46 protein-coding genes, 1 tRNA gene and 1 pseudogene (1 of these 48 cut by a window edge) are annotated in these 57,671 nt (G+C 33.5%); 29 read left to right on the top strand and 19 right to left on the bottom strand.

Features of this window, described 5'->3' with window-relative positions; genetic code table 11:
* Together OLM51_RS00665 and OLM51_RS00670 are read right to left on the bottom strand one after the other, a co-directional pair.
* A protein-coding gene (locus OLM51_RS00665) for a DNA/RNA non-specific endonuclease (RefSeq protein WP_264552509.1) crosses the window boundary here: on the bottom strand, window positions 1–640 show its 5' portion. Its footprint begins 140 nt before the window's first position; 640 of the gene's 780 nt are visible here — the first part of the coding sequence; the start codon lies at window positions 638–640; its stop codon lies beyond the left edge, outside the window.
* Between the two features lie 89 nt (window positions 641–729).
* On the bottom strand, window positions 730–2,913 hold the full coding sequence (locus OLM51_RS00670) for a carboxy terminal-processing peptidase (protein WP_264552510.1): 2,184 nt from the start codon (window positions 2,911–2,913) through the stop codon (window positions 730–732).
* 213 nt (window positions 2,914–3,126) lie between these two features.
* Here OLM51_RS00670 and surE point away from each other — a divergent pair, with 213 nt between their 5' ends.
* The 5 genes from surE (at window position 3,127) to OLM51_RS00695 (ending at window position 7,937) form a co-directional block, all read left to right on the top strand.
* Window positions 3,127–3,906 carry a 5'/3'-nucleotidase SurE gene (gene surE / locus OLM51_RS00675; protein WP_264552511.1) on the top strand — a complete coding sequence of 260 codons (780 nt, stop codon included), beginning with the start codon at window positions 3,127–3,129 and terminating at the stop codon, window positions 3,904–3,906.
* Entirely contained in the window at window positions 3,899–4,171 is a 273-nt protein-coding gene (locus OLM51_RS00680) for a hypothetical protein (protein ID WP_264552512.1), read from the top strand. Before surE ends, OLM51_RS00680 begins: the two co-directional genes overlap by 8 nt.
* A 68-nt stretch (window positions 4,172–4,239) precedes the next feature.
* A complete protein-coding gene (gene lpxB / locus OLM51_RS00685; protein WP_264552513.1) occupies window positions 4,240–5,358 on the top strand; it encodes a lipid-A-disaccharide synthase in 1,119 nt (372 codons plus the stop codon).
* Window positions 5,359–5,368: 10 nt separating this feature from the next.
* Window positions 5,369–5,854 carry a C40 family peptidase gene (locus OLM51_RS00690; protein ID WP_264552514.1) on the top strand — a complete coding sequence of 162 codons (486 nt, stop codon included), beginning with the start codon at window positions 5,369–5,371 and terminating at the stop codon, window positions 5,852–5,854.
* Between the two features lie 49 nt (window positions 5,855–5,903).
* On the top strand, window positions 5,904–7,937 hold the full coding sequence (locus OLM51_RS00695) for a ComEC/Rec2 family competence protein (protein ID WP_264552515.1): 2,034 nt from the start codon (window positions 5,904–5,906) through the stop codon (window positions 7,935–7,937).
* 21 nt (window positions 7,938–7,958) lie between these two features.
* Here the strand turns inward: OLM51_RS00695 and OLM51_RS00700 are convergent, their stop codons facing one another.
* The 5 genes from OLM51_RS00700 to OLM51_RS00720 form a co-directional block, all read right to left on the bottom strand.
* Window positions 7,959–8,411 carry a thioredoxin family protein gene (locus OLM51_RS00700; protein WP_264552516.1) on the bottom strand — a complete coding sequence of 151 codons (453 nt, stop codon included), beginning with the start codon at window positions 8,409–8,411 and terminating at the stop codon, window positions 7,959–7,961.
* A gap of 221 nt (window positions 8,412–8,632) precedes the next feature.
* Window positions 8,633–9,109, bottom strand: a complete 477-nt coding sequence (locus OLM51_RS00705; protein ID WP_264552517.1) for a thioredoxin family protein — start codon at window positions 9,107–9,109, stop codon at window positions 8,633–8,635.
* A gap of 52 nt (window positions 9,110–9,161) precedes the next feature.
* Complete coding sequence (locus tag OLM51_RS00710; protein WP_264554259.1) at window positions 9,162–10,646, bottom strand: peptide MFS transporter; 1,485 nt, start codon at window positions 10,644–10,646, stop codon at window positions 9,162–9,164.
* Window position 10,647: 1 nt separating this feature from the next.
* Window positions 10,648–12,324 carry a peptide MFS transporter gene (locus OLM51_RS00715; protein WP_264552518.1) on the bottom strand — a complete coding sequence of 559 codons (1,677 nt, stop codon included), beginning with the start codon at window positions 12,322–12,324 and terminating at the stop codon, window positions 10,648–10,650.
* Between the two features lie 37 nt (window positions 12,325–12,361).
* A complete protein-coding gene (locus tag OLM51_RS00720; protein ID WP_264552519.1) occupies window positions 12,362–14,533 on the bottom strand; it encodes a S9 family peptidase in 2,172 nt (723 codons plus the stop codon).
* Between the two features lie 180 nt (window positions 14,534–14,713).
* Here OLM51_RS00720 and OLM51_RS00725 point away from each other — a divergent pair, with 180 nt between their 5' ends.
* Window positions 14,714–16,027 carry a hydroxymethylglutaryl-CoA reductase, degradative gene (locus OLM51_RS00725; RefSeq protein WP_264552520.1) on the top strand — a complete coding sequence of 438 codons (1,314 nt, stop codon included), beginning with the start codon at window positions 14,714–14,716 and terminating at the stop codon, window positions 16,025–16,027.
* 106 nt (window positions 16,028–16,133) lie between these two features.
* Window positions 16,134–17,048: a GYDIA family GHMP kinase gene (locus tag OLM51_RS00730; protein WP_264552521.1), complete on the top strand. Its 915-nt coding sequence runs from the start codon at window positions 16,134–16,136 to the stop codon at window positions 17,046–17,048.
* A gap of 48 nt (window positions 17,049–17,096) precedes the next feature.
* Here the strand turns inward: OLM51_RS00730 and OLM51_RS00735 are convergent, their stop codons facing one another.
* From OLM51_RS00735 to OLM51_RS00765, 7 genes are all read right to left on the bottom strand, one after another.
* Window positions 17,097–17,429: a hypothetical protein gene (locus tag OLM51_RS00735; protein WP_264552522.1), complete on the bottom strand. Its 333-nt coding sequence runs from the start codon at window positions 17,427–17,429 to the stop codon at window positions 17,097–17,099.
* A gap of 371 nt (window positions 17,430–17,800) precedes the next feature.
* Window positions 17,801–19,900 (bottom strand): peptidylprolyl isomerase, encoded by a 2,100-nt coding sequence (locus OLM51_RS00740; protein ID WP_264552523.1) that lies wholly within the window; start codon window positions 19,898–19,900, stop codon window positions 17,801–17,803.
* Window positions 19,901–20,008: 108 nt separating this feature from the next.
* A complete protein-coding gene (locus OLM51_RS00745; protein WP_264552524.1) occupies window positions 20,009–21,268 on the bottom strand; it encodes a hemolysin family protein in 1,260 nt (419 codons plus the stop codon).
* Between the two features lie 3 nt (window positions 21,269–21,271).
* Window positions 21,272–21,466, bottom strand: a complete 195-nt coding sequence (locus OLM51_RS00750) for a hypothetical protein (protein ID WP_264552525.1) — start codon at window positions 21,464–21,466, stop codon at window positions 21,272–21,274.
* 10 nt (window positions 21,467–21,476) lie between these two features.
* Entirely contained in the window at window positions 21,477–22,028 is a 552-nt protein-coding gene (gene lptC, locus OLM51_RS00755) for an LPS export ABC transporter periplasmic protein LptC (protein ID WP_264552526.1), read from the bottom strand.
* Between the two features lie 51 nt (window positions 22,029–22,079).
* Window positions 22,080–23,309, bottom strand: coding sequence for a hypothetical protein (locus tag OLM51_RS00760; RefSeq protein WP_264552527.1), 1,230 nt, complete (start codon window positions 23,307–23,309; stop codon window positions 22,080–22,082).
* Complete coding sequence (locus OLM51_RS00765) at window positions 23,302–24,036, bottom strand: type III pantothenate kinase (RefSeq protein ID WP_264552528.1); 735 nt, start codon at window positions 24,034–24,036, stop codon at window positions 23,302–23,304. Before OLM51_RS00765 ends, OLM51_RS00760 begins: the two co-directional genes overlap by 8 nt.
* A gap of 99 nt (window positions 24,037–24,135) precedes the next feature.
* On the opposite strand from OLM51_RS00765, the gene OLM51_RS00770 reads away from it, so the two are divergent.
* Window positions 24,136–24,208, top strand: a tRNA-Phe gene (locus OLM51_RS00770).
* A gap of 418 nt (window positions 24,209–24,626) precedes the next feature.
* Window positions 24,627–24,692 carry a hypothetical protein gene (locus OLM51_RS20435; protein WP_413614536.1) on the top strand — a complete coding sequence of 22 codons (66 nt, stop codon included), beginning with the start codon at window positions 24,627–24,629 and terminating at the stop codon, window positions 24,690–24,692.
* Between the two features lie 150 nt (window positions 24,693–24,842).
* On the opposite strand, the gene OLM51_RS00775 is transcribed toward OLM51_RS20435, so the two are convergent.
* The 4 genes from OLM51_RS00775 to OLM51_RS00790 all read right to left on the bottom strand — a co-directional run bounded on the left by OLM51_RS00775 (window position 24,843) and on the right by OLM51_RS00790 (window position 33,864).
* Window positions 24,843–27,716 carry an alpha-amylase family glycosyl hydrolase gene (locus OLM51_RS00775; protein WP_264552529.1) on the bottom strand — a complete coding sequence of 958 codons (2,874 nt, stop codon included), beginning with the start codon at window positions 27,714–27,716 and terminating at the stop codon, window positions 24,843–24,845.
* Window positions 27,717–28,165: 449 nt separating this feature from the next.
* Window positions 28,166–29,344: a SusE domain-containing protein gene (locus tag OLM51_RS00780; protein ID WP_264552530.1), complete on the bottom strand. Its 1,179-nt coding sequence runs from the start codon at window positions 29,342–29,344 to the stop codon at window positions 28,166–28,168.
* Window positions 29,345–29,366: 22 nt separating this feature from the next.
* Complete coding sequence (locus tag OLM51_RS00785; protein ID WP_264552531.1) at window positions 29,367–30,884, bottom strand: RagB/SusD family nutrient uptake outer membrane protein; 1,518 nt, start codon at window positions 30,882–30,884, stop codon at window positions 29,367–29,369.
* A gap of 10 nt (window positions 30,885–30,894) precedes the next feature.
* Window positions 30,895–33,864: a SusC/RagA family TonB-linked outer membrane protein gene (locus tag OLM51_RS00790; RefSeq protein WP_264552532.1), complete on the bottom strand. Its 2,970-nt coding sequence runs from the start codon at window positions 33,862–33,864 to the stop codon at window positions 30,895–30,897.
* A gap of 236 nt (window positions 33,865–34,100) precedes the next feature.
* On the opposite strand from OLM51_RS00790, the gene OLM51_RS00795 reads away from it, so the two are divergent.
* From OLM51_RS00795 to OLM51_RS00870, 17 genes and pseudogenes are all read left to right on the top strand, one after another.
* Window positions 34,101–35,132, top strand: a complete 1,032-nt coding sequence (locus OLM51_RS00795) for a LacI family DNA-binding transcriptional regulator (RefSeq protein ID WP_264552533.1) — start codon at window positions 34,101–34,103, stop codon at window positions 35,130–35,132.
* A 178-nt stretch (window positions 35,133–35,310) separates the two neighbouring features.
* The gene (locus tag OLM51_RS00800; protein WP_264552534.1) at window positions 35,311–36,831 is read left to right on the top strand and encodes an MFS transporter; all 1,521 of its coding nucleotides are present in this window, start codon (window positions 35,311–35,313) and stop codon (window positions 36,829–36,831) included.
* Complete coding sequence (gene pgmB / locus OLM51_RS00805; protein WP_264552535.1) at window positions 36,824–37,480, top strand: beta-phosphoglucomutase; 657 nt, start codon at window positions 36,824–36,826, stop codon at window positions 37,478–37,480. Before OLM51_RS00800 ends, pgmB begins: the two co-directional genes overlap by 8 nt.
* A gap of 78 nt (window positions 37,481–37,558) precedes the next feature.
* Window positions 37,559–39,862: a glycoside hydrolase family 65 protein gene (locus OLM51_RS00810; protein ID WP_264552536.1), complete on the top strand. Its 2,304-nt coding sequence runs from the start codon at window positions 37,559–37,561 to the stop codon at window positions 39,860–39,862.
* Window positions 39,863–39,974: 112 nt separating this feature from the next.
* Window positions 39,975–41,611 (top strand): annotated as a pseudogene (locus tag OLM51_RS00815) (glycoside hydrolase family 97 catalytic domain-containing protein); the annotation flags it as partial.
* Window positions 41,606–41,995, top strand: a complete 390-nt coding sequence (locus tag OLM51_RS20425) for a glycoside hydrolase family 97 C-terminal domain-containing protein (RefSeq protein WP_319799983.1) — start codon at window positions 41,606–41,608, stop codon at window positions 41,993–41,995. The pseudogene OLM51_RS00815 and the gene OLM51_RS20425, both read left to right, overlap by 6 nt.
* 172 nt (window positions 41,996–42,167) lie before the next feature.
* Window positions 42,168–44,030, top strand: a complete 1,863-nt coding sequence (locus OLM51_RS00820; protein ID WP_264552537.1) for a glycoside hydrolase family 13 protein — start codon at window positions 42,168–42,170, stop codon at window positions 44,028–44,030.
* 161 nt (window positions 44,031–44,191) lie between these two features.
* Window positions 44,192–45,859: an alpha-amylase family glycosyl hydrolase gene (locus tag OLM51_RS00825; RefSeq protein ID WP_264552538.1), complete on the top strand. Its 1,668-nt coding sequence runs from the start codon at window positions 44,192–44,194 to the stop codon at window positions 45,857–45,859.
* 189 nt (window positions 45,860–46,048) lie between these two features.
* Window positions 46,049–46,732, top strand: a complete 684-nt coding sequence (locus OLM51_RS00830; protein ID WP_264552539.1) for a glycerophosphodiester phosphodiesterase — start codon at window positions 46,049–46,051, stop codon at window positions 46,730–46,732.
* 124 nt (window positions 46,733–46,856) lie between these two features.
* Window positions 46,857–48,065: an NAD(P)/FAD-dependent oxidoreductase gene (locus OLM51_RS00835; protein ID WP_264552540.1), complete on the top strand. Its 1,209-nt coding sequence runs from the start codon at window positions 46,857–46,859 to the stop codon at window positions 48,063–48,065.
* 4 nt (window positions 48,066–48,069) lie between these two features.
* Window positions 48,070–48,717: an HAD family hydrolase gene (locus tag OLM51_RS00840; protein ID WP_264552541.1), complete on the top strand. Its 648-nt coding sequence runs from the start codon at window positions 48,070–48,072 to the stop codon at window positions 48,715–48,717.
* Between the two features lie 89 nt (window positions 48,718–48,806).
* On the top strand, window positions 48,807–49,880 hold the full coding sequence (locus OLM51_RS00845) for a hypothetical protein (protein ID WP_264552542.1): 1,074 nt from the start codon (window positions 48,807–48,809) through the stop codon (window positions 49,878–49,880).
* A 101-nt stretch (window positions 49,881–49,981) separates the two neighbouring features.
* Window positions 49,982–51,352 carry a hypothetical protein gene (locus OLM51_RS00850; protein WP_264552543.1) on the top strand — a complete coding sequence of 457 codons (1,371 nt, stop codon included), beginning with the start codon at window positions 49,982–49,984 and terminating at the stop codon, window positions 51,350–51,352.
* A 21-nt stretch (window positions 51,353–51,373) separates the two neighbouring features.
* Complete coding sequence (locus OLM51_RS00855; RefSeq protein ID WP_264552544.1) at window positions 51,374–51,955, top strand: Crp/Fnr family transcriptional regulator; 582 nt, start codon at window positions 51,374–51,376, stop codon at window positions 51,953–51,955.
* Between the two features lie 60 nt (window positions 51,956–52,015).
* Window positions 52,016–52,684 carry an MBL fold metallo-hydrolase gene (locus OLM51_RS00860; RefSeq protein WP_264552545.1) on the top strand — a complete coding sequence of 223 codons (669 nt, stop codon included), beginning with the start codon at window positions 52,016–52,018 and terminating at the stop codon, window positions 52,682–52,684.
* Between the two features lie 82 nt (window positions 52,685–52,766).
* Window positions 52,767–53,486, top strand: a complete 720-nt coding sequence (locus tag OLM51_RS00865) for a hypothetical protein (RefSeq protein WP_264552546.1) — start codon at window positions 52,767–52,769, stop codon at window positions 53,484–53,486.
* On the top strand, window positions 53,487–54,209 hold the full coding sequence (locus OLM51_RS00870; RefSeq protein WP_264552547.1) for a hypothetical protein: 723 nt from the start codon (window positions 53,487–53,489) through the stop codon (window positions 54,207–54,209). It abuts the gene before it with no gap.
* 38 nt (window positions 54,210–54,247) lie between these two features.
* On the opposite strand, the gene OLM51_RS00875 is transcribed toward OLM51_RS00870, so the two are convergent.
* Complete coding sequence (locus OLM51_RS00875) at window positions 54,248–54,724, bottom strand: TspO/MBR family protein (protein ID WP_264552548.1); 477 nt, start codon at window positions 54,722–54,724, stop codon at window positions 54,248–54,250.
* A gap of 150 nt (window positions 54,725–54,874) precedes the next feature.
* On the opposite strand from OLM51_RS00875, the gene OLM51_RS00880 reads away from it, so the two are divergent.
* The 3 genes from OLM51_RS00880 (at window position 54,875) to OLM51_RS00890 (ending at window position 57,627) form a co-directional block, all read left to right on the top strand.
* Window positions 54,875–55,975 (top strand): diphosphomevalonate/mevalonate 3,5-bisphosphate decarboxylase family protein, encoded by a 1,101-nt coding sequence (locus OLM51_RS00880; RefSeq protein WP_264552549.1) that lies wholly within the window; start codon window positions 54,875–54,877, stop codon window positions 55,973–55,975.
* A gap of 47 nt (window positions 55,976–56,022) precedes the next feature.
* A complete protein-coding gene (locus OLM51_RS00885; protein WP_264552550.1) occupies window positions 56,023–56,961 on the top strand; it encodes a mevalonate kinase in 939 nt (312 codons plus the stop codon).
* 75 nt (window positions 56,962–57,036) lie between these two features.
* On the top strand, window positions 57,037–57,627 hold the full coding sequence (locus OLM51_RS00890; protein WP_264552551.1) for a DUF502 domain-containing protein: 591 nt from the start codon (window positions 57,037–57,039) through the stop codon (window positions 57,625–57,627).
* The last annotated feature ends 44 nt before the right edge of the window (window positions 57,628–57,671 follow it).

Consider the following 57,671-nt stretch of genomic DNA (forward strand, 5'->3'; position numbering starts at 1 on the left):
CTTTGTGTTCTTTTCCGGATTTAGCCACAACAATTTTATAAAAATACTCTGGGACAGAAACTTTTTCTGTTCCGATTTTTTTATCAGAATCTTTCAAAATCCCGCCTGTTACAACATAAATATCATTATATTTCCCAGCCCAATAACGTGTTTTTTGCTCTATTCTATTCCAGATTCCGCTGTTGAAATCATGTTTTTGAGGCGAAATATTTGAGGTGTAAAATGTATCATTATAGGTATCCTCATTGAACTCCATGTCACCAGCCGGACAAAGATGTCCTTTATCATACCCGGATTTTTTATAGTTTCTCCAGTCTGCCGAACCCGTTGTTACTTTTGGATCTTCAATAAAATACGGACGCTTATAATCCTTATTCTTCAAATAATCCTTTTTTAATTCATAAGCAACCCACTCAGCCTGCTCAAATTTTTCATTATACGAAAGTGTATAATACTTGTGCTTTACAATTTGTCCCGTTGTTGAAGTTGGCAAATATGCAACTGTGTATAAAGAATCAGTACTGTTTTGCACTGATGTAAAAGACGTTTGTTTTTCCTCCTCTATCTTCGTTTCAATATTTTCTTTTTTACAGGAAAACAATACAAAACCAATCAAACCTAAGACAATATAATTCTTCATCTACTTTATTTTTAATAAACTTACAAAAAAACGCTCCATAAATTTTAAATCTATGGAGCGTTTTAATAACAAATTAATTCTTTGTCGAACTAAGATTTTACCAATTTATCCTTTTTCATTTTAGGAGTAACTGTATTTTTTACATAACTTTTTGTCTGCAAATCATCTAAAACATTTAATGCTTCTTCTACATAAACGTCTTTTGATAATGCCTGATGCCAAGCTTCTCTTTTTTCTTTTAAAGTAGCATCATTATTCATTTCAAGTTCTTCATAAGGCAATGATTTAAAAACCAGATTGTTTTTGTAATCGGCAATTGGCTTGTATTTTTTACCTTCATTCTCTACCTGTTCCTGAGTTGCTTTAAAGTTCTTAATATTTAAACTATAAGTATTCTCTTTGTTTTTAATATCAATCCATTTTGCGTTGTCTTCAATCAATTTAAACTGATCGTTATTTGCAATTCTGTTTCTGCTATTATTAATTGCCTGAGCAAATTTTTCATTAGAGGTCCATGTGCTGTAATCTGCCGGATCAATTTTGTCCCAAGGCATTGCATTATCAATATCACGTTCACCCATTTTCAGGTAAGCATAACGATCTGGCATAACCACATCACTATGAACTCCTTCTAACTGAGTTGAACCTCCGTTAATTCTATAGAATTTTTGTCCGGTAATTTTTAAAGCACCAAGATCTCCATAGTTTGCATTTCTAACAAACTGATTTAAATCTAATACCGTTTGTACTGTTCCTTTACCATAAGTTTGTTTACTACCAATGATTACACCACGTTTGTAATCCTGAATTGCAGCAGCCAAAATTTCTGAAGCCGAAGCAGAGAAGCTATTAACCATAATTACTAATGGTCCGTCCCACTCTATTTTTTTGTCTTTATCGTATAAAACTTCTTTCTTCATTCCGGCTGATTTCACCTGAACAATTGGTCCTTCCTGAATAAACAATCCAGCGATATCAACAACTGTAGACAAAGATCCACCACCATCATCACGAACATCAAGTACGATACCATTAATATCCTCTTTTTTCAGTCTTTCTACTTCAAGAGCAATATCTTTTCCGGCATCGCGACCATCTTTATTCTCAAAATCGATATAGAATTTAGGTAAATAAATTACTCCGTATTTCAATCCGTTTCTTTCAACAACACTAGATTTTGCATACGTTTCTTCTATTTCAACTACATCTCTTATAATAGAAATAACCTTAATACTTCCGTCAACTTTTTTAACAGTAAGTTTTACTTCTGTTCCTTTATGCCCTTTAATTTTTTTCACAACATCATCAAGACGCATTCCAACCACATCAACTGGTTCTTCGTTTCCTTGTGCTACTTTCAAAATTAAATCACCTGCCTCAAGTTGTTTTCCTTTCCATGCTGGTCCGCCTGAAATCAATTCATCAATTTGAGTAAAATCATTTTTCTTGGTCAATCGGGCACCAATACCTTCTAATTTACCACTGATATTAACATCAAAACGATCTTTTTCTTCAGGAGCAAAATAACTTGTATGAGGATCAAAACGAGTCATGATCGAGTTAACATAAACAGAAAACCAATCTTCTGTATTCAGATCTTTTATCAGACTAAAATTGTCATCTAAAGATTTCAAAGAGCTTTCACGTGTTTCTTTTTCTAATGTTTCAAAAGATTTCTCCTTGTATGCAGGATCTGTCTTCTTTTTATCTTCTTCTAATTTTTGCTTTGTTACCAGTGAAGAAAGAGTAGACAATTTAATTTGTTTTCTCCATCTTTCATTTATTTCAACAGCATTTTTTGCATATGGTAACTTATCGTAATCAGCATTAAAAGTCTCATCAACAGTATAATTAAATGGCTGAGCTAAAATCGTTTTATAACGTTTTTTACTTTCTTCCATACGTTTCATTAATCTTGTATATGTAAGATTAAAAAACGTTAAGTCTTTGTTTAAAAACTGATCATCAAGCTGTAATTCGTACTGCTTGAATTCATCGATATCAGACTGAAGAAAAAATCGCTTCGAAGGATCAAGCGCATCTATATAATCTTTAAAAATTCCTTTAGAAAATTCATCGTTGATTTCAGCAGGATGATAATGTCCTTTTTCAATAACAAACGCAAGCAATTCTAAAAGTGTTTTATCTCTGTTTGGGTCCGGATCCTGTGACTTATCTGCATTTAGCTTAAATGCAAACAAGGTAACTGACAGGCATAATACGGCTATAAGTATTTTATAATTTCTTTTCATAAACTTAATAATAGCATTCATCAAATTTTTTAATCTAAGTTACGGTAAAAACTGTGCCAACAAAGCCAAGCTCACTATAATTTTTTGTTAAAGATATAAAATAGTTTGGTGCTCAAAAGTCTTCTAAGATTTAGTTTACAATTTTTATTTATTTGTTAGTATTCTACCAAAATCTGTTACTACATTTGCCAAAACAAGCCTTAATTTTGACAATAAAAAAATAGACCTGATAGCATGAAAGACGAAAAACCACTAATATTAGTAACTAATGACGATGGAATTCTGGCACCGGGAATCAGAGCTTTAATAAGTGTAATGGAAACTATTGGTGAAGTTGTGGTTGTCGCTCCTGATAAACCTCAAAGTGCCATGGGACATGCTATAACCATAAATAACACCTTATTTCTCGATAAAATTTCAAAAGACGATGATACTGTTACCGAATACAGCTGTTCCGGAACTCCTGTCGATTGCGTAAAACTGGCAGTAAACGAGATATTAAAACGAAAACCCGATCTTTGTGTTTCAGGAATAAATCATGGCTCCAACTCTTCGATTAATGTAATTTATTCCGGAACAATGAGTGCTGCTGTTGAAGCGGGAATAGAGGGAATCCAGGCAATTGGTTTCTCTTTACTGGATTTTGACTGGAATGCCGATTTTGAACCTATAAAATCATTCGTAAAAAAAATCACTTTAGAAACTCTGGCCAATAAATTACCTGCAGGTGTCGTTCTAAATGTAAATTTTCCGAAATTGAAAGAAAACGAAATAAAAGGAATAAAAATTTGTCGTCAGGCAAAAGCTTATTATGCTCAAAAATTTGACAAAAGACAAACTCCTTTCGGAAAAGACTATTACTGGCTTACCGGAAAATTCACAAATGAAGACAAAGGAGAAGACACAGACGAATGGGCTCTCGAAAATGGTTATATTTCTGTTGTTCCTGTTCAATTTGATTTAACCGCTCATCATTCAATGCAACAACTTAATACCTGGAAATTAAATGAATAAATTAGACATACTTATTGGTTTTATAATCGGAATTATCACTTCTCTTATTGGAAGTTATCTTTTCATTAAACTTTTTACTTCGTTTGACCTTTCAAATGGAATTCAAACCATAAAACAATACGGCTATCTGGGTAAAGTAATTACTTTGGGAACTGTTTTGGATTTGATTTTGTTTCTGTTTCTCCTAAAAAGAAACAAGGAATTAATGGCCAGAGGGGTTGTTTTTGCCGTGATTGTTCTGGCGATTTCGACTTTATTTATTTAAATCCTATCTTTGTTCTGCAAAAAAAATATCGTGTTCAATAATTGTAACACACTTTCAAAAAAATCAATATGAAATATTACATCATAGCTGGAGAGGCTTCCGGAGATTTGCATGGTTCTAATTTAATGAAAGCTTTATACGAAGAAGATCCTCAGGCTGAGATTCGATTTTGGGGTGGTGATTTAATGCAGAAAGCCGGCGGAACGTTAGTAAAACACTATCGCGAATTGGCTTTTATGGGGTTTGTTGAAGTTCTTTTTAACTTAAAAACCATTCTGAACAATATCAAAATTTGCAAAAAAGATATTTCCGAATTTAAACCGGACGTTTTAATTTTTATTGATTATCCCGGCTTCAATATGCGTATTGCAAAGTGGGCAAAAGAACTCAATTACAAAACTCATTATTATATTTCTCCGCAAATTTGGGCCTGGAAAGAAAACAGAATCAAGGCAATAAAACATGATGTAGATAAAATGTTTGTTATTCTTCCTTTTGAAAAAAGTTTCTATGAAGATAAACATGGCTTTCCTGTAGATTTTGTTGGACATCCTTTAATTGATGCCATTCAGAATCAACCTCCTTTTGACGAAACTGTTTTTAGAAAAGAAAACAAATTGGGAGACAAACCAATTATTGCGCTTTTACCGGGAAGCCGTAAACAAGAAATAATAAAAATGCTAAGCGTAATGCTTAGTGTTGTTGATGATTTTCAGGATTACGAATTTGTCATTGCAGGCGCACCAAGTCAGGATTACGAATTTTATCAGCAGTTTATAAAAAACCAAAATATCGCATTTGTTTCGAATAAAACATATGATTTATTGCGTTCTTCTACTGCAGCTTTAGTTACTTCCGGAACAGCAACTTTAGAAACGGCACTTTTTAAAGTTCCCGAAGTGGTTTGCTATAAAGGAAGTTCTATTTCATATCAAATTGCAAAACGTATTATTACACTTAAATACATTTCGCTTGTCAATTTAATTATGGATCAGGAAGTTGTAACTGAATTGATTCAAAATGAATGCAACACGAAACGTATTAAAGAAGAACTTCAAAAATTATTAGAGCCCGCTTCTCGCGAAAAATTATTGAAGAATTATGATATTCTGGAACAAAAATTAGGCGGAGTTGGTGCCAGCAAAAAAACAGCGAAACTTATTGTAGCCGATTTAAAACAAATTTAATTTTTTGATTTTGAAAAGAATAATCGCTTTACTGTTTTTTATCCTCTTTTTTGCTTCCTGCAAATCTACTTCGGCTGTAACAACTAAGAAGGAATCTAAACGGGAAAACAAATATGTTGTCAATCATCTAATTGAAACTGCAACGGATAATATTGGTGTTCGTTATAAAGCTGGTGGTACAACAAAAAGCGGTTACGATTGTTCAGGATTAGTTTTTACCACTTTTGAATCAGAAAATATAAAACTACCCCGAAGTTCATTTGAACAAGCAAAAATTGGAGTAGTAATCCCAATGAAAGATGCTCAAAAAGGAGATTTAATATTTTTTAAAACTAACAAAAGCAAACAAATTAATCACGTTGGACTTATTACTGAAGTAAGCTCAAATGAAATCAAATTTGTACATTCATCGACCTCAAAAGGCGTTATTATCTCCTCTACCAAAGAGCCTTATTATCAAAATTCATTTGCTCAGATAAACAGAATTATCGAATAAATATTTTTTTTGATTCTTTTTTCTTACAAAATTTCAATACTTTTAGAACATGAAAGTATTAGATTTCCCTTTAGCCAAAATTACAGTTTGGTTTCTTGCCGGCATAATAATGGCTTATTATTTAATGCCATCTCTTTTTCTTGCTGTTTTTGCTTTTTCAATTGGAGCGATTCTTTTTGCAACTTCATGTTTCATTGCCAGAAAACACAATAAAATCATTCCTTTTTTTGGAGCTGCCACGTATTACACCTCATTTTTTCTTGGTGTATTAACTTTATTATTTCATACCGATTCGCTTCAAAAATCTAATTACATACATTGTAGTAAGGCTTTCGAAACTCCTCACCATATCACATTTACGGTACGGGAAAAGCTTAAAAGCAATTCCTATAACGATCGATACACCGCATTGATAAACGAAATTAACAATGAAAATTATCACGGAAAAATCATTATAAACGTAGCTAAAGACAGCTTAAACCCAATTATTATTGGAAACATTATCAAAGTAAAAACAACTTTACAACACAATAGCCCAAGCAAAAATCCCAATCAATTTGATTATAGTAAGTACCTAGCAGACAGACAAATATTTGCTCAGATATATATAAACAAATCAGAAATAGGCATTAATAAAAAACTAAAAAAAGATATCTGGTATTATTCAGGATGCTTGCACAGGCGCATTATCGAAAATCTAAAAAAGGCACATTTCAATGCTGCTGAAATGAATGTTGCACTGGCACTAATTCTGGGACAACAACAAGAAATCTCATCAGAAATTATTCAGGATTATCAATATTCTGGTGCCACACATATTTTATCCGTATCGGGTTTGCATGTGGGTTTCATAATGCTGTTTATTAACTTTATTTTAAAACCTATTCCAAACACCCGAAAAGGTTCTTTTATAAAACTCTTTAGTATTTTAATTTCATTAGGTGCATTTGCAGTAATTTCAGGCCTATCTCCGTCTGTATTACGTTCTGTAGTTATGTTTTCTTTTGTTGCCACAGGAGACCATCTTAGACGAAGCGGAAACATTTATCATACATTACTAGTTTCTCTTTTTCTAATATTATTATTTGAACCTTACTTTCTATTTGATGTTGGATTTCAATTAAGTTATATCGCCTTATTTTTCATTATTTGGCTGCAACCTTTACTAAAAACTATTTGGTCCCCTAAAAGTAAATTTCTTATTTATATTTGGGATGCCCTGACTGTTTCATTTGCAGCACAAATTGGCGCATTTCCTTTGTGTTTATATTATTTTCATCAGTTTCCCGGGCTTTTCTTTGTGACCAATATTGCAATAATTCCGGTTTTGTCTTTCATAATGATTGCAGGAATTATCGTTATGATTTTTGCCATTTTTACTTCGCCGCCTGAATTTCTAGTTTTAATTTTTGAAAAAAGTATCTATCTGTTAAACGAAATTATTCATTACGTAGCGTCATTTGAATCCTTTGTTATACTAGATATCAGCTTTAATTTTTATTATCTAGTTGCATTTTACCTTTTTATTATCTCGAATATAATTTGGTTTCTTAAACCAACCTTTAACAAACTTGTCTTTGTGTTAATAACCATAATTTTATTGCAGCTTTCTTTCATCATCACAAAAAAAGAAATAGAAAATCAGCAAGAACTAATTGTTTACAATACAAAAGGAAAAACACTTATTAGCGAAAAAACAGGCAAAAAAATTATAGTTTTTTCGGATGATAAACTTATTCTGAACGAATCAAAAAACAGTACATTAAATAATTATATAGTTGGGAATTACGGTCAACTTAAAGCCGTAAATAAAATGCGCAACTTATTTTTTTATAAAGGCAGCAAGATTTTCATAATTGACAGCACCGGGATTTACAGCACTAAAATTCAACCGGATATTTTGCTATTAATTCAAAACCCTAAGGTAAATTTAGAACGTGTCCTTAAAGATATTCATCCAAAAATTGTGATTGCTGATGCTTCAAATTCGTATGCGATCCAAAAAAGCTGGAAAACAACGTGCATCAAAAAAAACATCCCTTTTCATGCTACAGCCGAAAAGGGATTCTACAAATTAAATTAATATAATCTAATTCAACAGTTTTCATTCACTTGGATGCAAAATTGCGTTTGATTCTGCAATCCATGCCTTTGCTCCGCCAGGCTTATAGGATAATTTTCCTAAAGCATTAAAGGTCGTTTTACTTTTTCGAATAGAAGCACTTGCAAAACAAACTTCCGGCAACTCTTCAACTCCAAAGGCATTTTTAAGTTTAATATTTTGTTCTTTGTCACTATCAGAAGCAGAACTGTCAGATAGATCCAATTTTACCAGAATAACATTATCACGTGACCACACGGCAAAATCCGGGGTTTTAAATATTTCATTCTGAAGATTTTCTGGTACACCTGAGGCAGTGAACAAAATTAACATTGGTCTTCTTTGTTCATTACTTATTGCAATAGCATCAGTCATGTTTGTTCTCCAAACTAAATTCTGTGCCTTCATAAAAAATGAACCAAAAAAGAACAGTAGGATAAGTAATTTTTTAGTCATACTATATTGGTTTTGGTTAGAATAGCAAGACGAAATTAACATTATATTTTAATTATCCAATTTTTATTAATACAAAAAATACATAATATGTTTTTTTACAAACAATAAAATATCAAATACATAATTTACCCAAATTAAAGAAAACTTTTTCTTACTAAAGCATAAAAAAACTCCTTGTACATTTTGCACAAGGAGCTTTTTTCTTTCTATATTCTAATTTCTTAAGACTTCTTAGGAGGATTTACAATTCCGTTTGCAACTGTTAACCATGCTGTTGGCCCACCAGCAACATAACCTGTCTGACCAAGCCCTTTAAAATTAACTTTTCCGTCTTTAGATTCTGCGCTTGTAAAATAAATTGTTGGAAATCCCTGAATCCCGAAAGCTTGCTGCAATTCGTTATTCTGATTTTTTAATTCTGGAGACTGCGCTGTTCTTCGCGGATAATCCAGCTCAACTAAAACAACATTATCTGTAGCCCATTTTTTAAACTCAGGTGTTTTCAAAACCTCATTTTGCAAACGAATACACCATCCGCACCAATCGCTTCCGGTAAAAAACATCAACAATGGCTTATGTACATTATTACTTACTGTAATCGCTTCCTTTACATCTGTATACCATTTCAGTTCTTTGTCCTGAGCCTGTGCTGCAAGTGCTCCAACAAAAAATAACGCTACTAGAAATATTCTTTTCATAATGTTTATATTTTTCACAAATTTAAGTAAAAAATGAGTCGCTAAATACGTCCTATTTTACTTCTTGCATTAATTTTTTAATCAACGGCATAGCAATTATGAAAACAACACCAGCAACTACCGCATAAATTGCCAATTGATAATAACCATCAGTATAAGCAATCAACTTAGACATTAAAGTAGTTCCAGTATTTGCATTTGACATTTCAGCTCCTAATTTTCCAGCAGCAAACTGCCCAAATGCACTAGATAAAAACCATAACCCCATCATCATACCAAATAATCTTTTTGGAGACAACTTAGTAATTACAGACATTCCGATTGGACCAATACATAATTCTCCAAGTGTATATAGAAGGTATCCTAAAGCAAAAACATCTAGAGAACTTAACCCGTCTTTATTAACAAAAAATCTTGCAGCATAAAAAATAAAGAATCCCGCCGCTAATAAAAGGAATGACAAACTAAATTTAATAATCGTATTTGGCTCAATTTTTCGCTTCGCCATATATATCCACAACAATCCAACAAGTGGACTAAAGATAATTACATACATAGAATTTATACTATTATTCACCACGTTTGGATCAATATTAAAAAACAACAAATTGCTTGATAAATTGTCTTTTGCAAATAATGACAACGAGCCTCCTGATTGTTCAGAAATAGCCATAAACATAAAATACGCAAAAATAAAGATAAATGCCGCCAACAGCTTAAGTTGCTGTTTTCCTTCTTTAATCATTATTAATTCATATATAAAATATACTAATGCCAAAATCCCTATCGTATACATAAAATACTCTGTATAATCAGAATTTATAACCATTATGTAAACAAGTGGAATTACCAGTATTGAACCAGCATAAACTGCAATTTCGTAAAGACTGCGTTTTTTAGGTGTCTGTTTTTCTAATGGAGAATTTCCTATTGGAGCAAGATGTTTTTTAGTCAAAAGAAATGTTATAACCCCAATAATCATAACAATTGCAGCAGAAAGGAAGCACAAACTCCATGAATAATTTTTCCCTAAATAAATAGGAATAGCTCCTCCTAGCATTCCGCCAATATTAATTCCCGCATAAAACAATCCGTAACCTGCGTCACGGCGTGTGTCATTTTCATGATACAATTCACCTACCATTGAAGAAACATTTGGCTTAAAAAAACCTGTTCCAATAATAGAAAGCGTTATTCCGTAATAAAAGAAATCATGCGGATTTGCAGCAATAAGCAAATTCCCCAAAATCATAACGATTCCTCCAAAAAGAAGCGACTTTTTAAAACCTAAAACTTTATCAGCAAAAATTCCCCCAATAAATGTAAAAGCATAAACAAAAGCCTGTACAGCACCATATTGAAGATTTGCTTTTCCTTCAACCAAACCTAATTGATCTACCATGAAAACTGCTAAAACCCCTCTCATTCCGTAGAAGCAAAAACGCTCCCACATTTCAACTAAAAACAAATACCACAATTGTTTTGGGTATTTACCTTCAAAATTTTGAATTTCGTCTAAAGTAATTTTATGTTCCATATTATCTAACACCATGCATCATTTTTTTCAAGAATGGAGTCAAAGCAAATAAGATAATTGCCGCAATACCTGTAAGCACTACAAATACCATAAAGAACTCATATAAATTGTGTATTTCAAATCCGGCAAAAAAGTGGTTATGAGCACTAATTTGGTGTTTTTCTAATAAAGATAATTGCTCCGTAGTTGGCACAATTTTGTTATCTAAAACTGCCTGAAGATCAATTCCTAATTCTTTAGCTTTTGCAAATTTATCCCCCGTTGCAGGTAAGATAGAACCCAAAGTTCCCCCTAATGCATAACCAGACGCATTAGACAAGAAAAATACTCCGTATAATAATGAAGCGAAACGTTTTGGAGATAATTTACCAACCAATGACAAACCAATTGGAGACAAACATAACTCAGCACACGTATTCAAGAAATACAACAAGATAAGCCATTTTACTAATAACAATCCTGAAGTTCCAATGTACGAAACCTGAGTAGCGATCATAAAGAAACTAATCGAAATTACTACTAAACCTACCGCTAATTTTACTGGAGAAATCGGCTCTTTGCCTTTAGCTCTTAAAGTATCCCAAAGAATACTGAAAGGCACTGCTAAGATAACAACAAATAATCCGTTAAAAATCTGAACCATTGATGGAGGCATTTGCCAGCCAAAGAAGTTTCTATCTGTTTGATTATCTGCAATAAATGTTAAAGATGAACCCGCTTGCTCGAAAGCTGCCCAGAAGAAAATGATAAAAAACGAAACGATATAGATTACAATAATTCTATCTCTTTCAACTTTAGTTAACGAGGTATCAGAAATAATCAATCCCGCTAACGACAATCCACTAGAATAAATTAAAGTATAAATTAAATTCTGACCTACTACATAGTGAAAAAAGAACCCTAAACCAACAAATGCTAATCCGGCAATCAACAAAGCTTTACTAGAAAAATTAGCTTTTTGTGCTTCTCCTTCTTCAAAATCAGAAGCCTCATTTTTAGAAGGCAAACCTCCTAATGGTCTTCCTTCAGGAGAAACTACATATTTGTTTTTCAAGAAGTAAAAAAGAATTGTTCCCAACAACATCGCAACAGAAGCCGCCATGAATCCCCATCTAAAAGCATGAATATCTCTAATTCCGCCAGCATCTTTTACATCTCCTAACAAAGGACAAATAGACTGACCTAAAAAAGCTCCGATATTAATTCCCATATAGAAAATAGTAAAAGCACTATCTAATTTTGTTTTCTCCTGTTTAGGATACAAACTTCCAACCATACTTGAAATGTTTGGTTTAAAGAATCCGTTACCAAAAACAATAACACCTAAAGCAGAGTACATAATCACTTTAGCCAAACCTAAATTAGATTCAAAAACACTTCCACTGGTAAACAACAACAATTGCCCAATTGCCATAAGTAATCCACCTAATAAGATACAATTTCTGTTTCCTAAAAAACGATCGGCAACAAAACCTCCTAACATTGGAGTTAAATAACAAAGTCCCAGAAAACCTCCATAAATTAAAGAAGCTTCTTCTTCCTTCATTAATAATGAGTTTACAAGAAATAAAGTCAATAACGCTCGCATTCCATAAAAATTGAATCGCTCCCACATCTCCGTTCCAAATAATACCCAAAGTCCTTTTGGATGCGCAGTTTTTACTTGAGTTTCTCCCATATTATTCATTATTATATTAAAGGTTAATTGATTTAGATTATAAATTTTCTTTGATAAAATTAGTCATTTTGTTATACAATTGAATTCTTGTTTTTCCACCATAAATACCATGGTTTTTATCTGGATAGATTTGAGAATCGAATTGTTTATTTGCCTGAATTAAAGCTTCCATCATTTGCATTGAATTCTGAACATGAACATTATCATCACCAGAACCATGAATTAATAAAAACTTACCTTTTAATTTATCAACGTGATTTATTGGAGAGTTTTGATCGTATCCGCTTGCATTTTCCTGAGGAGTCTGCATGTATCTCTCTGTATAAACACTGTCATAAAATCTCCAGTTTGTTACCGGAGCAACAGCGATTGCCATTTTGAAAACATCGTTTCCTTGAAAAATACAGTTAGAAGCCATAAAACCACCATAACTCCATCCGAAAATACCAATTCTTGAAGCGTCAACATAAGGATATGCTCCAATTACTTTTGCAGCGTCAATCTGATCTTCAACTTCGTATTTTCCTAATTCTTTTTGAGTAACTTTTTTGAAATCTGCACCTTTAAAACCAGTTCCTCTACCATCAATACAAGCTACAATATAACCTTGTTGTGTAAGTGATAAAAACCAGTAATCATCGCTATTATTCCAATCGTTGTTTACTTGTTGTGATCCCGGACCAGAATATTGGTACATGAAAACAGGATATTTTTTTGAAGGATCAAAATCTTTCGGTTTTAAAATCCATGCATTAAGTTCGTTTCCTTTTGCCGTTTTTAAAACAAAGAATTCTTTTGCAGGAAGGTTATATGCTTTTAATTTATCAGCAAGAGCCTGATTATTCTCGATAACCTGAATTTCTTTTCCTGTTTTAGCCTCGTTTAAAGTATAAGTTGTAGGCTGTAAATTACTTGAGAAAGTATTAATAAAGTATTGGAAATTTGGACTAAAAGTAGCTGCACTTGTTCCTACTTTTGAAGTTAAACGTACTTTGTTTTTTCCGTCTAAACCAATTCTGTAAATATCTCTGTTGATAGAACCATTTTCTGTAGACTGATAGAAAATAGTTTTTGTTTTTTCGTCTAAACCGTAGTATGAAACCACTTCCCAGTTTCCTTTTGTAACCTGGTTTTTAAGTTTTCCAGTTTTATCATAAACATAAATATGATTAAAACCATCTTTTTCGCTTGTCCAGATAAAACTATTATCTTTTAAGAAAGTCAAATTATCTGTAATATCAACATATGCTTTGTCTTTTTCATTCAAAACAACTTTTGCTGCTGCAGTTGTTCCATCGACAAATAATAAATCAAGATTATCCTGATGACGATTTAAAACCTGAGCAGACAATACATTAGCATCATTTGTCCATTTTAATCTTGCGATATAAAAATCATTATAATTACCTAAATCAACTTTTTTAGTACTGTTTCCAACTACATCGTATACATGCAAAGAAACTACCGAATTCTTCTCTCCCGCTTTTGGATACTTAAAAGTTTCAACTGTTGGATATAAATCTTTATGAAACATAGACATAGAAAACTCCGGAACAGCACTTTCATCAAAACGGATGTAAGCTATTTTTTTACTGTCTTTACTCCAGTCAAAAGCCCGTACAAAAGCAAATTCTTCTTCATAAACCCAATCCGTAATACCATTTATAACAGCATTTTTCTTTCCGTCAGTTGTAACAGCTGTAGATTTTTTTGAAGCTAAATCATACACATAAAGATTATTTTCTCTTGCATAAGCGATTTTAGTTCCGTCTGGTGAAAAAGTTGGCTCCTGAATTTGAAAATCAACCAATTTTGTTAGTGATTTTGAAGCGATATCGTATAAAAAATAATCTGCTGTAAATGAATGACGAAAGATTTTATTAGTATGAGTAGCAACTAAAATCTTTTTTTCTGAAGCATCAAAGATGTAGCTATCAATTCCGTCAGCAAGTTCTTTGTAGTTTTTTGTATCAATTAAGTTAGATACCTTTTTTAAAGTTGCAAAATCGTATAAATCAATCTGCTTGCTCCTGGTTGACTGATCTACATTTAAAACAGTGTATTGATCTGTGTTTTTTAAAGATTGCAATTCATCCATTCCTTTTGCACGGAATGCACCGCCATAAATGCTCTCAACAGTAATTTTTTGTTGACCAAAAACAGTCGCAACAAATAACAAAAGCATTACAGTAATTTTACTTGTATTCATCAGAATTATTTAATTTTAAAAAAGAGCCCAATTTTAGTGAAAAAAATAAACATATTACACATTATAAGTGTTAAATGTAAAAAAAAATAACGATTGCGTATTTTCATCTTTCAAATACATTGCAATGAAAAGTCTTAAAATAGTATCTTTGCAGCAACATTATTATTTAATATACTGAGAATGAACAACGCTGTTGCCGGATTTTCTAAATTATCCAAAAAAGAAAAAATTAATTGGATTGCCAATGAATACTTTTCTACTCCAGAAGAAGCACTAAATATTATAAGAAATTACTGGAATTCAGACAAAAAGCTCCAACAACTGCATGACGAATTCATCGAAAATACAATTACAAACCTATATATTCCTCTTGGAGTTGCCCCTAATTTTTTGATCAATGGAAAATATAAAACAATTCCAATGGCAATCGAAGAAAGTTCAGTTGTTGCTGCAGCTTCAAAATCTGCTAAATATTGGGCAACAAGAGGCGGATTTAAAGCAACAGTAATCAATACTGAAAAAATTGGCCAGATTCATTTTACTTTTAAGGGCGATGCTGAAAAACTAGAATTGTTTTTTAACGCCATTAAACCAAAGTTTTTCTCCGAAACGCAAAGTATCACCAAGAATATGCAACAACGCGGAGGCGGTATATTGGATATTCAGTTAAGAGACAAGAGAAATTTACTTGAGAACTACTTTCAGCTCCATGCAACTTTCGAGACCAAAGACAGTATGGGGGCTAATTTCATCAACTCATGCTTAGAACAATTTGCTACAACCTTAAAAGAGGAATTTCAGCATTCTGAATTATTTACAGAAGATGAAAACATTAAGGTTGTAATGAGTATTTTATCTAATTATGTTCCTAATTGCATCGTTAGAGCCGAAGTTTCCTGTCCTATTGAAGAGTTAGCCGAAAAACATATTTCAAATCCTCAGGAATTTGCCGAGCGTTTTGTTCAGGCCGTTCAGATTGCCGAGGTAGAGCCTTTTAGAGCAGTTACGCACAATAAAGGAATTATGAATGGTGTTGATGCTGTTGTTCTGGCAACAGGAAACGATTTTAGAGCTATTGAAGCCGGCATACATGCTTATGCTTCAAAAAACGGGCAATATTCAAGTTTATCTCACGCAAAAATAGAAAATGGCATCTTTACTTTTTGGCTTGAAATACCTTTGGCTTTGGGTACTGTTGGAGGGCTAACTTCTCTACATCCTCTTGTAAAACTTTGTCTTGAAATGCTTGAGAAACCTTCTGCACAAGAATTAATGGAAATTGTTGCTGTAGCTGGTCTGGCACAAAATTTTGCTGCATTACGATCATTAACTACAACCGGAATCCAGGAAGGACATATGAAAATGCACTTAAACAATATCATTAATCAATTTGAGGCAACAGATGAAGAACGTCATTTGATTAAAACTCATTTTAAGAAAACTGCCGTTTCTCATAGTGCTGTTGTAGAGTTTATTGAGAATTTAAGAAAATAGAATATATAAAAATTCCAAAAAATCTTAGCCTCCAAATAAAATTCCAAATTCCAACGATAATTGGAATTTGGAATTTAAAATATTGGGATTTATTTAAAATCGAAGTATGAAAACAACTTTTTACAGTAACGGAAAATTATTTATCTCTGGAGAATATTTAGTCCTGGATGGTGCAGATGCTTTTGCATTACCAACCAAATTTGGACAAAATTTAATTGTTGAAGATGGAAACGATAAAACCATTGAATGGAAAAGTTACGATTATGATCAACAACTTTGGTTTGAGAACACCATTTCGTTTGATGAAATTATAAATAATACAAATCCCGAGATTGAAACTGTAAAATCAACCCTCATTAATATTCTGCATGAGGCTTATCTTCTTAATCCGGATTTTATTAATCAGGCTCAAGGGTACAAAGTTAAGACAAATCTTACTTTTCCAAGAAATTGGGGACTAGGAACATCCTCTACTTTGATTAATAATATTGCACAATGGACCAAAATCAATGCTTTTACACTTCTAAAAAATAGTTTTGGAGGAAGTGGTTATGATATTGCCTGCGCACAAAATAATACTCCTATTGTTTACAAAATAGAAAACAACAGCGTTACGCCAGTTTCATTCTATCCTGACTTTACAAAAAATATTTTCTTTGTATATCTTAATAAAAAGCAAAACAGTAAAGCAGCAATTCATGCTTACAACAATCATAAAAGTCAGAATTTAACCAAAAATATTGTTGAAAATAACAAGATTACTGAGGCGATTTTAAATGCTAAAACTTTAAATGAGTTTGCCAAAGCAGTTGAAAAACACGAAGTTCATCTTAGTAAAATTCTTGAATTGGACACTATAAAAGAACGCGCTTTTCCTGATTTTAATGGCGCAATTAAGAGTCTTGGTGCGTGGGGCGGAGATTTTGTAATGGTGGTTTCAAAAGAAAACCCAACAACTTATTTTGAATCTAAAGGATACAATACAATCCTAACTTATGATGAAATGATCTTAAAGGAGTAATTGTCATTTCTAGAATCTGATTTAGTAAAGCAAAATCAGTACATTTTCTTATCCGATTTGTTTAGACTCGAGGTGCCGGACTTTTTGATTCTCCAGTTCATTAGACTCTATAAGTGTATTATGGAGTCGTTCTGCCATCTTTTCTATACTATTATTAATAGAATCATAAACCAGCTCCATTCTACGGTGTTTTTCTTCTTTAACCGCTTTTAAAACATCCTCAACAAATACTTTATCGTATTTTTCAGCTACAGAATCACGAGTATTCGTTAATCTTATAACATAATCGTTGCTTAATATAGTCACTTTAAAATGCTGCTCTTCGTTGCTTAAATAGTATTTCCCTCCCAACTCATCAACATTGATGTCGGTGCTGCTCACTTTTAAAAGCTCAATGATGATTCCATAAATATGATTTTCTATTTTAGAATATACTCTGGGCTTTCTACGAAACAAACTAAACAAAAACATTAACCAACTGATTATTAAAATACTTATTCATTTTTTTAACTCACGATTTTAAAAACAAACATTAAACTAATTTTATTCTGTTTAAATAAAATTTCAGCAAATTAACAGTAATAATTTTAATAACACAAATTTGTTAAGATTAAATTTCTATTATTCCTATATAATTAAGAAAAAATTGTCAATTATTTATTACAAAACAAGTTAGAGAATTAATTAAAGCAAAAAACCCGAAGATTCGATTGAATCTTCGGGTTTTTAATCTTTATTTATTTTACTAAAAACTAGTAATTAAATTGTAATCTGTTATCTTCAATTTTAGCATTGCTTTTCAAAGCTGGTAAAATTCTGTTAGTATCAGATGCGCTTTGTGCTTTTACTTTAGCTACATACTCTGCATGATTAGCAAGAGCAGGAGCTTTTACTGTACTGATGTTTTTTACAACATATACTCCAGTATTTCCTTCAATTGGAGCAGAAACTTTATTTGCAGCTAATGCAAACGCATTTCCAACAACTTTTGGCTCTTGACCAACTCCTCCAGGTAATACAGGATTATCTAAAGTAACATTTGTAGCTTGTTGAACTGCTACACCAGCACTTTTAGCAATAGCTTCGATTGTAGAACCAGTTAATTTAGCTTTTAGCATTTCTGCTTTTTTCTTGTTTTTCAAGATAGACTCAACATAAGGTCTTGCTAAACTTACAGATACTAAACCTGATTTGTTTTCGCTTTTGTATTGTGCGATCACGTGTCCAACGTTTGCAATTTCGAAACGCTTAACATCACCTGTACTAGTTTCTTTATCAAATGCCCATCTTACAATGTTACGTTGGTTTCCTAGAGGACCAAACGCTTCATCCATAGCTTTAGCAGTTACCGGAGCAGCCACTTTTAAACCTAACTCTTTTGCAGTTGCAGCAAAATCCTTATCAGCCGCAGCCATTTCGAATTTAGTTGCCAATGTAAATACTTTATCAGAAGTAGCTTCAGAAGGCTCTATTTTTTGAGCAATTGTAGCTAAACGAATTCCGTCTTGTTTATCTGTAATTTTGATGATGTGAAATCCGAAAGGAGTTTCAACTAATCCAACTTTACCAATTCCGTTATTGAATACAAAATCATTGAATGGTTTTACCATTTGACCTTGACCAAAATATCCTAAATCACCACCTTGTTGTGCAGATGAATCGTCAGAACTTGTAAAAGCCAACATCATGAAACTATCCGGATTAGCCTGAACTTGTGCTAAAATTTCTTCAGCTTTAGCTTTAGCCTCTTCTTTAGTTCTTTTTTCTTTAGCGTTTGGTGTTTGAGATCCATCATAAGCGATTAAGATATGACTTGCTTTTGCATTAACACCAGCTTTAAATCCTAAAGATTTAGAGATCGCATAATATCTTCCGTAAACATATGGTCCGTAGATTGCTCCAGCAGGTAAGCTGAATAATTTATCAGCATCAACAGCTGGCAAAGCATTTTTAGGAACATAAGTAGAATCGTAAGGAACATCAGAATTTGAGTTTACAAATTCCGCAATGTTTGTAGCATTTTTAAAACCAGCTAAAGTATCATTTTTACCAGTTTTAGCATTGTAAACAACACTTCCGTTTAATAATCCTGTGATTTTAGCTTTAATTTCAGCTTCGTCTTCTTTTGAAGCTTTATCTTCAACTAAAACATATTGAATTTCACGAGTTTCATCCGCTTTGAATTTTTTCTCGTTTTTCTTCATATAGTCAACAATGTCTGAATCTGAAATTTTAACATCACTATCTTTAATAGAAGAATATAAAGCTGCAGCATAACTAAAGTTTACTTTGTTAGCTTCCATTTCATATTTCAACTTTCCTTCACTAGCAGTTGTGTAAAGTCCAGATTTAATCAATGTATTGTAAATTTGAAATTTTGCATTCAATTCTGCATCTTTCTCTTTACTTGAAATATATTGTGCTGCTTCAGGATTTGTTTTGAAGTACTCTTTAAATTTTACTACATCAAACATACCAGCGGCATTTAAGAACATTGGATTTTTACCAATATTTGGATCAGCCTTTAAAACTTCCAATAAGTGCTTTTCTCCAACTCTCAATCCTAATTTATCAAACTGAGTTGATAATAATGCGATTGAAACCTCTTGGTCCCAAACTCTGTTTGCAGCTTCAGTGGAAGTAATTCCTTGCCCACTTTTTTCAACATTACTAACTTTAATTCTAAAGTCTTCAAATGAAATATCTTTCCCGTCGATGCTTCCCACATCTTTTGAACTTTGACTAAATGTCCCTTTACCGATTAGATCTTGTATTATAAATGCAAATAATGCAAGTGCAATAACTCCTATCAATAAAGCGGAACGCTGTCTAATTTTTGCTAAAACTGCCATTTTTATTATCGTTAATTTTATATTCAGTTTGCGAAAATACAATTATCTAGTTAATAACAATACAACTAGCGTTTTATTTTCAACAATTTTTTTAATAATTAAAAAAAATCACTCTTTTATAGTCATTTTTACCAATTCAATTTTCTTATCTGTGGCCTCTTCGATCACAAATTCATACTTATCTATAAGAATTTTATCTCCTTTTTGCGGAATTTCCTTCGTAAAGTTGACGATAAATCCTCCTAATGTTCCATATGAATCTTCTTCCGGAATTGTCAATTTGTACTCTTCATTTAAATATTCGACATCTAATCTTGTAGAAAACAAATATTTACCATTACCCAATTCTTCTTCAATCAATTCTTCATCTAAATCATGTTCGTCTTCAATCTCACCGAAAAGTTCTTCTACAATATCTTCTATGGTTATAATTCCCGAAGTCCCTCCATATTCGTCTAAAACTACGGCAACGTTTTTTCGCTTTTTGATCAGCAAACTTAAAGCATCTTTTATCAAAATTGTTTCAGGAACAAATTCAACTGTCATCAAAACAGATTTGATGGTTTTTGGCTTTTTGAACAAATCAAATGAATGCACATAACCCACAATATCATCCAGCGAATTTTGACTTACTATAATTTTAGAATAACCAGTCTCAATAAAAAGCTCTTTAAGCTCTGTAACGCTTTCAAACAAATCAATATCTACAATTTCTGTACGTGGCGTCATAATATCACGCGCTTTTACGCCTGAAAACTCTAAAGCATTTTGAAAAATCTGGATTTCAGAATCAACTTCCTGATCGTCTTCAACAGAATTCATTTGCTCTGTGATATAATTCCCCAACTCCACTTTACTAAAATACAATTGCACCTGATCTCCTTCTGTTTTGAAAAACTTTCTCAAAACAAAGTCTGAAATCCAAATAAAAAAAGTAGAGATATAATAAAAAAGGCGATAGAACAGAAAAGCTGGAATTGCAAAAAATTTAATTAAAGAATTGGCATAAATCTGAAAAAAAACTTTTGGTAAAAACTCTGCCGTTAGCAAAACGATAAACGTCGAAATGATAGTTTGAATCGCTAAGCTTGTAAGATCTGAAAAATGAAATCCTAAGCTTATAAGACCGTTTAGAATTAAATCCCCCATATAAAAACCATACACTACCAATGCCACATTGTTACCAATAAGCATTGCAGCAATAAATTTGGAAGGATTCCCGGTAAGTCTGGTTAAGATTCTTGAGAGAAAATTTTCCTGCTTTTTCTCTATTTCAAGATAAATTTTATTGGATGAAATAAAAGCTATTTCCATTCCCGAAAAAAAGGCTGATAGTATTAAACATAGTATTATAATACTAATTTCCATTTTTTACTGTTTTTTGTTTCGGTCGTCAAATTTCTTAACAAATCTTCTTCTAAAGAAAAACATAAACACTGCCATTCCGGCAATTACAAAGCTCAGAGGGTATCCCTCATTGTTTTCATTAAGCTTTGTTACCCCGTCATAAATAAAGAAAACGGCAAATGCAATGTAAACGTATTGTGTGTATTTTAAGTAACCCATAACCTGTTTTTTATTCGTTTGATTCAATTTCACCGCTTATTCGCTGTGAATTAATCACTTTAAAATCTTTACTAAAATCTACCCCTTGTCCATTTGAAACTCCTTTAGCATCAGTAAGCTTAAATTTTCTTTCGGTATAGAACCATTCATTTTTCTGATCAAAATAAAGCTGTTCTGTTTCCAGAACCTGCCCTGCTTCTGACGTAATTTTTACTTTTCCCTGTAAATCTATTATTCCGGTTTGTTTATACGATACGGCATAATTTGATCTGATAAAAGTACGCTTTTGTTTTTTATCATAAAGCGTTACATCAATGCCTTTTGGAAAGTCTGTAAAAGGGAATTCTAAATTAGAATAATCCAACATCTTAGGACTTTTTAGGACTCCTGTAATACGTCCGGAATCTGTATATTTTATATCAACAGTATCAGCGTCACTTCCCGGAACAAACTCTGCGAAGTTACTTCGCTGAACTTCTTTAAAATTACTTTCGCATCCAAAAAACAGTGTCACAGCAAGAACTGTGACAACGCTTATAATATATCTCTTTGGTAAATTCATTTGCCAAAAGTAGTAAATTGTAGTGAGCTTAAAAAAGATAAAATCCAGTTCTTAGTTGAATTTACTCTTCACAAACCATCTGTCGTTGAAAGAGAAACTTACACTAAAGTTCATGTAGTTTTCCTGAATCAGGCCAGCTGATGTTGTTCCTTTTTTACCAAACTCAATCCCAAGGTTTACATTTGAGAATGATCCGGTGATTGGGAAACCAGCTCCTAAAGTCACTCCAACATCATTGATAGACTGATTGTTAATTACCAAACCTAGTTTTTCGTATTTCAAACCAGCTCTGTATGTAATTCTGCTAAAGTAATTACTAAATGAAGTATAGTTAGGAATAAAATAACCTCCCACAGCATATTTTGAATACTTTTCATAACGAACATTATCGCTTGAATTGTAGTAATTAGCATATTGTCCATTACCCTGAAAAGCCAAAGTAGTTCCAACAAGCCATTTTCTTGCTTCCCCGATACCGGCACCAATTGTCAATTTATTTGGCAATTTTAATTTTGTTTCAACCGCATCGTAAATTATAGGATCCGGATCTGAATAAACCGAAATTACTCTCGAGTTGGTCGAATTTAATGTACTTGCAAAAGTATAATTTAAACTTGTAAACAATCCTAACTTCTTGCTTAATTTAGCTTGATACATGGTTCCAATATTAAAATTGACACCCGATAATTCAGATAAATTCGTCTCAGTTGTTACATCTGCAACATCTGTAATTCCTTCAATACTTAATGTTGTAATTTTTCCAAAATTGTACTGTACATCTGCACCAATATTCCAGTTTGGTTTAATCTTATAGGCTAAACCTAAAAACACTTTATTTACACCACCTTTTCCTTCAAACTGACCGCTTGCTGCATTAGGATCTGCTGTATTATCATCTAAGATCTTATACCCTACAGAAGACAATGGAACTAAACCAAATGAAGCCCCAAATTTACCCATTGGAATCCCTAACGCTAAATAATCAAAAGTTGCTCTTTGTGCTTTTGAAGATTCGTTATCATTTTTTAATGTTGATGTTCCAAAAGAACCTCCAACAGAAAAAGTCGTCTGAATCAAACTAGCATAACTTGCCGGGTTATCAATATTCAAGTGAATACTATCCTGCTCAACGGCAACTCCGGCCATAGATCTAAATTCAAGCGTACCTTTGAATCTTGAGTCTCCAATTCCGTAAAAAGAATATGGTGAAGCTGTACCTTGCTGAGCAAATGAAACGAATGAAACAAGCAGACAAGCGCTTATTATAATTTTTTTAATCATTGTCGGTTTTATATTGAAAAGTTTGATTCAAACTCTCTAGTAAGAAATTTGAATTGGCAAATATGGTATTTTTTAATCGTTTAGCCAAAAAATCTGCATCGCCTCCCGTTAAAATTATTATAAAATTTGAAAAGTTTGCCCGATATTCATCGATAAAACCATCTATCTCATAGACGAATCCATTAACAACACCAGAATGAATTGCCTGTGGCGTTGAGTTTCCGATATAAGAATCCGGATTCTCTAAGGCAAGCAAAGGCAGTCGTGCTGTAAAGTTATGCAAAGATTCATAACGCAAACGAAGTCCCGGAGAAATGGCTCCGCCCAGATAATTATCGTTTTCGTCGATAAAATCGTAAGTTATGCAAGTTCCGGCATCAATAACCAATCTATTTTGTTTTGGAAATTGTAATGTAGCCCCGGAAGCCAAAATCATTCTATCTATTCCTAAGGTTTTTGGCGTTGCATATTTATTTTTGAATGGAAAAATGTCTTCATGTGTAAAAAAGTGAACTTTCAATCGGTTTTCGAAAGCCAAAAAAGACTCTTTTTCAATTTTTCCAACCGAAGAAACGACCAAATCGGAACAATTTGAAAATTTTATTAATATTTTTTCAATATTTTTTTCAAGCTCATTTTTCTCAAAAACAAAATTCTCAAGAGCAGTACTTCCCTCAAATACAGATGCTTTAATCCGAGTATTCCCAACATCAACAGTTAAAACCATATTTACTTTTTTACTTCTGCGAAGATACAAATTGATTTTTTTAAAAAAATGTTTTGCACAAATCAAAAATGGTTATATATTTGCACCCGCAACAAGCACGGTACCTTAGCTCAGATGGTAGAGCAATGGACTGAAAATCCATGTGTCCCTGGTTCGATCCCTGGAGGTACCACAAAACCCGAATAGAAATATTCGGGTTTTTTGTTTTTATTATTTTTAGTAAATATTTTACTGTAAAGTCCTATCAATACAAAGGTTCACAAAGTTTCAAATAAGTTTTCCCGACCTTTCTTTTTTTTATTGTGCAACTTTTGAACAAACTTCAGAGTCAATAAACAAATCCTTTTTGTTAAAAAAACATCCTGTAGCTAAAAAACTATCTGATATATTCGTAAAACTATATTTTCATATTTTAACCTTTACTAAATATATAAAATTGCTTTATGGATAAAACTTCTATTAAGGGCATTTAGAAAGTGATTTCGGCCTCTTCTATGGGCATCATGATTGAATGGTATGATTTTTACATTTTCGGGAGTTTAGCAGTCGTTATTTCTGAAATCATAATTCTTTTTATTCTCACCCCGCTAATCGTTTTAGGCTTGGGAACTTTTGGCTATTTTTCTTTGATTCGAGAATACAACGAGAAAAAATAACCAAAACTACTCAAACAGAAAAGGGCTGCCTAATGAAACAGACAGCCCTTTTACTTTACTAACTAACCAAATTTTACATGCTCTTTTTATAGTTTTAGACCTAGAAATACGATTTCGTTTTTGCCTAAAATCCTTTAAAAATTGACATCTTTATTTTTTAATAAATTTCATTACCTGAACTTTATTATTTTCATCCAGTGCTTTTACAAAATATAATCCTGTTTTTAACTCGCTTACACCAAACTGAAAATCTACATTTCCACTTGAAGCAAAGCTTTTTACTAATTGACCTGATATTGCATAAACCTGCACTTTTGTAGTCGCAATATTCAGGGTAAAATAATTAACTACCGGATTTGGGTATAAATTAACCGTATTTCCAGTTTCAAATTCAGGCAGCGCCAAATTGGCTGTTTTATTTCCGTAGATTCTGTACTCTCCCGGACCTAAATTTATTGTAGCATTTACATCGGTAACATTTAAGGTTGTATTCTCCATCAGGTTGTACCATGCTCCCGCATATTGAAATCCTGTTGCAACATTCTTTGCCGTAACATCAAAATTGGCAATGATTAGCACATCTTTTAATTGTGTCGCTGCAAGATTGCTGTTTGTAATTTTTATATTTACAGTTACTGCACTTGTATTTGCCATAGTAGCGGTTCCTAAAAACACAGGTTCTGTAACTTTCATGTTGATCATTTTTGCCCAATCATAATAAATCTTATTACGATTTGTATCTCCCAACCAATTTTCTGCCCATTGTGGTTGCGGCTTCGTATCTAATTTACAATCGCCGCCAATCGTTGCCGAAGTGTCATTTATAGTACCATTATTACACGTATAAATTGAATCATCCCACCCTAACTCACCAAAATGCCAAATCATTTTTGGACCAGGAACCAGTAATGAAACGGCGCCAATTGCTGACATTCTTGACAAAGCCGTATTCAATGTTTTTACATTGTAACTTCCTGCCGAATTTCCATATTTTACATTTTTATACATCAAACGTTCTTCGTCATGACTTTCGGCATAACCCATTAAACGGTTTCCTGTAAAGCCATGATTAGAACTCATCATTCTTGATATATTACTAGTATATCCCATAGACAATTCATTGTACTGATCTGTCATTTTACCCCACATCATAACTCCTTTGCTTGGTGTTTCTCCCACTCTGTAATTTGCCCATTGTTGCTCTTCAAGATCAGAATTTCCTAAATGTTCAAAAATAATGTAATGTGTCGGGTCAAGACTCCAAGAATAATCTGCATATTTTCTTAAAACATCAACTCTATCCTGCTGATATCCATCTGTACAAGCCTGATCTGAAGCTGTACATGCTTGTGTAAATCCTTTGGTTAAATCCCAACGGAAACCATCAATTTTATACTCTTCAATCCATTGTTTGATAACACGATCTACATAATATTGTGTTTTTGCAGATTGATGATTAAAATCTTCCCCTACACTATAGGTATGTTTTGCAACGGTATTAAAGTATGGATTTTCTGTCGTTGGAGAACCAAAGCCGTCTCCGTCCGGATCATTCATCCACATTCTTATCATTGGGTTTCTCCCGAAAGCATGATTTAAAGCCACATCCAGAATAACAGCGATTCCGTTTTGATGACACAAATCGATAAGCTCCTTTAATTTATCTGATGTACCGTAAAATTTATCTAATGCCATATGAAACGAGGTATTATACCCCCAACTTTCATTGCCTTCAAACTCCATTACCGGCATTAATTCGATAGCATTAATTTTAAGCGTTTTAAAATATTCAATTCGATCTATTAAACTTTGAAAATTTCTTGTAGCATCAAAATCACGAACTAAAACCTCATAAACTACTAACTTGTCTTTTTCTGGCTTTACAAAATTCGTAACCTGCCAGTTGTAAGGCGTTTGTCCTGTTTTAAGAACGGTAACTTCAAAGCTCTGACCTGCCGGATAAGCGGGAATATTTGGATAAGAAGTTGCCGGAATCGAAGGATCATCATACGGCGACAACACTAAAGTTGAATAAGGATCAGCGACTTTTACCATTGATGGAGAATTCGCAAGAGGCGTTTTATCAACAACCCAATATTGATATGTATTATTTTGTCCAGAAACCAATCCTGTCAATTCCAGCCAGAATTTACCTGAAACCGGATCTTTTTTCATTGCATATGCTGTTGTTGGCTGCCAATTATTAAAACTTCCGGCAACGTAAACAAAATCCTTTAAGGGTGCATCTAAAACCAGAGTCGCTTTTGTTGCATCTGCAGTATTGTAATTTATTCCATCTACCAATCCAGCCGGCATTGCCTCTGAAACTGTGTTTGGATCGATAACGACCGAGAATTTTTTCACAACCGTCGTTGCCCCCTGAGTAACCGCTAATTCGTAACTCTGATTATCAACAATACCAGTATGATTGAATGCGTAACTGGATGTACTTGTGTTGGCGTTAATCTCAACTCCATTTGATTTTAAAACATAACTTGCGACACCATTTGTATTTGTTGCTGCAATATTAAAAGCAGAACCTGAAGCCAAAATTGTACTGCTGTTTTCAGCAGGAGAATTTAGCGTTACCTGAAAAGAGCCAACATTCAGAAAAAAGTCAGAACAAGATGGTGCTAATTTTAAGGTTTGAGATCCGTTAGCGTTTCTAAATACAAGCCCCATTTTTACTGCCGCAGCTTGCTGAGTCGCATTTAATCCAAAATAAATGCTTGGTGTAATGGTGATACTCCAGGTACCATTTGCATTTTTTGTCATCAGACCAACACCATCATCGGCACCCCAATTTCCTTTGGTAACCTGCCATGGATTGGCTTCGGTACCAATTCCTGAATGCATATAAACTTTCGTCGGATTAGTGCCCATTGTATTACAAGTACTTGATGTAAATGAAGCTGTAATCGTTATGGACTGATTTACCTGAAATACAGCCGGGGAAACTGTAATTTGCTGAGAATATGCAGTAATCGATAATAAAAAGAGAATTAAAAGTATAGTTTTTTTCATAATTTTAGTTAAGATATTTTAAAGCAAAAACTGAGATAATTAATAAAGATATCTTATTAACTGTAAATCCACTACAGCGTTTTCGAAATTGAGTCACGACAACGTTGTAGTGTTTAAAACTTTATTTTAAATCACCGAAAATTATTATAAAAATGAAATTCCTAAATGGCTTATTTTAAACTCCTTTTATTATCAAATAAGCACATATCTCTATGCTAATTACTCAAATTAATAAAAAACCACTCAGTTAAATGTGTTTCATCATTTACAACATCAGCAGATTGGGCACATTATTTTAAACTCTTTTAGCATTAAATTTTACTTGCATTTATTTACTGCAATTGCAAATTATTAAAAACAGAAAAATATCCGGATACAGGTTTATTTCAAACAATTACATAAAAAAAGGGCTGTCTTACGACAGCCCTTTTAAAATCTATTTATAAGTATTACAATCCTGAAACAACAGCAGTTCCATCAAAATTCACTACTAATTTTGGTTTAGCACCAGCAGCAACTACAAAGTTTTTACCTGTACCACCATCACCAACAAAAAGTAAATCACCTACATTGTATGTCCAGCTTCCTTCACTTCCGTTAATGTAAATACCAGTATTTTTAGATCTGAATTTCATTTCTCCTGCGGTAATATCTGTTCCTGCATATGCCCAAGTGTTTGATGCAAAATCATACCCCATTGCGCTTTCGTCATTCCATCCACCAGCAGTAGCAGCACCAATTACACCCCAGTTCATTTTTATAACTTTAACTTTCATTGCATCCATATCAACACGAACATAGTATAATCCAGCACCGTCAGCCTCAGCAACTTTAAGATCGCTACTCGCGCCTGAGTCTTTTAAACTAAATTCTTGTCCTCCAGAAATTGCAGCAACTGCTCCATCTGTACCATAGTTACCATTATCCCAAGTTTTTCCGTCTCCTGTAAATTTGAATCCATCTCCAATAGCAACTTTTACATAAGCTTCAAAAACTTTTGTACCTTTTTTCGAATCTCCAACATACTTCATTGAAAGACCATTTTTCTCATCCCAGCCAGATTTTCCATAATAAGCTTGTGGAGCACCAACTAAAAATAATGTTGGAGTAATAACCACAATTTTTTCGTAAGCATTAATTTTCATTAATTGTGTTGTAGAATAACCAACCACTAAAGATTTTTCAGCAATTGCTTTAACACGCACATCAAATTCAGCCAAAGTACCAAATTTAATTTTTGCTTTTCCATTAGAAATCAATGTAGCACTTAGTCTATTTACAGCTGCATTTAAATCTCCAAAAGTAAAAGCTTGTGATGTAGTTGAAACACTAGTTGAAAACACATCTACAGCGCTAGAAAAATCACTCCCAGCCGGAGCAATTTGAATGTAATAGCTTACCGGTCCGTTGTATTGTAAATTTGCTGCAGACCATTTAAAAGTACCTGCTTCTTTATCTTCATTTACATCTTGTTGAACAGCATATTCAGCAGGTGCCGGAAGAGCTTCCAAAACTGGTAAAGTTGTTATTTTTTCGTTTTCGTTTACGATAATATCCGGATCGTCATCACTACATGATGTTACAGCAAATGCAAGTAGTCCTAGTAATAAAAAAGTTAATTTTTTCATTTTGATTTATATTTTTATATTATTAATATCCTGGGTTTTGTGGCAATAAGTTTTGGTTTGCATTGATTGCAGACTGAGGAAGAGGGAACAATCTATGGTTAGGATCTGTATCTGATTTTTCCCACCATACATTTTCAAATTTACCGTTACGAATTAAATCCTGACGACGGTGTCCTTCCCACATCATCTCTCTACCTCTTTCAGCTAAAATATCATTCAAAGTGTAACCGCTTGTTTGAGTAATTCCGGCTCTGCCCTTAATTTCATTTACTAATGCATCACCTGCACCAGCACCATTTAACCAAACTAAAGCTTCAGCTTTCATAAGCTTCACGTCTGCTAATCTGAAAAGAGGAAAGTCATTACTTAAATTTTCTTTCGCTCCCGGAGCAATTTCCCATTTAACAGGTCTGGCTCCGGCCATTCTAATCTGCTCTTGCGTATTTTGTCCAAGAGACATTTGTAGATTCGGAATATTAGCCGTAAAAACTAAGTTTGCATTCCCTGATTTAGGATCTAGAATAATATCTCCCGCTTTTGTTCTTTGCTGTCCTACAAGAATACCTGCTAACCTTTTATCATCTGCAGGAAATGTATTGTAGTGCGCTTCCAGAGTCGCAAAACCATTCCATGGAGCTGTACTCATGTTGAAAGTCTGCTGAGACAAATCAATTAATGTACGCATATGAAGATTAAACCCTTTGTAAGTATCCTGATCAAAAGGAATTGTATAAATATTTTCTTTACAATTTTCATTTTGAGTTGCAAATGGAGCTAACGGATTAGATTCCAGAGAATATCCTAATGCCAATACTTTATCGCAAGCTGCGATAGCTTTCTCCCACATTGCAGTACCAGTATATACTTTTGCGTTCAGATACAATTTAGCCAAAAGTGTATACCCCATACCTTGTGTAATATCACTTCTTACAATTCCATCATCACCTTGTTTTGGTAATAACGCTACGTTATCTTCTACATCTTTAACAATAGCTGCAAAAACTTCTGCTCTTGGTGTCTTTTTTGGAAACTCATCAGCACCTGTAAAAGTGGTTGGAAAAGCAACATCTCCAAAACTATCAATAGCTAAATAGTAGTAATAAGCTCTTGAAACTTTTACCTGAGCCAATACTTTAGCTACTCTTGGATTTGTTAAAGAAGCCGGAGTCAATGTCTCAATCGCATAATTAGCTTGTGGTACCGCAGAATAAATCATATTGTACAGATTTACAACTGCCTCAGTTTTTGGCCCCCATGTATGTCTTGATAAAGCTCTCCACTTACCACTATCATCCCAGTCTGCTCCTCTTGTAGGACAAACTGCTTCATCAGAGCTTAACTCCTGAGCAAACCACCATCCGCCATTATCAAGCATTGCTTGTGTTTTAGCAAAAACAGGAGTAGCAAGATTTAAAGCTTGTTCTGTTGTCTCAGGATATTGCTCTCCTGTCAAATACTCGCTATTTGTTGTATCTAGATCAGTACAAGAAAAAGCTAAAAAGCTTAAACCTAATACTGTTATTTTATTTTTTAGTTTCATGATTTATGTATTAAAATGAAAGATTCAAACCAAATGTTAAGGTTCTTGTTTTTGGATAATTATTGTAGTTATCTATTCCAAAAAAGATTTCTTTATTGTCTTTTCCTCCAGAGAAATTAACTTCAGGATCAGCCCCTCCGTAATTAGTCAAGGTAAATACATTATTCATAGAAGCATAAAAACGAAGTTTAGAAATTGCCGAAGCAAATGAAGGATTTACAAAAGTGTAACCTAAATTGATGTTATCCAGTTTTATAAAACTTGCATCCTCGATATAATAAGACAATGCGCTATATGCTCCTTGAATTCCAGCATCATTTAGAAGTAGGGCCTCATTGTTTACACTTCTTGTTCCTACCTGATCCGGGTTACCAAAAACCTGATTTGTTGCATTGTAAACATCATTACCCACAACTGCTCTGAATGACATGCTTAAATCCCAGTTTTTGTATTTAAAATAGTTGCTCCATCCCATCTCAAAATCCGGCAAAGCATTACCAAGCACTTTTTTATGCTCATCAGAGTTTGCTACATCTTCTAAGTAATGCAACTGATTATCATTTCCTTTGATTAACCATTTACCGTTTGATACTCCCGCATATTCATATCCGAAAAATGTACCCAATTTATATCCAGCCTGCATTCTTTGCGTTGGAACACCAACTAAACCAGGTCCTGAAATATAACCAGTATCAATAAACGAATAGTTATAACGAGAATTTCCTAAAGCAATAACTTCTTGTTTATTCTGTGTATATACAACTGTAGTATTCCAGCTAAATTTTCCGTTATCTACTACTTTAGCACTTAAAGTTGCCTCAATTCCTGAGTTTTTCATTTCTCCACCATTAATAAATGTTGTATTTGAGAAATTTGTTTCAGTTGGTACGTTTGTATTAGCAATTAACATATCTGTAATTTTCTTGCTGTAAAATTCAACCGATCCCGATAATCTGTTATTAAACAATCCAAAATCAAGACCTAAGTTTGTCTCTGTATTTTGATCCCATTTTAAATCAGGATTAGCATTATGACTGTATCCGTATGCTACTAATCCACCCTGAATAGATGGTCTAACCGCTAAGTCTTTTGCATCAATCGGTAAATTACTGTTTCCGGAAATACCCCAGCTCCCTCTGAATTTCAATAAATTCAATGCACTTACATTGTCTTTAATAAAATTCTCATTAGCTATATTCCAGGCTACTTGTACAGATGGGAAATAACCCCATTGCTCATTGTCACCAAAAATTGAAGATCCATCTCTACGAATCATTCCGGTTACATAATATTTAGACTCGAAATCATATGTAGCTCTTGCAAACATACCGATGTCTTTACGTTCGTTTTTATAAGATTTCATATTTCCTAAAACAATAGTCTCGAAATTTTCAAAATTATCTGATCCAAGAGTATTAGAAGTAGGATTATTTGCTTCCATATTAAAACCGTCACTATCAGTTGTTCTATAAGAGTAACCACCTAGTAAGGTTACATTATGAGATTCTGCAAATGTCTTTTTATAAGTCAAAGTCGCCTCAATTAAACCTTGCTCCCAATTAGCATAAGATCTTTTTCCATATCCTGTGTAAATTGGTGTTTCTGTCGTACCAGTAAAAATGTAATTATAAGTTGGCTCAAAATAAGTACTTTCACTATCGTTTCTCAAGTAACTCCCCGAAACTTTACCAGTTAATCCTTTTGCCAACTCATAAGACAAAGCTAAATTACCTGATAAGAATTTTGCGTCTCTGTTGTTTTCAATATTATTAACAGAATGCAATGGATTATAATAATTATTTGTTCCCGGAGCTTCAAACAACTTTCCTTCAGCATTGTAAACAGGATCGGTTGGTAGCCTTTGGAAAGCCTGATAAATTACCTGGTCTTTACCATCTGTTCCATAATTTACATAATCATTGTGCTCGATAGTGGCAGAAAGCCCCATGTCGATAGTCATTTTATCATTAAATGCTTTTTGAGTTACATTTAATCGACCAACAGTTCTCTTTTTTCCTGAGTTTCTAATTACCCCTTCAAAGTCACTGTTTGAGATAGACCCTCTATAATTACTAGTTTCACTTCCTCCGGAAACCGCTAAGCTGTTTACTTTTGTAAAACCTGTTCTGAAGATTTCATTTTGCCAGTCAACACTGCCTCCGTTATCTGTAAAATCTATATTTGGATGCGCTGCAATATATTCTCTATATCTGCCTGCAGAAATAAATTTTTGCTCTATTGCCTTATCTGTAGCAATTGACGAATTAAATTCTATTGTAGTTTTTCCTGATTTTCCTTTTTTAGTTGTAATGAAAACAACTCCATTTGCTCCATCAGCACCATAAATTGCAGTTGAAGCCGCATCTTTAAGAATGTCATAAGAAACAATGTCGTCAGGCGAAATCGTTGTAGGATCTACCCCTCTAATTCCGTCAACTACATATAAAGGCGAACCTCCGGCAGCAAAACCTGCAGCACCACGAATACGAACATCAAAACCTTTATTTGGGTCACCCCCTTGTTTTGTGATCGAAACACCGGCAGCTTTACCTTGTAGTCCCTGAATAGGATCTACCAAAGTTCCCTGATTCAGATTCTCTGCAGTAACCTTAGATACCGCACCTGTTACGTCTTTCTTTTTTGCAGATCCGTAACCTACCTGAACCACTACTTCTTTAAGTTCGTTTGAATCTTCCTGTAAGATTACGTTTATTGATTTTTGTCCATCATAGATAAGAGAGTAAGTTTTGTACCCAATAAAAGAGACCTGAATTTTGTCTCCTTTTTTCACATTAGGCAACTGAAACTTTCCATCAAAATCTGTAGAAGCACCACCTGGCGTGCCTTGTACATTTACATTTACCCCCGGAATTGGTTGTCCTGACTTTTCGACAACAGTTCCGCTTAAGGTACTTTGAGCGAGTACACTAAACGGCAACAACAGGAATAAAAATAACAACTTTTTGTAAATTGTTTTCATACTTTTTGTTTAAATTAGTTTGAGTTTGTGATTGTTAGTTAAGTTTTTAATTTTACTTCGAATTTCAAAATTAGGAATTTATTAACACGCCCAACCTGAGGCAATTTTTATTGGTTTACGAAAACGTGGTAGTGTTGAAAACTTTCTATTTTTTGTAATCTTTTAAGTCAAAAATTGCTGAATATAAAAATTTCAGATACCTTTATTACTAATTAGATTTTTTTCAATTAACTACCATGAAACGCAAAATAACCTTAAAACAGATTGCAAAAGAACTCGATGTATCTATTTCAACTGTCTCAAAATCACTTAGAAACAGTCTTGAAATTGGCGAAGAAACACGATTAAAAGTGCAGGCTTTTGCAAAGTTTTACAACTATAAACCCAACAATATTGCCCTTAGTTTAAAAAACCGAAAAACAAAAAGTATTGGTATTATCATTCCGGAAATTGTACATTATTTTTTCTCTACCGTAATCAACGGAATCGAACAAGTTGCCAATGAAAACGGATATAGTGTTGTCATTTGTTTGTCCGATGATTCGTTTGATAAAGAAGTCCTGAATATGGAAATGTTAGCCAACGGAAGCATCGACGGTTTTATCATGTCACTTTCTAAAGAAACACAATTCAAAGGCGATTTTCATCATATTACAGAGGTTATAAATCAGGGAATGCCTGTTGTAATGTTTGACCGTGTTACCAATGATATTTTATGCGACAAAGTTATTATTGATGATAAAGCTGCGGCCTACGAAGCTGTTCAGAGCTTAATTGACAACGGTCGAAAAAAGATTGCTCTGGTAACAACTGTTGATTATGTGAGTGTAGGTAAACTAAGAACTGATGGTTATGAAAAAGCACTGCTGGATAACGGAATACCCTTCAACGAAGATTTAATCATAAAAATTGAAGATGTAGATACTTGCGAAATTACGATTAGCCAACTTTTACACGACAGAGCCTTTGATGCTGTTTTTGCTGTAAATGAACTTTTTGCCGTAACAATTATTAAAACGGCATCAAAAATGGGATTAAAAGTTCCTGAAGATTTAGCAGTGATTGCTTTTACTGACGGAATTATTTCAAAATACTCCACTCCAAGTATTACAACAGTAAGTCAAAGTGGCGAAAAAATGGGAAATAAAGCTGCTAAAATGCTGATCGAAAGACTTGAAGCTGAACATGATGATGATGACGAAGAAAACGAAAATTACACCACAGAAGTTATAGAAACACATTTAATAGAACGAGAATCTACTGACTAATTTTCTTAAAATCAACACATTCTAAAGCTATAAAAAATATTTATGGCTTTTTTATTAGCATAAATAAAAAAATAATTAATACTTTTACGCCGCTCAAAGCTTTTACTTTTACTTCGAAAAAATAGTAAGTTTTGATAAGCAAAGCGCTTATCGTCTAATTAATTCTTTAATTACGATAATGGAAAAGCGTAAATTAAGTTTCTGGGAAATTTGGAACATGAGTTTCGGTTTCTTAGGAATACAATTCGGTTTTGCACTGCAAAATGCAAATACTTCAAGAATTTTTGAAACCCTTGGTGCTAAAATAGATGAAATCCCAATCTTGTGGATTGCTGCCCCTGTTTCTGGCTTAATAATTCAGCCTGTTATTGGTTATTTCAGTGATCGAACATGGACTCGTTTAGGACGTCGTCGCCCTTATTTTTTAATTGGCGCGCTTTTATCTTCTATCGCATTATTCATAATGCCCAACTCTCCAACTTTATGGATTGCTGCAGGTACATTATGGATAATGGATGCCTCGATAAATGTTTCAATGGAGCCTTTTCGTGCTTTTGTCGGAGATAATTTACCTGACCATCAGCGTGCATTAGGTTTTGTAATGCAGAGTTTTTTCATTGGTACCGGCGCCGTTGTAGGTTCTGTTTTGCCCTATCTTTTCACAAATGTTTTTGGAGTAAGTAATACTGCACCAGAAGGAATTATTCCGGATGCAGTAAAATGGTCTTTTTATATTGGTGGAATCGTTTTTCTCCTTTCCGTTTTATGGACTGTTTTTAAGACTACAGAATATACGCCGGAAGAATTACATGCTTTTGAAGCTAACAGCAAAAAAGACTCCCAAAATCTTTCTGCTGATTCCGAAACAGAATCAGGTGTTACAATTAAAAAACAATTGCTTTTAGGATTATTATTTACCGCAATTGGAGGATTAATCTCGTTTCTGATTTTTGAAAACAGTCTGGCAAAAGAGTTATATATTCTATTCATCGGATTGATTTTTATGGGCGTTTTATTTGTAATTGCATCACAATTACGAACTAAAAAAGTTCAGAATGGTTTTACCATAATCATGACCGACTTACTGAATATGCCAAGAACAATGCAAAAATTAGCATGGGTTCAGTTTTTCTCCTGGTTTGCGCTTTTCTCCATGTGGATTTATACCACACAAGCCGTTACACAACACATTTTTGGCACAACAGACACCACTTCAAAAGTATACAATGATGCTGCCGACTGGGTTTCTGTTTTATTTACAGTTTATAACGGAGTTGCGGCGGCTGTAGCTTTCTTATTACCAGTTATTGCAAAAAAAGTAGGCGTTAGAGCAACACATTTATTGGCCTTATGTGCCGGAGGTGTTGGTTTAATTTCGATTTATTTTATTGGTGATAAACAAATGCTAATCCTGCCAATGTTAGGTGTTGGTATTGCATGGGCAAGTATTTTATCGATGCCTTATGCGATGCTTTCTGGCGCTTTGCCTGCAGCAAAAATGGGTTATTATATGGGAGTTTTCAACTTTTTTGTCGTAATACCACAAATTGTAGCTGCAACAATATTAGGATTTGTAATTAAACAATTCTTTCATAACGAACCTATTTACGCCTTAATAATTGGAGGTGTATCGATGATATTTGCCGGATTACTTACACTTAGAGTAAATAGCAAAACTAAAATTGAAATTCATGAATAATAAAAAAGCATTCATCTTCGATCTTGACGGAGTGATCGTTGATACCGCTAAATACCACTTTTTAGCCTGGCAGAAAATTGCCAAATCATTAAACATAAATTTTACACATGAAGACAACGAACTTCTTAAAGGCGTAAGCCGAGTTCGTTCGTTGGATATAATACTTGGATTAGGAAATGTTCAGGCTTCTCAGGAAGACAAAGACAAATGGCTGATTCAGAAAAACGAAGATTATTTATCTTATTTAGTTGACATGGACGAAAGTGAGGTTCTTCCAGGAGTTATTACAATTCTAAAACTATTAAAAGATAAAAATCAAGGAATTGCATTGGGCTCTGCCAGCAAAAATGCAAGACCCATTTTAGAAAAAACAGGGATTCTGTCTTACTTCGATGTTATTGTTGACGGAAACGATGTCAGCAATGCAAAACCAGATCCTGAAGTTTTCTTAAAAGCGGCTCAATTATTAAACATTGATCCAAAAAATTCAATTGTATTTGAAGACTCTGTTGCTGGAATTCAGGCAGCAAACATCGCAGAAATGGTAAGTGTTGGAATTGGTGAGGAAACAATTTTACATGAAGCTGATCATATTTTTAAAGATTTTACCCAAATCGAAACAAGCTTTATAGAAAAATTAATCAATTAGAAAATGTGTCAATTAGATAATTTCCAAATCGCGTAATTATCTCATTTTCTAATTAACTGAATTATCAAATTAAAAAAAATGAACCAAGATTATATAAAACCAGATAATTGGTCTATAATAGAAGAAGGTTTTGACATCGAAAGAGTAAAATCATCTGAAAGCCTTTTTAGTATCGGAAATGGTGCTATGGGACAACGTGCCAATTTTGAAGAAACATATTCAGCAGAAACTTTTCAGGGAAGTTATATCGCAGGAATTTATTATCCGGACAAAACAAAAGTGGGCTGGTGGAAAAACGGATACCCGAAATATTTTGCCAAAGTATTAAATGCTCCAAACTGGATAGGAATTGACATTGAAATCAACGAAGAAAATCTTGATTTAAACACTTGCACCGAAGTTAGGAACTTCCGCAGAGAATTGAATATGAAAGAAGGATGGTACAACCGTTCTTTTGAAGCGACTCTTAAAAACGGAACTGAAATTGCCGTTAATGTTCGTCGTTTTCTTTCATTAGATTTAGACGAAGCAGGAATTATTAAATATGATATTACACCTTTAAATAAAGATGCAAAAATCGTTTACAAACCTTACGTTGACGCTGGTGTAACCAATGAAGATGCCAACTGGGAAGAAAAATTCTGGGAGCCTCTTGAAGTTAAAAAAGGAACAAACGAAGCTTTTGTAACCGCTCAAACGTTTAAAACGCATTTTAAAGTTACGACTTTTATGCACAATACGATTTTGGCAAACGGTGAAGACATTCATGTTTCACCATCAACAATCGATTCAACTATAGATAAAGTTCAGTACACATACGGAACTATTATTGCAAAAGGACAAACCTCAACTATTCAAAAAATTGGAGGTTATACGGTTTCTTTAAACCACGAAAACACTTTGGCTGGAGCCGAAAAAGTAATCAAATCTGCCGTTGGTTTAGGATATGAAACATTACTTCAAAATCAAATTGACGCTTGGGCAAAAATCTGGGAAATGTCAGATATTACTATTGAAGGCGATGTAAAAGCACAACAAGGAATTCGTTTCAACATCTTCCAATTAAACCAAACCTATTCAGGAAAAGATTCTCGTTTAAACATTGGTCCAAAAGGTTTTACTGGAGAAAAGTACGGCGGATCTACTTATTGGGATACTGAAGCATATTGTATTCCGTTTTACATGGCGACAAAAGATCAGCAAGTTGCAAGAAATTTATTGACCTACCGTTACAACCAATTAGATAAAGCGATTGAAAATGCTAAGGATAATTTAGGTTTCAAAAACGGCGCGGCGCTTTATCCAATGGTTACCATGAATGGTGAAGAATGTCACAACGAATGGGAAATCACGCACGAAGAAATTCACAGAAATGGTGCGATTGCTTTTGCGATTTACAACTATTACCGTTACACTGGCGATTACTCTTATATTCCTGAAAAAGGTTTAGAAGTTTTAATTGGTATTGCGCGTTTCTGGCACCAGAGAGCTTCTTTCTCTAAAGATAAAAACCAATATGTAATTCTTGGAGTTACAGGTCCAAACGAATACGAAAACAACATCAACAATAATTTCTACACCAATTATATTGCAAAATGGTGTATTGATTTTGCGGCTGAACAAATCGAGAAAGTAGCTTCAGAATATCCTGCAGATCATAAACGCATTTTAGAAAAAGTTAGCCTTTCGGCGAATGAAATTCAGGAATGGAAAAAAGTGGCTGACGATATGTATTTTCCTATTTCTAAAGAACTTGGGATCTTCTTGCAGCAAGATGGTTTCTTAGACAAGGATTTAGTTCCGGTAAAAGATTTAGATCGTTCACAGCGTCCAATCAATCAAAAATGGTCTTGGGATCGTGTTTTACGTTCGCCATACATTAAACAAGCCGACGTTTTACAAGGTTTCTATTTCTTTGAAGATCATTTCTCAAAAGACGAATTAAAACGAAATTTCGAGTTTTACGAATCGTTTACTGTTCATGAAAGTTCACTTTCTCCTTGTGTACACTCCATTCAGGCTGCTGCTTTAGATAAAATGGACATGGCATATACTTTTTATCTAAGAACGTCTCGTTTGGATTTGGACGATTATAATAAAGAAGTAGAAGAAGGTTGCCATATTACGTCAATGGCCGGAACTTGGATGAGTATCGTGGAAGGCTTTGGAGGAATGAGAGTTAAAAATGATCAATTGCATTTCTCTCCAAAAATCCCAAAAGAATGGAAAGGTTACTCTTTTAAAATTAATTTCAGAAATCAAATTTTGAAAGTAGCTGTAAATCATAACGAAACAACATTTACTGTAGACGGCGATCAAGATTTAACAATTGTAGTGAACGGAAACGCTATAATTGCAAGTAAATTTGTACAAATTAATTAATTACATAAAAACTAAAAACATGAAAAACTTATTTTTCGCAAGTTTAATCTTGTTTGCTTTCAGCAGTATTGTAGAAGCACAACAATTAAAATCACCCGAAGGCAAGTTCGTAATGGAATTTTCTCTTCAAAACGACGGAACTCCAACGTACAATTTAAAATACAAAAACAAAGAAGTTGTCAAAACCAGTAAACTAGGTCTTGAACTTAAAGATGACAAAAAATCTTTATTGAATGACTTTACTGTAGTTGATACCAAAACATCCACTTTTGATGAAACTTGGAAACCGGTTTGGGGAGAAGTTGATAACATTAGAAATCATTATAATGAATTGGCTGTAACTTTAAACCAAAAAGGAACAGACAGACAAATCGTAATCCGCTTTCGTTTATTTGAAGATGGTTTAGGTTTCCGTTATGAGTTTCCTGCTCAAAAGAATCTTACTTACTTTGTAATCAAAGAAGAAAGATCTCAATTTGCTATGACTGGAGATCATACTGCTTTCTGGATTCCAGGAGATTATGACACACAGGAATACGATTATACAAAATCCAAATTATCTGAAATTAGAGGTTTATCTCAAAAAGCTTATACGGCAAACGTTTCGCAAAGATCTTTTTCTCCAACAGGAGTTCAGACTTCTTTGATGTTAAAAACTAATGACGGAATCTACATCAACTTACACGAAGCAGCTCTGATTGACTATTCTTGTATGCACTTGAATTTAGACGATAAAAACTTAGTTTTCGAATCTTGGTTAACTCCAGATGCAAAAGGAGACAAAGGTCATATGCAGGCGCCAAATCACTCGCCTTGGAGAACGATTATCGTAAGCGACGATGCTAGAGAAATCTTAGCTTCAAAAATGACTTATAACTTAAACGATCCATCAAAAATTGAAAATACTTCTTGGATCAAACCAGTAAAATATGTTGGTGTTTGGTGGGAAATGATTACAGGAAAAAGCTCTTGGTCTTACACTAACGATTTCCCGACAGTTCAATTGGGTGTTTCTGATTTCTCAAAAGCAAAACCAAACGGAACTCACGGAGCAAACAATGCTAACGTAAAAAAATACATTGATTTTGCTGCTGCAAATGGTTTCGACGCTGTTTTAGTTGAAGGATGGAACGAAGGCTGGGAAGACTGGTTCGGACATTCAAAAGATTATGTTTTTGATTTCTTAACTCCTTACCCGATTTTGATGTAAAAGGCCTTCACGCTTACGCAAAATCTAAAGGTGTAAAAATTATCATGCACCACGAAACTTCTGGATCTGTTCGTAACTACGAGCGCCATATGGATGCTGCTTACAAATTTATGAACGATAACGGATACGATGCTGTAAAAAGCGGTTACGTAGGTGATATTTTGCCTAGAGGTGAAAACCACTACAGCCAATGGATTGTAAACCATTACCAATATGCTATCGAAAAAGCTGCTGACTATAAAATTATGGTAAACGCTCACGAAGCAGTTCGTCCAACGGGAATTGCAAGAACGTATCCTAACTTAATTGGAAACGAAGCAGCAAGAGGAACAGAATACCAAGCTTTTGGAGGTTCTAAACCAAATCACGTTACCGTTTTACCATTTACACGTTTAATTGGTGGACCAATGGATTACACGCCGGGAATCTTCGAAATGGATATCAGCAAAATGAATCCTGATAATAAATCGCATGTAAACAGTACAATCTGTAATCAATTGGCTTTATACGTTACTATGTATAGTCCATTGCAAATGGCTGCTGATACTCCAGAAAACTACAACCGTTTCCCGGATGCATTCCAATTCATTAAAGATGTGGCTGTAGATTGGTCAGAAAGTAAATATATCGAGGCAGAGCCAGGAGATTTTATTACAGTTGCCCGTAAAGCAAAAGGAACAAACAACTGGTTCGTTGGAAACGTAAACGGAGAAACTTCTCGTACTTCAAACATCGATTTCAGCTTCCTTGAAAAAGGTAAAAAATATACCGCTACAATTTATGCTGATGCAAAAGATGCGCATTACAAAACAAATCCGCAAGCTTACACCATCAAGAAAATTGCAGTAACAAATAAATCAAAATTATCACAGTTATCTGCTCCAGGCGGAGGTTATGCAATAAGCATTATCGAAACTAAATAATTTTTTCAAAGACAAGTGATTTTCCCCAAAATTACTTGTCTTTTTTTTAATCTTATTAGTTGTCCTGCAAGGTTTCCAAAACCTTGTAGGTCTTCTAAAAACTTTACTTTACTCCATTCATACCTACAAGGTTTTGGAAACCTTGCAGGAAATCGAACTAATAAGAAAAACTATGAATAACCTAAAAAACAACCATTCGGTTTATAAAATAATTCTGTTTGTCTTGTTGTTTTCCGCTTCCGCGAAAGCGCAAATCCAGAAAGTAGAACCGCCATTTTGGTACGCCGGAATGAAAAATCCTGAGTTGCAGATTATGTTCTACGGAAAAAATATCGCACAATACGAAGCTTCAGTTTCAAATAATGTGGTGATTAAAAATGTAGAAAAAACAGAAAATCCAAATTACCTTTTCGTAACAATTGACACACAGAACTTAAAAGCTTCTGAATTACTTTTCTCTTTCAAAAACAAAAGCAAAGTCGCATTTACGCAGAAATATTCGCTTAAAGAAAGAAGAGCAAATTCAGCAGATAGAAAAAGTTACGATGCATCTGATTTGATTTACTTAATCATGCCGGATCGTTTTGCGAATGGAAATGATAAAAACGACAGCAATGCTTCTTTAACTGAAAAAGCAAATCGTCATGATCCAAGCGGACGTCACGGTGGAGATATCGAAGGAATCATCAAAAACTTAGATTATATTTCATCTCTTGGCGCAACTACAATCTGGAGTACACCTCTATGTGAAGACAACGACAAACAGCATTCTTATCACGGATATGCGCAATCTGATGTTTACAAAATAGATCCGCGTTACGGAACAAACGATGATTACGTTCGTTTATCGGCAGAAATGCACAAAAAGAACATGAAACTGGTTATGGATTATGTAACCAATCATTGGGGAATTACACATTGGATGATCAAAGATTTACCAACAAAATCTTGGATTAACCAATTCGAAAACTACACACAAACGCATCACCGTCGTGAAGTAATTACAGATGTTCATGCTTCAAAAATAGATCAGGAAGTTTGTGTTGATGGCTGGTTTGTTCCTTCGATGCCAGATTTGAATTTAAGAAATCCTCTAGTAGCAAAATACTTAACTCAAAACGCTATTTGGTGGATCGAATTTGCTAATCTTGACGGATTTAGAGTAGATACTTATAATTATTCTGACCAAACTGCAATGGCAAATTGGGCAAAATCAATTACAAATGAATATCCGAACTTTAATATCGTTGGGGAAATCTGGATGCATAATCAGGCAAATTTAGCCTATTGGCAAAAAGACAGTAAAATTGGTGCTATCGAAAATTACAATTCAAACCTTCCAAGTGTAATGGATTTTACGCTTCAAAGTCAAATCGGGTCTGCTTTTAACGAAAATGCACCAAGCTGGGACAACGGATTGATTAAATTCTACAACAATTTTGCAATGGATTATCTATATCCAAACACCAATAATATTCTAGTTTTTGCCGAAAATCATGATACAGATCGTATGAATCATACTTTTAAATATGATTTACCAAAATACAAACTGGCAATGACTTTATTGGCTACCGTTCGCGGAATTCCACAAGTGTATTACGGTTCAGAAATTGGAATGGGTGGTGACAAAAGCAAAGGCGATGCCGATATTCGTCAGGATTTTCCTGGTGGATGGACTGGCGACAAAAACAATGCTTTAACAGCAGCAGGAAGAACAGCTGAACAGGCTAAATATTTCGATTTTACTTCAAAATTATTCAATTGGAGAAAAACGAATGAAGCCGTTCATTTCGGGAAAATGACACATTATATTCCAGAAAACAACACTTACGTTTATTTCAGATATACAGATGCTAAAACCGTAATGGTAATCTTCAACAACAATGCAAAAGAACAGGTTGTAAAAACAAATCGTTTTAAAGAAAACATCAAAAACTTTAAATTAGGAAAAGATGTTATCACAGGAAAAACATTCGATTTAGCTTCTGAAATTACTTTAGAACCAAAATCAGCTTTGGTTTTAGAATTGGAATAATTTTAAACACACAGCATATAACGTAGAGGCGCACAGCAGTGCGTCTACACAAAGGTTTTTAGCCACAGATTAAAGGATTAACGCAGATTTTTAAATCATTTTAATCTTATAATCTGTGGCTATTTTTTTCAACACAATCCATCCTAAAATATTCTAAAATAATGAAAAAATACACTTTCCTTTTTTTATCTTTAGTATACTTAACAATGAGTTGTTCTGGCTCAAAATCAGTTACAATGAATAACGAAAATACTTCGAAAACACCTTTCGTTTGGGAAGGAGCAAATGTTTATTTTTTACTTACAGATCGTTTTTACAACGGAGACAAATCAAACGACGTCAATTTCAACCGAACCAAAACTCCAGGAAAATTACGCGGATTTGAAGGCGGAGATATCATCGGAATCACCAAAAAAATTGAATCAGGATATTTTGAAAAATTAGGAATAAATGCCATTTGGTTTACGCCAATTATCGAACAGATTCACGACGGTGTTGATGAAGGAACCGGGCTTAGCTATGGCTTTCACGGTTATTGGGCAAAAGACTGGACGGCTCTCGATCCAAATTTTGGAACCAAAGAAGATTTAGCAAAACTGGTCAAAAAAGCACACGAAAAAGGTATCAGAATAATTCTTGACGGCGTTATCAATCATACGGGACCTGTAACTCCCGAAGATCCTGTTTGGCCTTCAGACTGGGTAAGAACGGGCGTTGTCTGCGATTACAAATCATTCGAAAACACTACAATGTGTACTTTGGTAGACAATCTTCCAGACGTTAGAACAGAAAGTACCCAGGAAGTTTCGATCCCTCCTTTTTTAGCTGAAAAATGGAAAAAAGAAGGCCGCTATGAAAAAGAAATTGCTTCGCTTGACGAATTCTTCAAAAGAACAAATTATCCAAGAACTCCCAAATATTACATTATAAAATGGCTGACAGATTATATTCTCGAATTCGGAGTTGACGGTTACAGAGGCGACACCGTAAAACATACGGACGAAAACGTTTGGGCCGATTTTAAAAAAGAGTGTAACTACGCATTTGAAACCTGGAAAAAACAGCATCCGTTGGAAGTTTTAGATCAAAATTCGTTTTACACCATTGCTGAAGTTTACGGTTATGGAATCAGTGGTGGACAAGAATATGATTTTGGAGACCGAAAAGTAAATTATTTCCAGAATGGTTTTAACAGCATGATCAATTTTGAATTTAAATGGAATGCTGCACAAAATGATCACGAAGGTCTATTCTCAAAATATTCAAATGCTTTGAACAATGAATTAAAAGGATATTCGGTTTTAAACTATATGTCTTCGCACGATGATGGTCAGCCTTTTGATGCCAATCGAGTAAAAGGTATTGAAGCAGGAACTAAATTATTGCTTTCTCCTGGAATATCTCAGGTTTATTATGGTGACGAATCTAATCGCTCTTTAGTAATTGAAGGTACAAATGGCGATGCCACTTTACGTTCAAATATGAATTGGGATGATATTCAGAACAATTCTGAAACTCAAAAAATACTTTTACACTGGCAGAAATTAGGCCAATTTAGACGAAATCATCCAGCCGTTGGAGCGGGTGTTCACAAACTAATTAATCCGTATCCATATACTTTTTCCAGAACATTTACCAAAGGTGCTTTTACAGACAAAGTAATCATGGGAGTAGATTTACCAAAAGGCAGAAAAGAACTTCCTGTTGGCGATATTTTCCCAAACGGAACAAAACTAAAAGACACTTACTCTAATCAAAATACAGAAGTCATTGACGGAAAAGTGATTATCGACAGTGATTTTGACATCGTTTTATTAGAAGAGATTTAAAACAAATATTTTTTTTCTCTCGCAGATTTAGGAGATTGAGCAGATAATTTTAATAAAATCTGCCGTATCTGCAAAATCTGCGAGAGACATAATTTAGCACAGATTTTGAAAATCATTTTAATCCTTTAATCTGTGGCTATTATTTTTCCTTTGCTCCTTTGTACCTTTGCAACTCTGAACCTTTATAAAATGAATGTTTTAAAGATCGCACATCGAGGCGCCAAAGCCTACGAACCTGAAAATACTTTACAAGCTTTTCAAAAAGCTTTAGACTTAAATTCAGACGGAATTGAACTCGACGTTCATTTGAGTTCGGATGGACATATAATCGTAATTCACGACGAAACCATCGACAGAACTACCGATGGAAAAGGTTTAGTAAATGATTTTACTTTAGCAAGATTGAAATCATTTTTAATCGATAGAAAACATCAAATCCCAACTCTAAACGAGGTTTTTGATTTGGTGGACAAAAAATGCCTGATCAATATCGAATTAAAAGGTTTAGGAACTCCCAGCAAAGTTGCTCAGCTTATTGAGGAATATATTTCAGAAAAAAACTGGAATTACAATCACTTCATCATTTCAAGTTTCGATTGGAATATGTTAGAAGAAACATCAAACCTAAACCCAAATATCCCAATTGGTGTTTTAACCGAAGAAAATCTTGATATCGCTTTGGCTTTCGCCGAAACCATAAACGCAAAGGCCATTCATCCAGATTTTAATTTATTGAATAAGGAGAATGTAAGCAAAATACAGGAAAAAGGATTCTTAGTTTTGCCTTGGACAGTAAACTCCGAAGAAGACATTCAAAAAATAAAAAGTTATAATGTAAACGGAATTATCTCTGATAATCCAGACAAAATATAAGAATAGCCACAGATTAAAAGGATTTTTTAAAATCTGTGTAAATCATTTTATCCCGATAGCTACCGGGAGTGGCAAAATAAAAAATTAGTGCCAATTCGTGTAATTCGTGGCAACCCAAAAAAATATGATCAAAAATTTCGACATAATCATCGTTGGCGGAGGCGCTGCAGGTTTTTTTACTGCGATTAATATTGCAGAAAAAAATCCGAAACTTAAAATTGCCATTTTAGAAAGAGGAAAAGAAGTTCTTTCTAAAGTTCGTGTTTCCGGTGGTGGACGCTGTAACGTTACGCACGCTTGTTTTGAACCCAACGAGTTGGTTAAATTTTATCCGCGAGGCGAAAAAGAACTTCGTGGTCCGTTCCATCAATTCTGTTCCGGAGACACGATAGAATGGTTCGAAAAACATGGAGTTGAATTAAAAATTGAAGAAGACGGCAGAATGTTTCCGGTTTCAAATTCATCCCAAACCATCATTGATTGTTTTCTAAAAGCAACTGAAAAATTAGGCATAAAAGTACTGACGGGACAAAGTGTGCAATCGATTTTTAAAAAAGAAAATCATTGGAAAATTGATACGCAAAGTGATAATTTCGCTGCTGAAAAATTAATATTGGCAACGGGAAGTAATCCAAAAATCTGGGAAATGCTTCAGCAACACGGGCACGCGATTGTAAGTCCTGTTCCTTCCCTATTTACTTTCAACATTAAAGATTCCAGAATTAAAGAATTACCCGGCGTTGCGGCACAAGTTACTGTAAACGTAAAAGATACCAAACTAGAATCGACAGGCCCTTTGTTAATCACGCATTGGGGAATGAGCGGTCCGGCTATTTTAAAACTTTCGGCTTGGGGCGCACGTATTTTACACGATAAAAATTATCAGTTTACCATTTTCGTCAATTGGCTAAATGATATTGATGCCGAAGATGCCGAAAAAATCCTAAAAGACTTAAAACAGGAACACGCTAAAAAAGCAGTTTCAAAAAAATCTCCATTTGATTTTCCAAACCGTTTATGGGAAAGTTTGGTTTTGGCTTCGGGAATTGATGCAGAAACTAAATGGGCAGATTTATCTAAAATTCAATTACAGAATTTAGTCTCTCAACTTACAAAAGCCGAATTTAAAGTCAACGGAAAAAGCACCTTTAAGGAAGAATTTGTAACGGCCGGCGGAATTGATTTAAAAGAAATCAACTTTAAAACGATGGAAAGCAAAATTCACGAAAATCTTTATTTTGCAGGTGAAATTGTAAATATCGACGCTATTACTGGCGGATTTAATTTTCAGAATGCCTGGACAAGCGGGTTTATTCTGGCTCAAAGTATTTAATAAAATGAAATTCAAAGGAATTATTTTTGATTTAGACGGCACATTAGTCAATTCATTACATGACATCTCAGATGCGATGAATAAAGTACTTACCGCTTTAAATTATCCTACACATACTTACGACACTTATCAATATTTTATTGGGAGTGGTTTACGAAATCTGGTAAGTAAAGCTTTACCCGCTGCAAACAGTTCTGATGATGAAATTGAAAGTTGTTTTGAATGTATGGTTGAAGAATATACTAAAATCTGTACGCTGAAAACAAAACCTTATGACGGAATTGTTGAATTGCTTGAAAAACTGACTTCACAAAACATCAAAATGGCGGTTTTTTCTAACAAAGCCGATGAATTAACCAAGAAAATAGCATCTGAAATATTTCCAAAACAATTTGACACAGCGATTGGTTTAAGTACAGAAGAACTTAAAAAACCAAATCCGTTTGAGGCTTTAGAAATTGGCAAGAAATGGAATTTAAAACCCGAAGAAATTCTTTTTGTGGGTGATTCTGATATTGATATGCAGACGGCAGTAAATGCCAATATGTTTCCTGTTGGGGTTACTTGGGGTTATAGAACTGAAGATGAATTGAAATCAAGTGGGGCAAAAGCGGTTATTAACAATGCTTCGGAATTAATTGAATTATTCTAATCTAATTCGTTTTCATTTTCATTTAAAATACTTTTTTATCTTTGCTTTTTTTAAATAAGAGCAAACCTACAAATTACTTCAAATCACAAATGAAAAAAATATTATCCATAGCCATTTTGTTAATTATAATCGTTGGCTGTGAAAATGAAGATTCTCAAAAAATTAAAGAAGAGAAAATAATATTAAAAACGAATGTTCTAGATGCTGAATATTCAAAAAAAACTGATCAATTAGTTTATATCTCAACAAATCCTGCTCAAGTAAACATTTTTAACTCCAATACTGAGACATTACAAAAAATTTCACTGGCTTATGCTCCTAAATGTATTTCTATTTCACAAGATGGTAATACAGCTGCGGTGGGTCATGATGGCCACATCACACATGTTAATTTAAAAAATCCATCCATAATCCAAACCTATAATATTTCTTGTTCTGCACTTGATATCATTCTTGGAAATAATAAATGGGCGTATGTTTTTCCCGAAAAAGATCAATGGACTTACATCAGAAGTGTTAATATGAACTTGGAATATAATTACGAAATGCCCACAAGTATGTACAATCAATTGCACGCCGGAGCTAAAGGAAGGTTACATCCTTCAGGTAATTATATTTACATGCAAAGTCCACTATCAAGAGCACAAGTTCAACGCCTAACAATTAAAAATGGAAATATTGATGATCGATATGAATCTAACTTTGAAGAAGAAGACTACACTATTCCCAGCATATGGTTTTCAGAGGACGGCAACAGACTTTTTACTAGAGAAAGAAGTGTTTTAAAAACCTCTGAACTTAATAGTTTAGATGCTGTTTATAATGGTAGAATTCCTTCCGAAAGCAATTATAAGATTGATTGGCTGGATCATTCTTCTTCAAAAGGAAAATTATATGTAATCTTTTCAAGTGACAATTATTGGAATCCTATAAAATCGAATAACGTTTATGTTTATAACGATTCAGATCTTAGCTATCTAAATAAATTTGATTTGGAAAAATATTTCAATCAAACGACAAGAAACAGTCAAGAAAGTTATGATGCTGTCCCTTATTTTGTTTTTAGCAATTCTAACGGAAACAGTTTATTTGTAGTAACAAAAGCACTAAATTCTGATTTAGTCAATGAATGGGCAATTCAAAAAATCACTATTAAACAATAAATATTTATCTTAAATAAAACCACTTAATATTTCATGTTTCTTTTTTAATATAATTATGACAGACTATTAAAAAGTAATGAATAACAAAATCAATTAATAATATGAAAAAAATTGTATTAACATTAATAACATTGTTAACACTTATTGGCTGTTCTAGCAATGATTCAAATGATTCAAACGAACAAATAAAAGAAACCAATTACTCTATACCAGATACCTTAAATTTTACTATTTTCAACAACAATCTCATTCTTAACATTGAAAATCAAGCAAAAACATCATTAAATTATACAATAACAAGCTCAAAAGATCATGTCAGTCTTTCTAAAAAAGAGGGTGCCATAACCTCTTTAAATCATGATGAAATTAAGGTTACTGTTGATAAAAAAAACTTGCCAAATGGTAAATCTTATTCAAAATTATATCTAAATATCAACAATAAAAAGGACTCAATAGTTGTAAGTGTAACCAATTTTGTAGAACAAAAAGTAATTTTAAATTCTGATGTTGTCGATGCAGAATTTTCTAAAGTTACTAATCAGCTTATTTATGTTTCTTCAAGTCCTGCAGCGCTCAATATTCTGTCTACAAACACAGGGATAATAGAAAGCATACCTTTACAATATGTTCCTACATGCGTGTCGGTTTCGCAAGATGGAAAAACTGCTGCCGTTGGTCATGACGCACACATTTCTTATATTAATCTAACTAACAAAAGTATCATAAACACCTACTCTGTATCTTGCTATGCTCTTGATATTGTATTAGCAAACAATAAATGGGCTTATGTTTTTCCACAAAGAGATCAATGGACCCAATTAAGATGTGTCAATATGAATTTGCAGGATGACAACGAAATTCTTCAATCTGGCAATCAAATATATGCAGGTACAAAAGGAAGGTTACATCCGTCTGGCAAATATTTATATGGAGCAAACAATGGACTAAGCCCCTCAGATATAGAAAAATACAACATTCAAAATGGAAATGCAGAATATCTTTATGATTCTCCTTATCATGGGGATTATCCGATGAATGGAAATATATGGTTCTCTGAAGATGGAAATAGAATATTTACCAGAGGTAAAACTGTATTAAGAACTTCGGAACTTAGAAATCAGGATATGGTATATAATGGTACAATTACTACTACCGAATCATACTCATCAATTGAATGGTTAGATCACTCATCAGTAAAAAATAATATTTATCTACTACTAACAGCGGGAGATTGGATGCTAAAGAAACTTCCTTACGTTTACGTATATAATGATACAAATCTCGCTTTCAAAAAGAAAATAGCGTTAGAGCAATTTCTAGTTTCTAAAAATGAATCAGAAAAAGTATTCTACGATGCCGAGCCATTTTTTGCGTTTAGTAATTCTGCTGGAAACAATTTATTTGTAATAGTAAAAGCAACTGGAGCAGGTTTAAACAAAGAATGGGCAATAGAAAAAATAAGTATCGAATAAAATCTTATTATTTTAATCTGATTGACAAAAAAATATATTTCACTACAAAAACAAATCATAGCAATTGCCTCTTTTTCTGAAAATGAAATTGAGACAATTGCTTCTTGTTTTGAATATGAGAAATGTCCGGCTAAAGAATTTCTTTCGTCAATGGGCAAAATCAGCAATAAGATTTTTTTTATTCTCAACGGATTGGCGAGAGTATATTATCTCAAAGATGGGAAAGAAATCACCACGTATTTAAGCTGCGATGACGGTTTTATTGCTTCATATTCCAGTTTTATCAATCAGACACAGTCTTTTGAGAACATTCAATGCATTGAAGATTGTGAAGTGCTTTCGATCACCTTCGAAAAAATGCAGTTTCTGTATCGCGAGATTCCAAATTGGGAACGTGTAGGAAGAATTCTGGCCGAACAAAACTACCTTTGTATGGCAGATCGTGTTTTAAAACTTCAAATGATTCCTGCCAAAGAAAAATACCAAACTTTTTTAGCATCCTCTCCACCCAAAATAATTCAGCGAACACCTTTAATTTATATCGCTTCATTTCTCGGAATTACTCCAGAATCACTGAGTAGAATCCGCCAGGATATTTCTTAACATTTATCAAGTGGATTGAAAAAGCAAATTCAAATCTTTGTCAAAATAAAATTTGAAAAGATGAAGAATATTGCCCAAGACGTTTACCAGATTCCGTTATTTCCACGCAACGGCATTAATTGTTATTTAATAGAAGATGTTTTAATCGATGCCGGAATTCGAAGTTCTGCCAATACAATTCTTAAGGCATTAAAAGAAAAATCAATTAGTAAACATGTCTTAACCCATGCACATGCCGATCATCAGGGCAGCAGTAAAACAATCTGTGAAACATTACAGATTCCTCTTCTCTGTAGTCAGCCTGAAAAAGAATTCGCAGAAAATGGAAATGTAATTACAGAATACCCCAATCCAAATCATATCATCCCAAAATTTCAGAAAACCTTCTGGGCAGGAAAAGGACATTTCGTTTCTCAAACTTTAAAAGAGGGAGACCAAATTGGCGGATTTACTGTAATTGAAACACCCGGGCACTCCAGAGGCCATTTATCTTTTTTCAGAGATAAAGACGGCGTTTTAATCGTTGGCGATGTTATGACCAATATGAATCTGCTCACAACAAAAGTGGGACTGCATGAACCACCACATTTATTTACTGCTGATAAAAAAACCAATAGAAAATCAATTTTAAAATTGACATCTCTAAAACCAAAAATACTCTGCTTTGGTCACGGACCTGTTTTATTTAATAATGGAGAATTGGAAGAGTTTATTCAAAATATCAAATGATTTTATTAACAAGAATTTACATGTTCTGTAAGTTTTCATTAAGACTATTCTAATAATTTTACTCTCAGCTAAATACCATTAAATGAGAGTAAAATTACTTACCACAATTTCTTTTTTCACTTACCAGCTTTCTATTTCCCAAACTGAAAAATTACTTCACGGAAAAGTCATTTCGAATAATTTAGTCCTTAAAGATGTTGAAGTCATTAATAAAACGGCGCAAACAAGTACCAGAACAAACACTTTAGGCGAATTCACGATTTCGGTAAAAGCGCAGGATAGTTTAATTTTTTTCGCAAAAGACTATCTGTTTACCAGATTAAAAATCACCACCAAAGATATTGAGAACAACAATCTCCTCGTCAACATGATTCTAAAACCAGAAGAACTGGATGAAGTTGTAATAAATAAGGTCGAATTTGATAAAGTTAAGATTAGTGCTGATGATGTTGCAGATGTATTAATCAGTAAAAATGCCAAAGATTTATTCTGGAATACAGGAGTTAGTGATAATTCGATTAGGGAAGCGCTTCGAGTTTCATTTCCTTTAAAAGGTAAGCAGAAAAAAACAATTGAAGTTGCCGACGACCGTTTTAAGAAACTGGTTGTTGCTACTTGTCCTCCCGATTTCTTTCTAAAAAGTTTAAAAATAAAACCTGAAGAAAAAGAGCTTTTTATTGCTTTTTGCGAAGCAGATCCCAAATCAAAAACACTTCTGGAAAATCAAAATGTTTTGACTATTATGGATTTTTTGTATGCTAAAAATGAAGAGTTTCAGGAATTGAAAACTAAAAGCCATTAAATGAAAGCAAAATTACTCACAACCATTTCCTTTTTCACTTATCAATTAAGTATTTCTCAAACCGAAAAAGTATTGAACGGAAAAGTTCTTTCGCAAAACGTTCCGCTTGACAAGGTGGAAGTCATAAATAAAACTGGCAAAACAAGTAGTAGAACAAACGAATTTGGAGAGTTTTCAATTTTAGCAAAAGAGCAGGACAGTTTATTGTTTTTTTCAAAGAATTACTTATTTACAAGATTGAAACTAACGTTGAAAGATCTAGAAAAAAACTATCTCATTGTCGAAATGAATCCAAAAGCCGAAGAATTGGAGAATGTTATAGTTTCTAAATCTGTTTTTACTAAAACTGAAATTAAAAAAATCGTAAATAATAAGGACGAAATAAATAAGATTATAATTCGAAAGAAATTTGATGAAGTAACTTCAAAAGTGACTGTTTATGACGGGAGAATCAAAAATGGATTAGATTTCAGTTACCCCATTTTTGATAAACCGAAGAAAAAAATTGAACCTCGTGACGACCGTTTTAGAAAACTTGTCATCGCTTCTTGCTCTCCAGATTTTTTCATCAAAAATTTAAAAATTAAACCCGAAGAAAAGGAACTTTTTTTAAAATTCTGCGATGCCGACCCAAAATCTAAAATTCTTTTAGAACATCCAAATGTTCTGGCGGTAATGGATTTTTTGTATGATAAGAATGATGAGTTTAAGAAACCGAAATAGCTTAACTTGAAACAAAAAAACTTGAAACCTGAAACAAACTATTTATTCAGCCACCAAATACTAGCGTTCAAAACTGCTGCAAACGCAACCCACACCATATATGGAATCAATAAATAACCCGAAATTTTATTGATTTTGACAAATTTTAAATACGTTTCGTAAATCATCAGCCATAAAAGCACGATTTCAATTAAAGCCAGCATCGGATTTTTCAATCCGAAGAATAGATATGACCAAATCGAATTTAAAATCAATTGAATTATAAAGAACAATAATGCCTTCTTAACTTCTTCGGTTTGCTCTTTTATCTTGTCCCAGACTAAAGCCGCAGCAATCGCCATAAAAATGTAAAGAATAGTCCAAACTGGCATAAAAATCCAATTCGGCGGATTAAAAACCGGTTTTTCCAGCATTACATACCAAGTTTCAATACTTGGTCTTGTTACTAAACTTGCAGAATATCCAACTGCTAAACAAATAATTAATGCAATAGCGATTTTTACGAACTTATTCATGGTATCAATTTTGTAGTCAAAAATAGTTAAAAGAAAATTAAACCATAATAAGTAATATAAGTTCATTTTAGCAAAGCCTGCTTATAATTTCTTATATTACTTATATGGTGAAAAAATTTAAAAACTATCTTTGCCAAAATTTTATAATTCATGTTAACAGCAGCTGATTTTATTCCAAATCAATATACTTCAACAATCGAAAACGGAAACTTTGAATGGAGCGCTCCAAGCAACATTGCATTAGTGAAATACTGGGGTAAAAAAGACAACCAGATTCCGGCAAATCCATCTGTAAGTTTTACACTAAACAATTGCAAAACAATTACAAAGCTGGCTTTTTCAAAAAAAGACAATTCGACTCCGCTCAGCGAGACAAATAGCTTTTCTTTTGATTTGCTTTTTGAAGGAAAACCTAAAGAAGATTTTAAACCAAAGATTCAGAAATTTTTAGAAAGAGTTGAAATTTATTTGCCGTTTTTGAAAGAATATCATTTTACAATTGACACTCAGAATACATTTCCACACAGTTCAGGAATTGCATCTTCGGCTTCAGGAATGGCGGCTTTGGCAATGAATTTTATGAGTTTAGAGAAATTATTAAATCCGGAAATGACAGATGATTATTTCTATCAAAAAGCCTCATTTTTGGCCCGTTTAGGTTCAGGAAGTGCCTGCCGAAGCGTAAAAGGAAATGTAGTTGTTTGGGGAAATCAAGCCAATATTGAAGGAAGCACCGATTTATTTGGTGTTGAATTTCCATATGCGATTCACGAAAATTTCAAGAACTATCAAGATACTATTTTATTAGTCGATAAAGGCGAAAAACAAGTTTCAAGTACTGTAGGACACGACTTAATGCATAATCATCCTTATGCTGAAAGACGTTTTGCTCAGGCACATGAAAATCTGGATAAACTAGTGAACATTTTTGAAAGCGGTGATTTAGTAGAATTCATAAAAGTTGTAGAAAGCGAAGCTTTGACGCTACATGCTATGATGATGACTTCAATGCCCTATTTTATTTTAATGAAGCCAAATACGCTGCAAATCATAAATGCAATCTGGAAATTTAGACAAGAAACCCAGATTCCAGTATGTTTTACACTTGATGCCGGTGCAAATGTACATGTACTTTATCCCGAAAACGTTAGCGAAAAAGTATTACAATTTATTCAGGACGAATTAGTTGTATTTTGTCAGAATGGTCAGTACATTTGCGACAAAATTGGAAGCGGATCAATTGCATTATAATTTTCCGTATCTTTAATTAATTTTTTAAGACAGACATAAAATAAATCATGAAAGGACCACTATTTTACTCAAAAATATTACTCTTTGGAGAATACGGAATTATCCGCGACTCTAAAGGACTTTCTATCCCTTATAATTTTTACAACGGTGCATTGAAGAAATCTGAAGAGCCAACGGCAGAAGCAATCTCTTCAAACAAAAGTTTAAGAAGTTTTGCTTCTTATCTTGAAGTACTTCATGTACAGCAACCGGAATTGGTTACTTTTGATTTGAACACGCTTAAAAACGATGTTGAAACCGGAATGTACTTTGATTCCAGTATTCCTCAAGGATATGGCGTTGGAAGCAGTGGTGCCCTCGTAGCAGCTATTTATGATAAATATGCTATTAACAAAATCACTGTTTTAGAAAATTTAACCCGCGAAAAGCTTTTACAGCTAAAAAATATATTTTCTCAGATGGAAAGCTTTTTCCATGGAAAAAGTTCTGGTTTAGATCCGTTAAATAGCTATTTGAGTATTCCGATTTTAATTAATTCTAAAGATAATATTGAAGCAACCGGAATTCCGACTCAAAGCTTTGACGGAAAAGGTGCTGTATTTTTATTAGACTCAGGAATTGTTGGTGAAACGGCTCCTATGGTAAATATTTTTATGGAAAACCTAAAAGACAAAGGTTTCCGCACGATGCTTAAAAATCAGTTTGTTAAATATACAGATGCCTGCGTAGAAAACTTTCTGCATGGAGATATGAAATCGCTGTTTACCAATACTAAGAAGCTTTCTAAGGTTGTATTAAACAACTTTAAACCAATGATTCCGGAACAATTTCACGGAATCTGGCAGCACGGAATTGATACTAACGATTATTACTTAAAACTTTGCGGTTCTGGTGGAGGCGGTTATATTCTTGGCTTTACCGAAGATTTAGAACGCGCAAAAGCATCTTTGAAAGATTACAAACTAGAAGTAGTTTATCAATTTTAAGTTTTATTCTCTTAAAAAAGTTAGCGCTATTTGAATACATTTTCCTAAAATCTTAATCCTAAAAAGTTACTGAATATGAAAAGTATTTTAAAGATTATCAAAGCAACTTTTTTAGGAGGAATTCTTTTTTTAGTACCATTAGTTGTTCTGTTGGTTTTTTTGGAAAAAGGATATGGAATAATTCAAAAAACCACGCTCCCTATTGTAAATAACTTTCCAAAAATTAATGTTTTAGGAATTGCACTTCAGGAACTTATTGGAATATTGATTATTATTCTTATTTGCTTATTTGCGGGATTGCTGGCAAAAACTGTGGCTGCCAGGAATCTGGTTCAAAAATTAGAAGACGGTGTTTTGAGTTTTGTTCCCGGATATTCATTTATGAAAAGCATGAATGAAAATATTTTAGGTTTTGAATCTAATGAAGACTTAAAAGTAATCCTGGTCCCTACTGATGCCGGCTTGCAATTTGCTTTTTTAATAGAACAAATAAGTGAAGAGAAATTTACAGTCTTTATTCCGGATGCGCCAAATCCATGGAGCGGATCTGTAGTTTTTGTAGAAAAAAAAGACATCCAGGATATTGAAATTACACAAAAACAGGCTCTGGCTTGTATTAGAAAACTAGGTTATGGTTCTAAAGAATTGTTAAAAAACAAACTCTAAATTTTTGAATCAAAAAATATATTTTAACTTCCCTCAATATAATC

The sequence above is a fragment of the Flavobacterium sp. N2038 genome, assembly GCF_025947185.1.
GTDB lineage: Bacteria > Bacteroidota > Bacteroidia > Flavobacteriales > Flavobacteriaceae > Flavobacterium.

Bases quoted from the DNA above. Each gene is read 5' to 3' on its own strand.
- OLM51_RS00670 (WP_264552510.1), bottom strand. From the start codon at position 2,913: ATGAATGCTATTATTAAGTTTATGAAAAGAAATTATAAAATACTTATA.
- surE (WP_264552511.1), top strand. From the start codon at position 3,127: ATGAAAGACGAAAAACCACTAATATTAGTAACTAATGACGATGGAATT.
- OLM51_RS00680 (WP_264552512.1), top strand. From the start codon at position 3,899: ATGAATAAATTAGACATACTTATTGGTTTTATAATCGGAATTATCACT.
- lpxB (WP_264552513.1), top strand. From the start codon at position 4,240: ATGAAATATTACATCATAGCTGGAGAGGCTTCCGGAGATTTGCATGGT.
- OLM51_RS00695 (WP_264552515.1), top strand. From the start codon at position 5,904: ATGAAAGTATTAGATTTCCCTTTAGCCAAAATTACAGTTTGGTTTCTT.
- OLM51_RS00700 (WP_264552516.1), bottom strand. From the start codon at position 8,411: ATGACTAAAAAATTACTTATCCTACTGTTCTTTTTTGGTTCATTTTTT.
- OLM51_RS00705 (WP_264552517.1), bottom strand. From the start codon at position 9,109: ATGAAAAGAATATTTCTAGTAGCGTTATTTTTTGTTGGAGCACTTGCA.
- OLM51_RS00710 (WP_264554259.1), bottom strand. From the start codon at position 10,646: ATGGAACATAAAATTACTTTAGACGAAATTCAAAATTTTGAAGGTAAA.
- OLM51_RS00715 (WP_264552518.1), bottom strand. From the start codon at position 12,324: ATGGGAGAAACTCAAGTAAAAACTGCGCATCCAAAAGGACTTTGGGTA.
- OLM51_RS00720 (WP_264552519.1), bottom strand. From the start codon at position 14,533: ATGAATACAAGTAAAATTACTGTAATGCTTTTGTTATTTGTTGCGACT.
- OLM51_RS00725 (WP_264552520.1), top strand. From the start codon at position 14,714: ATGAACAACGCTGTTGCCGGATTTTCTAAATTATCCAAAAAAGAAAAA.
- OLM51_RS00730 (WP_264552521.1), top strand. From the start codon at position 16,134: ATGAAAACAACTTTTTACAGTAACGGAAAATTATTTATCTCTGGAGAA.
- OLM51_RS00740 (WP_264552523.1), bottom strand. From the start codon at position 19,900: ATGGCAGTTTTAGCAAAAATTAGACAGCGTTCCGCTTTATTGATAGGA.
- OLM51_RS00745 (WP_264552524.1), bottom strand. From the start codon at position 21,268: ATGGAAATTAGTATTATAATACTATGTTTAATACTATCAGCCTTTTTT.
- OLM51_RS00750 (WP_264552525.1), bottom strand. From the start codon at position 21,466: ATGGGTTACTTAAAATACACACAATACGTTTACATTGCATTTGCCGTT.
- lptC (WP_264552526.1), bottom strand. From the start codon at position 22,028: ATGAATTTACCAAAGAGATATATTATAAGCGTTGTCACAGTTCTTGCT.
- OLM51_RS00760 (WP_264552527.1), bottom strand. From the start codon at position 23,309: ATGATTAAAAAAATTATAATAAGCGCTTGTCTGCTTGTTTCATTCGTT.
- OLM51_RS00765 (WP_264552528.1), bottom strand. From the start codon at position 24,036: ATGGTTTTAACTGTTGATGTTGGGAATACTCGGATTAAAGCATCTGTA.
- OLM51_RS00775 (WP_264552529.1), bottom strand. From the start codon at position 27,716: ATGAAAAAAACTATACTTTTAATTCTCTTTTTATTATCGATTACTGCA.
- OLM51_RS00780 (WP_264552530.1), bottom strand. From the start codon at position 29,344: ATGAAAAAATTAACTTTTTTATTACTAGGACTACTTGCATTTGCTGTA.
- OLM51_RS00785 (WP_264552531.1), bottom strand. From the start codon at position 30,884: ATGAAACTAAAAAATAAAATAACAGTATTAGGTTTAAGCTTTTTAGCT.
- OLM51_RS00790 (WP_264552532.1), bottom strand. From the start codon at position 33,864: ATGAAAACAATTTACAAAAAGTTGTTATTTTTATTCCTGTTGTTGCCG.
- OLM51_RS00795 (WP_264552533.1), top strand. From the start codon at position 34,101: ATGAAACGCAAAATAACCTTAAAACAGATTGCAAAAGAACTCGATGTA.
- OLM51_RS00800 (WP_264552534.1), top strand. From the start codon at position 35,311: ATGGAAAAGCGTAAATTAAGTTTCTGGGAAATTTGGAACATGAGTTTC.
- pgmB (WP_264552535.1), top strand. From the start codon at position 36,824: ATGAATAATAAAAAAGCATTCATCTTCGATCTTGACGGAGTGATCGTT.
- OLM51_RS00810 (WP_264552536.1), top strand. From the start codon at position 37,559: ATGAACCAAGATTATATAAAACCAGATAATTGGTCTATAATAGAAGAA.
- OLM51_RS20425 (WP_319799983.1), top strand. From the start codon at position 41,606: ATGGCTGCTGATACTCCAGAAAACTACAACCGTTTCCCGGATGCATTC.
- OLM51_RS00820 (WP_264552537.1), top strand. From the start codon at position 42,168: ATGAATAACCTAAAAAACAACCATTCGGTTTATAAAATAATTCTGTTT.
- OLM51_RS00825 (WP_264552538.1), top strand. From the start codon at position 44,192: ATGAAAAAATACACTTTCCTTTTTTTATCTTTAGTATACTTAACAATG.
- OLM51_RS00830 (WP_264552539.1), top strand. From the start codon at position 46,049: ATGAATGTTTTAAAGATCGCACATCGAGGCGCCAAAGCCTACGAACCT.
- OLM51_RS00835 (WP_264552540.1), top strand. From the start codon at position 46,857: ATGATCAAAAATTTCGACATAATCATCGTTGGCGGAGGCGCTGCAGGT.
- OLM51_RS00840 (WP_264552541.1), top strand. From the start codon at position 48,070: ATGAAATTCAAAGGAATTATTTTTGATTTAGACGGCACATTAGTCAAT.
- OLM51_RS00845 (WP_264552542.1), top strand. From the start codon at position 48,807: ATGAAAAAAATATTATCCATAGCCATTTTGTTAATTATAATCGTTGGC.
- OLM51_RS00850 (WP_264552543.1), top strand. From the start codon at position 49,982: ATGAAAAAAATTGTATTAACATTAATAACATTGTTAACACTTATTGGC.
- OLM51_RS00860 (WP_264552545.1), top strand. From the start codon at position 52,016: ATGAAGAATATTGCCCAAGACGTTTACCAGATTCCGTTATTTCCACGC.
- OLM51_RS00865 (WP_264552546.1), top strand. From the start codon at position 52,767: ATGAGAGTAAAATTACTTACCACAATTTCTTTTTTCACTTACCAGCTT.
- OLM51_RS00870 (WP_264552547.1), top strand. From the start codon at position 53,487: ATGAAAGCAAAATTACTCACAACCATTTCCTTTTTCACTTATCAATTA.
- OLM51_RS00875 (WP_264552548.1), bottom strand. From the start codon at position 54,724: ATGAATAAGTTCGTAAAAATCGCTATTGCATTAATTATTTGTTTAGCA.
- OLM51_RS00880 (WP_264552549.1), top strand. From the start codon at position 54,875: ATGTTAACAGCAGCTGATTTTATTCCAAATCAATATACTTCAACAATC.
- OLM51_RS00885 (WP_264552550.1), top strand. From the start codon at position 56,023: ATGAAAGGACCACTATTTTACTCAAAAATATTACTCTTTGGAGAATAC.
- OLM51_RS00890 (WP_264552551.1), top strand. From the start codon at position 57,037: ATGAAAAGTATTTTAAAGATTATCAAAGCAACTTTTTTAGGAGGAATT.